52 protein-coding genes, 1 tRNA gene and 5 riboswitches (2 of these 58 cut by a window edge) are annotated in these 55,896 nt (G+C 68.9%); of the genes, 30 read left to right on the top strand and 23 right to left on the bottom strand.

All coding sequences use genetic code 11. The features are described from left to right. The 11 genes from AC2D80_RS04650 to tolA form a co-directional block, all read left to right on the top strand. Positions 1 to 3,043, top strand: the 3' portion of a protein-coding gene (locus tag AC2D80_RS04650) for a pilus assembly protein (protein ID WP_484631807.1). The gene continues 758 nt to the left of window position 1, outside the view; 3,043 of the gene's 3,801 nt are visible here — the last part of the coding sequence; its start codon lies off the left edge, out of view; its stop codon occupies positions 3,041 to 3,043. Next, positions 3,040 to 3,513, top strand: coding sequence for a type IV pilin protein (locus tag AC2D80_RS04645; RefSeq protein WP_484631806.1), 474 nt, complete (start codon positions 3,040 to 3,042; stop codon positions 3,511 to 3,513). The genes AC2D80_RS04650 and AC2D80_RS04645 overlap by 4 nt, the downstream gene beginning before the upstream one ends. Before the next feature lie 76 nt (positions 3,514 to 3,589). After that, positions 3,590 to 4,240: a riboflavin synthase gene (locus AC2D80_RS04640; RefSeq protein ID WP_484631805.1), complete on the top strand. Its 651-nt coding sequence runs from the start codon at positions 3,590 to 3,592 to the stop codon at positions 4,238 to 4,240. Beyond that, entirely contained in the window at positions 4,237 to 5,367 is a 1,131-nt protein-coding gene (gene ribBA, locus AC2D80_RS04635) for a bifunctional 3,4-dihydroxy-2-butanone-4-phosphate synthase/GTP cyclohydrolase II (protein WP_484631804.1), read from the top strand. The genes AC2D80_RS04640 and ribBA overlap by 4 nt, the downstream gene beginning before the upstream one ends. 37 nt (positions 5,368 to 5,404) lie before the next feature. Beyond that, complete coding sequence (ribH, locus tag AC2D80_RS04630) at positions 5,405 to 5,869, top strand: 6,7-dimethyl-8-ribityllumazine synthase (protein ID WP_484631803.1); 465 nt, start codon at positions 5,405 to 5,407, stop codon at positions 5,867 to 5,869. Beyond that, positions 5,869 to 6,348: a transcription antitermination factor NusB gene (gene nusB, locus AC2D80_RS04625; RefSeq protein ID WP_484631802.1), complete on the top strand. Its 480-nt coding sequence runs from the start codon at positions 5,869 to 5,871 to the stop codon at positions 6,346 to 6,348. The genes ribH and nusB overlap by 1 nt, the downstream gene beginning before the upstream one ends. Further along, complete coding sequence (locus tag AC2D80_RS04620) at positions 6,345 to 7,568, top strand: pyridoxal phosphate-dependent aminotransferase (protein ID WP_484631801.1); 1,224 nt, start codon at positions 6,345 to 6,347, stop codon at positions 7,566 to 7,568. The genes nusB and AC2D80_RS04620 overlap by 4 nt, the downstream gene beginning before the upstream one ends. Further along, complete coding sequence (ybgC, locus tag AC2D80_RS04615; RefSeq protein WP_484631800.1) at positions 7,565 to 8,026, top strand: tol-pal system-associated acyl-CoA thioesterase; 462 nt, start codon at positions 7,565 to 7,567, stop codon at positions 8,024 to 8,026. The genes AC2D80_RS04620 and ybgC overlap by 4 nt, the downstream gene beginning before the upstream one ends. 72 nt (positions 8,027 to 8,098) lie before the next feature. Next, the gene (tolQ, locus tag AC2D80_RS04610; protein ID WP_484631799.1) at positions 8,099 to 8,791 is read left to right on the top strand and encodes a protein TolQ; all 693 of its coding nucleotides are present in this window, start codon (positions 8,099 to 8,101) and stop codon (positions 8,789 to 8,791) included. Positions 8,792 to 8,797: 6 nt separating this feature from the next. Next, on the top strand, positions 8,798 to 9,229 hold the full coding sequence (locus tag AC2D80_RS04605; protein WP_484631798.1) for a biopolymer transporter ExbD: 432 nt from the start codon (positions 8,798 to 8,800) through the stop codon (positions 9,227 to 9,229). A gap of 13 nt (positions 9,230 to 9,242) precedes the next feature. Continuing rightward, positions 9,243 to 10,157: a cell envelope integrity protein TolA gene (tolA, locus tag AC2D80_RS04600; protein ID WP_484631797.1), complete on the top strand. Its 915-nt coding sequence runs from the start codon at positions 9,243 to 9,245 to the stop codon at positions 10,155 to 10,157. A gap of 27 nt (positions 10,158 to 10,184) precedes the next feature. Here tolA and dnaE read toward each other — a convergent pair whose 3' ends face one another. From dnaE to AC2D80_RS04545, 11 genes are all read right to left on the bottom strand, one after another. Beyond that, positions 10,185 to 13,760, bottom strand: coding sequence for a DNA polymerase III subunit alpha (gene dnaE / locus AC2D80_RS04595; protein ID WP_484631796.1), 3,576 nt, complete (start codon positions 13,758 to 13,760; stop codon positions 10,185 to 10,187). A 64-nt stretch (positions 13,761 to 13,824) separates the two neighbouring features. Further along, a complete protein-coding gene (locus AC2D80_RS04590) occupies positions 13,825 to 14,466 on the bottom strand; it encodes a hypothetical protein (RefSeq protein ID WP_484631795.1) in 642 nt (213 codons plus the stop codon). Beyond that, positions 14,459 to 15,049, bottom strand: coding sequence for a hypothetical protein (locus AC2D80_RS04585; RefSeq protein ID WP_484631794.1), 591 nt, complete (start codon positions 15,047 to 15,049; stop codon positions 14,459 to 14,461). The genes AC2D80_RS04590 and AC2D80_RS04585 overlap by 8 nt, the downstream gene beginning before the upstream one ends. Positions 15,050 to 15,257: 208 nt before the next feature. Next, on the bottom strand, positions 15,258 to 15,467 hold the full coding sequence (locus AC2D80_RS04580) for a hypothetical protein (protein WP_484631793.1): 210 nt from the start codon (positions 15,465 to 15,467) through the stop codon (positions 15,258 to 15,260). A gap of 146 nt (positions 15,468 to 15,613) precedes the next feature. Then, positions 15,614 to 16,438 (bottom strand): hypothetical protein, encoded by an 825-nt coding sequence (locus tag AC2D80_RS04575; protein WP_484631792.1) that lies wholly within the window; start codon positions 16,436 to 16,438, stop codon positions 15,614 to 15,616. A gap of 14 nt (positions 16,439 to 16,452) precedes the next feature. After that, positions 16,453 to 18,078: an asparaginase domain-containing protein gene (locus AC2D80_RS04570; protein WP_484631791.1), complete on the bottom strand. Its 1,626-nt coding sequence runs from the start codon at positions 18,076 to 18,078 to the stop codon at positions 16,453 to 16,455. Positions 18,079 to 18,936: 858 nt separating this feature from the next. Then, a complete protein-coding gene (locus AC2D80_RS04565) occupies positions 18,937 to 19,632 on the bottom strand; it encodes a DUF599 domain-containing protein (RefSeq protein ID WP_484631790.1) in 696 nt (231 codons plus the stop codon). Positions 19,633 to 19,725: 93 nt separating this feature from the next. Beyond that, on the bottom strand, positions 19,726 to 20,283 hold the full coding sequence (locus tag AC2D80_RS04560; RefSeq protein ID WP_484631789.1) for a flavodoxin family protein: 558 nt from the start codon (positions 20,281 to 20,283) through the stop codon (positions 19,726 to 19,728). A gap of 57 nt (positions 20,284 to 20,340) precedes the next feature. Next, the gene (locus tag AC2D80_RS04555) at positions 20,341 to 21,240 is read right to left on the bottom strand and encodes a pirin family protein (RefSeq protein WP_484631788.1); all 900 of its coding nucleotides are present in this window, start codon (positions 21,238 to 21,240) and stop codon (positions 20,341 to 20,343) included. A 12-nt stretch (positions 21,241 to 21,252) separates the two neighbouring features. Next, on the bottom strand, positions 21,253 to 21,663 hold the full coding sequence (locus AC2D80_RS04550) for a DoxX family protein (RefSeq protein ID WP_484631787.1): 411 nt from the start codon (positions 21,661 to 21,663) through the stop codon (positions 21,253 to 21,255). Positions 21,664 to 21,719: 56 nt separating this feature from the next. Then, positions 21,720 to 22,421 (bottom strand): pirin family protein, encoded by a 702-nt coding sequence (locus tag AC2D80_RS04545; RefSeq protein ID WP_484631786.1) that lies wholly within the window; start codon positions 22,419 to 22,421, stop codon positions 21,720 to 21,722. Between the two features lie 127 nt (positions 22,422 to 22,548). On the opposite strand from AC2D80_RS04545, the gene AC2D80_RS04540 reads away from it, so the two are divergent. The 5 genes from AC2D80_RS04540 to AC2D80_RS04520 all read left to right on the top strand — a co-directional run bounded on the left by AC2D80_RS04540 (position 22,549) and on the right by AC2D80_RS04520 (position 27,323). Then, complete coding sequence (locus AC2D80_RS04540; protein ID WP_484631785.1) at positions 22,549 to 23,502, top strand: LysR family transcriptional regulator; 954 nt, start codon at positions 22,549 to 22,551, stop codon at positions 23,500 to 23,502. 82 nt (positions 23,503 to 23,584) lie between these two features. Further along, complete coding sequence (locus AC2D80_RS04535; RefSeq protein ID WP_484631784.1) at positions 23,585 to 24,673, top strand: NAD(P)/FAD-dependent oxidoreductase; 1,089 nt, start codon at positions 23,585 to 23,587, stop codon at positions 24,671 to 24,673. Positions 24,674 to 24,701: 28 nt separating this feature from the next. Beyond that, positions 24,702 to 25,643: a tRNA glutamyl-Q(34) synthetase GluQRS gene (gene gluQRS, locus AC2D80_RS04530; RefSeq protein WP_484631783.1), complete on the top strand. Its 942-nt coding sequence runs from the start codon at positions 24,702 to 24,704 to the stop codon at positions 25,641 to 25,643. After that, a complete protein-coding gene (trmB, locus tag AC2D80_RS04525) occupies positions 25,640 to 26,368 on the top strand; it encodes a tRNA (guanosine(46)-N7)-methyltransferase TrmB (protein ID WP_484631782.1) in 729 nt (242 codons plus the stop codon). Before gluQRS ends, trmB begins: the two co-directional genes overlap by 4 nt. A 10-nt stretch (positions 26,369 to 26,378) precedes the next feature. Next, positions 26,379 to 27,323 carry a pseudouridine synthase gene (locus tag AC2D80_RS04520; protein ID WP_484631781.1) on the top strand — a complete coding sequence of 315 codons (945 nt, stop codon included), beginning with the start codon at positions 26,379 to 26,381 and terminating at the stop codon, positions 27,321 to 27,323. A 42-nt stretch (positions 27,324 to 27,365) separates the two neighbouring features. Here AC2D80_RS04520 and alaS read toward each other — a convergent pair whose 3' ends face one another. After that, a complete protein-coding gene (gene alaS / locus AC2D80_RS04515; RefSeq protein ID WP_484631780.1) occupies positions 27,366 to 29,993 on the bottom strand; it encodes an alanine--tRNA ligase in 2,628 nt (875 codons plus the stop codon). A 216-nt stretch (positions 29,994 to 30,209) separates the two neighbouring features. Between alaS and AC2D80_RS04510 the strand changes: the two genes are divergently transcribed. The 3 genes from AC2D80_RS04510 to AC2D80_RS04500 all read left to right on the top strand — a co-directional run bounded on the left by AC2D80_RS04510 (position 30,210) and on the right by AC2D80_RS04500 (position 33,517). Continuing rightward, positions 30,210 to 31,688, top strand: a complete 1,479-nt coding sequence (locus tag AC2D80_RS04510; RefSeq protein ID WP_484631779.1) for an NAD-dependent succinate-semialdehyde dehydrogenase — start codon at positions 30,210 to 30,212, stop codon at positions 31,686 to 31,688. Between the two features lie 119 nt (positions 31,689 to 31,807). Next, the gene (locus tag AC2D80_RS04505) at positions 31,808 to 33,412 is read left to right on the top strand and encodes a gamma-glutamyltransferase family protein (protein WP_484631778.1); all 1,605 of its coding nucleotides are present in this window, start codon (positions 31,808 to 31,810) and stop codon (positions 33,410 to 33,412) included. 31 nt (positions 33,413 to 33,443) lie between these two features. After that, positions 33,444 to 33,517, top strand: a tRNA-Gly gene (locus AC2D80_RS04500). Positions 33,518 to 33,587: 70 nt separating this feature from the next. Here the strand turns inward: AC2D80_RS04500 and AC2D80_RS04495 are convergent. The 3 genes from AC2D80_RS04495 to AC2D80_RS04485 form a co-directional block, all read right to left on the bottom strand. Continuing rightward, positions 33,588 to 34,154, bottom strand: a complete 567-nt coding sequence (locus AC2D80_RS04495; RefSeq protein WP_484631777.1) for a TMEM165/GDT1 family protein — start codon at positions 34,152 to 34,154, stop codon at positions 33,588 to 33,590. Between the two features lie 2 nt (positions 34,155 to 34,156). Beyond that, positions 34,157 to 34,336: riboswitch (yybP-ykoY riboswitch) on the bottom strand. A 29-nt stretch (positions 34,337 to 34,365) separates the two neighbouring features. Next, positions 34,366 to 35,004 carry a 3-oxoacid CoA-transferase subunit B gene (locus tag AC2D80_RS04490; RefSeq protein ID WP_484631776.1) on the bottom strand — a complete coding sequence of 213 codons (639 nt, stop codon included), beginning with the start codon at positions 35,002 to 35,004 and terminating at the stop codon, positions 34,366 to 34,368. A gap of 32 nt (positions 35,005 to 35,036) precedes the next feature. Further along, positions 35,037 to 35,744, bottom strand: coding sequence for a CoA transferase subunit A (locus AC2D80_RS04485; protein WP_484631775.1), 708 nt, complete (start codon positions 35,742 to 35,744; stop codon positions 35,037 to 35,039). A gap of 84 nt (positions 35,745 to 35,828) precedes the next feature. Here AC2D80_RS04485 and AC2D80_RS04480 point away from each other — a divergent pair, with 84 nt between their 5' ends. Then, a complete protein-coding gene (locus AC2D80_RS04480) occupies positions 35,829 to 36,383 on the top strand; it encodes a LuxR C-terminal-related transcriptional regulator (protein ID WP_484631774.1) in 555 nt (184 codons plus the stop codon). Positions 36,384 to 36,398: 15 nt separating this feature from the next. On the opposite strand, the gene AC2D80_RS04475 is transcribed toward AC2D80_RS04480, so the two are convergent. Both AC2D80_RS04475 and AC2D80_RS04470 read right to left on the bottom strand, forming a co-directional pair. Beyond that, positions 36,399 to 37,391, bottom strand: a complete 993-nt coding sequence (locus tag AC2D80_RS04475; RefSeq protein ID WP_484631773.1) for a Bug family tripartite tricarboxylate transporter substrate binding protein — start codon at positions 37,389 to 37,391, stop codon at positions 36,399 to 36,401. Between the two features lie 31 nt (positions 37,392 to 37,422). Further along, positions 37,423 to 37,812, bottom strand: a complete 390-nt coding sequence (locus AC2D80_RS04470) for a carboxymuconolactone decarboxylase family protein (RefSeq protein WP_484631772.1) — start codon at positions 37,810 to 37,812, stop codon at positions 37,423 to 37,425. Positions 37,813 to 37,980: 168 nt separating this feature from the next. Between AC2D80_RS04470 and AC2D80_RS04465 the strand changes: the two genes are divergently transcribed. Continuing rightward, the gene (locus tag AC2D80_RS04465; protein WP_484631771.1) at positions 37,981 to 38,565 is read left to right on the top strand and encodes a peroxidase-related enzyme; all 585 of its coding nucleotides are present in this window, start codon (positions 37,981 to 37,983) and stop codon (positions 38,563 to 38,565) included. 18 nt (positions 38,566 to 38,583) lie between these two features. Here the strand turns inward: AC2D80_RS04465 and AC2D80_RS04460 are convergent, their stop codons facing one another. The 3 genes from AC2D80_RS04460 to AC2D80_RS04450 are packed head-to-tail and all read right to left on the bottom strand — an operon-like array spanning position 38,584 to position 40,767. Then, positions 38,584 to 39,006, bottom strand: a complete 423-nt coding sequence (locus AC2D80_RS04460; RefSeq protein WP_484631770.1) for an acyl-CoA thioesterase — start codon at positions 39,004 to 39,006, stop codon at positions 38,584 to 38,586. Further along, on the bottom strand, positions 39,003 to 39,980 hold the full coding sequence (locus AC2D80_RS04455; RefSeq protein ID WP_484631769.1) for a DMT family transporter: 978 nt from the start codon (positions 39,978 to 39,980) through the stop codon (positions 39,003 to 39,005). The genes AC2D80_RS04460 and AC2D80_RS04455 overlap by 4 nt, the downstream gene beginning before the upstream one ends. A 4-nt stretch (positions 39,981 to 39,984) precedes the next feature. Then, positions 39,985 to 40,767 carry an SDR family oxidoreductase gene (locus AC2D80_RS04450; RefSeq protein WP_484631768.1) on the bottom strand — a complete coding sequence of 261 codons (783 nt, stop codon included), beginning with the start codon at positions 40,765 to 40,767 and terminating at the stop codon, positions 39,985 to 39,987. Between the two features lie 167 nt (positions 40,768 to 40,934). On the opposite strand from AC2D80_RS04450, the gene AC2D80_RS04445 reads away from it, so the two are divergent. From AC2D80_RS04445 to gcvP, 4 genes are all read left to right on the top strand, one after another. After that, complete coding sequence (locus AC2D80_RS04445) at positions 40,935 to 42,617, top strand: electron transfer flavoprotein-ubiquinone oxidoreductase (RefSeq protein WP_484631767.1); 1,683 nt, start codon at positions 40,935 to 40,937, stop codon at positions 42,615 to 42,617. Between the two features lie 454 nt (positions 42,618 to 43,071). Beyond that, a riboswitch (glycine riboswitch) is annotated at positions 43,072 to 43,179 on the top strand. Positions 43,180 to 43,191: 12 nt separating this feature from the next. Next, positions 43,192 to 43,307, top strand: a riboswitch (glycine riboswitch). A 93-nt stretch (positions 43,308 to 43,400) separates the two neighbouring features. Continuing rightward, positions 43,401 to 44,528 (top strand): glycine cleavage system aminomethyltransferase GcvT, encoded by a 1,128-nt coding sequence (gcvT, locus tag AC2D80_RS04440; RefSeq protein ID WP_484631766.1) that lies wholly within the window; start codon positions 43,401 to 43,403, stop codon positions 44,526 to 44,528. 43 nt (positions 44,529 to 44,571) lie between these two features. Beyond that, a complete protein-coding gene (gene gcvH / locus AC2D80_RS04435; RefSeq protein ID WP_484631765.1) occupies positions 44,572 to 44,943 on the top strand; it encodes a glycine cleavage system protein GcvH in 372 nt (123 codons plus the stop codon). Positions 44,944 to 45,006: 63 nt separating this feature from the next. Then, on the top strand, positions 45,007 to 47,919 hold the full coding sequence (gene gcvP / locus AC2D80_RS04430; protein ID WP_484631764.1) for an aminomethyl-transferring glycine dehydrogenase: 2,913 nt from the start codon (positions 45,007 to 45,009) through the stop codon (positions 47,917 to 47,919). A 30-nt stretch (positions 47,920 to 47,949) separates the two neighbouring features. Here gcvP and AC2D80_RS04425 read toward each other — a convergent pair whose 3' ends face one another. After that, entirely contained in the window at positions 47,950 to 48,852 is a 903-nt protein-coding gene (locus AC2D80_RS04425; protein ID WP_484631763.1) for a LysR family transcriptional regulator, read from the bottom strand. 135 nt (positions 48,853 to 48,987) lie between these two features. Here AC2D80_RS04425 and AC2D80_RS04420 point away from each other — a divergent pair, with 135 nt between their 5' ends. The 5 genes from AC2D80_RS04420 (at position 48,988) to AC2D80_RS04400 (ending at position 55,078) form a co-directional block, all read left to right on the top strand. Further along, positions 48,988 to 50,172, top strand: a complete 1,185-nt coding sequence (locus AC2D80_RS04420) for a M20 aminoacylase family protein (RefSeq protein ID WP_484631762.1) — start codon at positions 48,988 to 48,990, stop codon at positions 50,170 to 50,172. Positions 50,173 to 50,187: 15 nt separating this feature from the next. After that, entirely contained in the window at positions 50,188 to 51,180 is a 993-nt protein-coding gene (locus AC2D80_RS04415) for a tripartite tricarboxylate transporter substrate binding protein (RefSeq protein ID WP_484631761.1), read from the top strand. A 74-nt stretch (positions 51,181 to 51,254) separates the two neighbouring features. Further along, positions 51,255 to 51,348: riboswitch (glycine riboswitch) on the top strand. A 1-nt stretch (position 51,349) separates the two neighbouring features. Then, a riboswitch (glycine riboswitch) is annotated at positions 51,350 to 51,452 on the top strand. Positions 51,453 to 51,514: 62 nt separating this feature from the next. After that, positions 51,515 to 52,780: a D-amino acid dehydrogenase gene (locus AC2D80_RS04410; RefSeq protein ID WP_484631760.1), complete on the top strand. Its 1,266-nt coding sequence runs from the start codon at positions 51,515 to 51,517 to the stop codon at positions 52,778 to 52,780. A 91-nt stretch (positions 52,781 to 52,871) separates the two neighbouring features. Then, positions 52,872 to 54,803 carry a B12-binding domain-containing radical SAM protein gene (locus AC2D80_RS04405; protein ID WP_484631759.1) on the top strand — a complete coding sequence of 644 codons (1,932 nt, stop codon included), beginning with the start codon at positions 52,872 to 52,874 and terminating at the stop codon, positions 54,801 to 54,803. A gap of 32 nt (positions 54,804 to 54,835) precedes the next feature. Continuing rightward, complete coding sequence (locus tag AC2D80_RS04400; protein WP_484631758.1) at positions 54,836 to 55,078, top strand: glutaredoxin family protein; 243 nt, start codon at positions 54,836 to 54,838, stop codon at positions 55,076 to 55,078. 24 nt (positions 55,079 to 55,102) lie between these two features. Here the strand turns inward: AC2D80_RS04400 and AC2D80_RS04395 are convergent, their stop codons facing one another. Both AC2D80_RS04395 and AC2D80_RS04390 read right to left on the bottom strand, forming a co-directional pair. Then, positions 55,103 to 55,657 carry a glycine zipper 2TM domain-containing protein gene (locus AC2D80_RS04395; RefSeq protein WP_484631757.1) on the bottom strand — a complete coding sequence of 185 codons (555 nt, stop codon included), beginning with the start codon at positions 55,655 to 55,657 and terminating at the stop codon, positions 55,103 to 55,105. Between the two features lie 152 nt (positions 55,658 to 55,809). Next, a protein-coding gene (locus AC2D80_RS04390) for a hypothetical protein (RefSeq protein ID WP_484631756.1) crosses the window boundary here: on the bottom strand, positions 55,810 to 55,896 show its final stretch. It continues 642 nt past the right edge of the window; the window shows 87 of its 729 coding nt (coding positions 643–729); its start codon lies off the right edge, out of view; the stop codon is at positions 55,810 to 55,812.

Below are 55,896 nucleotides of genomic sequence, written 5' to 3'. Positions count from 1 at the left end.
CCTCAACTGGTATCGCTACTACCTGTACCGGATGTCCGCCAGCGTGACCGCGATCGGACAAGCGCTGGCCGATCCACGCCTCGAGGGGCGCCTTCGCATCGGCTACAACACCCTGAACTTTCCCCGTGACCCCAACACCCTCATCGCGGGCGCTTCGCCGGCTCGCCCTCAGACGGTGCGCGGCGTGCGCCTCTGGAAGAGCGGCTCGCCGGACAACGCGCAGTTGTACGACTGGCTGACCAATCAGTTGCCCATGGGCGCCACTCCCTTGCACCGCGCCATCGAGAACATCGCCACGTACCACCGTGTCCCGGCGGTCGCCGTGGAAAACCCCTGGGCGGTCAACCCCGCAGCCCGTGAAAGTGCCACCAACCCCGAGCTCTCATGCAGGCGCTCTTACCACCTGCTGCTGTCCGACGGTGCATGGAGCACCAGCGCCACCACCAACCAGGGCGAGAATCACGACAGCAAGCTGGGCGACCGCGTTGAAGATCTTGATCTCAAAGGCAATGTCACCAGCTTTCAATACGATCCGAAGGGGGACCCGCGTGCGACCAGCGATCCCAACCGATCGCTGCACATCACCTACCCCGGTCCGGGCACCGGCGGTCTAGCCGACCTGACTGCCAAGCACCGCTGGCACACCGACTTCAGGCCGGTTCTGAAGAACCAGATCCCCACGTCACGCACACAACCGGTGTTCTGGCAAGACATCACGACCTACACCGTGGGTTACATGATCCGACCGTCTGGCGAAGAATTCGGAGCCAACAGCGGCCTCACCTTCGCGCAAATCAACGACTACGAAACGCGGTTCCTTCTGAAGACCCTGGACTCCACCATCACGCCCTCGTGGCCCAGCGGAGAGCTCCGCAACGCCACAGAAAGCGCCCGCGTCGATGACTTCATCCAAGCCGGCTTCACCGGCGGCGGGCGAGGCTTCAGCGTGGACAGCGCCGAAGGCATCCGCGGTGTGTTTGACACCGTCCTCGCCGACATCCTCGGTCAGGTGGGCGTGGATGCGGGTATCGCGCTGGACGCGGACACCGAAAAAGTGAACACCACCGGCGGGGTGATGAAGTACCTTGTGGACTACAACACCCGCGACAACAGCGGCAACGTGCGTGCCCAACTGCTGGATGGCACAGGACAGCCCCGAACCTGGACCACGGATATCAACAACAACCTGCTGGAGGCCAAAGACAGCGCCAACTATTGGAGCGCCAGCCTTCAGGTTCCTCGGCATGACCTGCGAAGGGTGTTCAGCCTGCGGCAGGACAACACCGCCTTCGATTTGGTGGGGCGGGTCGACTCACTCCCCACTGAGACCAGAGCGGCCCTCAAGGCGGGCCCCCAGGGATACCGGGTGAAGGACGACGCGTCGTTTGTGAATTACCTCCGTGGGGACCGGTCCATGGCATCCCTGCTGGACAACCGGGGACAACTGCTCCGCGTGCCATCGTCTACGCTGGGGTCTATGGTGAATTCGCCACCCCTGTACGTGGGTGGTAGGGGCTCGCTGGACTATGACCGCTTCGGAAACGTGGACGGCAGCACCAGTTACGCCGCCTACCGGAGCCGCCTGGCCAGCGCGACGCCCTCGCTGTACGTGGCGACCAACGCCGGCGCCGTGCACGCCCTGGAAGCATTCACCGGCAAGGAACTTGCCATCTTCATGCCACGCCGCAGCCTGACACCGCTGATTGACATGGCCGTGCCGACCACGGGATTTCGCTATGTGCTGGATGGCCCGATGACGCTGCAGGACTTCTACGTCGCTGGCGATTGGCACCAAGTCATCACCGGGTCAGGCGGTCGCGGTGAGAAGCTGGTGTACGCCCTGCGAGCGCCAGTCAACGCCAACAACTCCCGGACCCCGAATCTCAGCGACTTCTGGTGGGAGGCTGGGCCCGACACGCTTGACACGGCCAACGTCAAGACGGGTCACATGAACAACCCACTGCGGGGAGGTCAGACCGATTCAGGGCACTGGGTCGTGCTGGCCAACAGCGGGCACCACAACGGAATGCCCGATGGCAGCCGTCACGGCTTGCTTGTTCTGAATGCTCGGACGGGCGCCCTCCTCCGCAGCATTCCCCTGCCGACCGGCTTCAGTGCGGGCCGCGGGTTGGGTGCCGTCACGCTCATCCTGAACACACGGCAACGCATCGTCGGCGCCTATGCAGGCGACGCCAACGGTCAACTGTGGCGCTTCGATCTGCGCGGCCAGCCCAACGATTGGCGCGTGTCCTACAACAAGCCTTTGTTCGTCACCCAAAGTCGCCGCCCGATTTACGCGGGGCCGGCCTGGCAGGCCCATCCTAAGGGCGGTGCGATCGTTGTCGTCGCGACCGGCATGCTCCTGGACGAGGCTGACGCCGCAGAAGTGTCCGGAGAGGAGGCCATTTATGGTGTCTGGGACCCGACCTCGCCCAGCCAGAACGACGACGTCAACTTCACCACGGTGACATCCGAGCAACTCCTTGTCCAAAGCATGCTCAGTATCGTGGGCTCCCAAGGAACCGACGAGTTCTACAGCGCCACCGAGAACAAGATCGATTGGAAAGTCCACCGGGGATGGCGATTTGGACTGGGGACCGTGCTGACTGGCGAACGCTCCATCCACCAGATTGCCAACGTGGGATCCAGCGTGATGGTGTCCACCGTCGCGGTGGATGCGCGGAATCCCGCGGAGTCCTGCGCGACCATGACCGCGCCATCGAGCACTTACCTGTTCAACGCGCTCGATGGGCGATACAAGCCATCGTTCGACATCGACGGCGACGGCCGTCTGGACGGCGCATCCATCGTCATCAATCGCGACGGCGGGTATGGCCGGAACTCCGGTATTCGCTGGATGACGTCGTCGACCTCCTCATTGGAACGGCAGGCCACCGGCACCGGCCGGGAATCGAGCACCGGCTGCGAGAGGGTTCGCTTCCAGTTGGTAGGCACTGGGACCGGCTCAAACAACGGCGGCGTGGACTGCGAGACCCCCGGCTGGAGCCGCCAGCAGTACCAACTGCTGCAGGCACCCCAATGAAGGCGGGTCTGACTGCCAGCGCGCGGCGGGCGCGTGGCTTCACGCTGATGGAGGTGATGATCACCGCCGCGATCATCGCCATCCTGGCGTCGCTGGCCTACCCCAGCTACCGCGACAGCATCCAGCGCGCCCGCCGCGCCGACGCCCAGCGCGCGCTGATCGAGGCAGCCCAGTTCATGCGCAAGTTCCACAGCGCCCGCGACACCTACGCGGGCGCCACGCTGCCGGCCGCGCTGCAGCAGTCGCCGCGGCCCGGCGACGGCGCTGCGGCTTATCAGATCCGTCTGGTGGAAGGCAATAACCGCCTCACGGTGGCGACCGCCGCCCAGACCTTCACCCTGGTCGCGGTGCGCACGGGCACCATGGCCGGTGACCGCTGCGGCGACCTGCAGGTGGCCGACACCGGCGCGACGCAGCTGATCGGCGCCCAGGCCGGCCAGACCCTGGCCGGCTGTTTCCGCGGCCAGTGAGGCCGCAGAAACCTCGCCAGCACGGGTTTGCGCCCGTGCCGCCGGCCCCGCGGGCAAAGCCTGCGAAAATACGGGGATGTTTACCGGCATCATCACCGGCGTGGGGCGCATTGCCGACCTGCACGCGCTGGGCAGCTCTTTGGACCACGGCAAGCGACTCACCATCGAGACGCCAGCCGGCTACCTCGACGACGTGGGTCTGGGCGACAGCATCGCGCTCAACGGCGCCTGCATGACCGTCACCTCCCTCGACGCCGCCCACCACCGCTTCACCATCGACATCTCCGCCGAGTCGCTGGCCCGCACCACCGATCTCGACCGCACCGGCACCCGGGTCAACCTGGAAAAGGCCTTGCGCGCGCACGACCGGCTCGGCGGCCACATCGTCTCCGGCCACGTGGATGGCATTGGCCGCGTCAGCCGGTTCGCCCAGGTGGGCGAGAGCTGGGACCTGCGCGTGGTCGCGCCGACGTCGCTGGCGCGCTACCTGGCTTACAAGGGCTCGGTCGCGGTCAACGGTGTGAGCCTGACCGTCAATGCCGTGGACGACCGCGACGATGGCTGCGAAATCCGCATCAATCTCATCCCGCACACCGTGGAGCACACCGCGCTGGGCGACCTGCGCGACGGCAGCGCGGTCAACCTTGAAATCGACACCGTGGCGCGTTATGTGGAACGCATGCTGGCGGCCGGTGTCCTGTTGCCCTCTTCGAAAGTCCCCGCATGAACGCACCCCACACCCTGGCGCCGGTGGCCATTTCCCCGGTGGACGAGATCGTGGCCGAGCTGCGCGCCGGCCGCATGGTGATCCTGGTGGACGAAGAAGACCGTGAGAACGAAGGCGATCTGGTGCTGGCGGCCGATCACGTCACGCCCGAGGCCATCAATTTCATGGCCCGCTTCGGCCGCGGTCTGATCTGCCTCACGCTGACCCGCGATCGCTGCGAACGCCTGAACCTGCCGCCCATGGTGCCGCGCAACGGCACGAAGATGGGCACGGCCTTCACGGTGTCGATCGAAGCGGCCGAGGGCGTGACCACCGGCATCTCCGCGGCCGACCGCGCGCGCACGGTGCAAGTCGCCGTGGCGCGCGACGCGCAGGCCAGCGACCTGGTGCAACCCGGCCATATCTTTCCGCTGCAGGCGGTGGAAGGCGGCGTGCTGATGCGCGCCGGCCACACCGAGGCGGGCTGTGACCTCGCGGCCATGGCCGGCTGCACGCCGGCGGCGGTGATCTGCGAGATCATGAAGGACGACGGCACGATGGCGCGGCTGCCCGACCTGCAGCAGTTCGCCGCCGAGCACGGCCTGAAGATCGGCACCATCGCCGACCTGATCGAGCACCGCAGCCGCACCGAGAGTCTGGTTGAGGACCTCGGGACGCGTCCGCTGCAGACCGCGTTTGGCGAGTTCACCGCCCGCGCCTTCCGCGACAAGCCCAGCGGCGCGCTCCACCTGGCCCTGGTCAAAGGCCGCTGGGACGCCGCCGACACGGTCGATGTGCGCGTGCACGAGCCGCTGTCGGTGCTGGACGCGCTGGAGGTCGGCCGCTCGATGCACAGCTGGAGCCTGGAGGCCAGCCTGCGGCACCTGGGCGAGGCGGGCCGCGGGGTGGCTGTGCTGCTCAATTGCGGCGAGACGGCGGCGCAGCTGCTGGCCCAGTTCGAAGGTACGGCGCGCTCGGCGCAGGCGCCCGAGCGCGGCCGCATGGACCTGCGCACTTACGGCGTGGGCGCGCAGATCCTGCGCGCCTGCGGCGTGCACAAGATGCGCCTGATGGGCAACCCGCGCCGCATGCCGAGCATGACCGGCTACGGCCTTGAAGTCACCGGTTTTCTGGCCCGCACGGCCTGAGACCTTTCCCTGGATTGTTGGAAACGGACCCGCGACCATGTTTGGCGCTGACAAAGGACAAGCCGGCCCCCTGGACGGCCGCAAACTGCACATCGCGATCGTGCAGGCGCGCTTCAACGAAGCCATCACCGACGCGCTCTGTGCCGCGTGCCATGCCGAGCTGATCGCGCTGGGTGTGCAGGACAAGCACATCCGCCACGTGAAGGTCCCGGGCGCGCTGGAGGTGCCGGTGGCGTTGCAGGCGCTGGCCGAGCGCGACGAATACGACGCGCTGATTGCGCTGGGCTGCATCATCCGCGGCGAGACTTACCACTTCGAGCTCGTCGCCAACGAGTCCGGTGCCGGCGTCACCCGCGTGTCGCTGGACCAGGGTGTGCCGATCGCCAACGCGATCCTCACGGTGGAAAACGAAGCGCAGGCGCTGGCCCGCCAAACCGACAAGGGCCGTGACGCGGCGCGGGTGGCGGTGGAGATGGCCTTGCTGCTGCAGGAGATCGCGTGATGGCCGACAAACCGCCCGCCGGTGCCCCGCGCGCGCCCCGCAAAGCCGCGGACAAGTCGCCGCGCACCCGCGCCCGCGAATTCGCCCTGCAGGCGCTCTACCAACACCTGGTCGGCAAGAACGACCCCGGCGAGATCGATGCCTTCACGCGCGACCTCGCCGGTTTCCACAAAGCCGACAGTGTGCATTTCGACGCGCTGGTGCACGGCTGCATTGCCCAGGCCGGGGCGCTCGATGCGCTGATCGCGCCGCGGCTGGACCGGCCGGTGGCCGAGCTCTCCCCCATCGAGCACGGCGTGCTGTGGATCGGGGCCTACGAGTTCAAGCATTGCCCCGACGTGCCCTGGCGCGTGGTGCTCAACGAATGCATTGAGCTGGCCAAGGACTTCGGCGGCACCGACGGCCACAAGTTCGTCAACGGCGTGTTGCACCCGCTCGCGTCGGACCTGCGCCCGGTCGAGGTGGCGGCCAAGCGATGAGGATCGCGCGGCGCGCGGCGCGCATCGAACCTTTTTACGTCATGGAGCTGGCCAAGGCCGCCGGGCGACTGGCCGCCGACGCCGGACCGGGCGTGCCGCCGATGATCCTGCTCAACATCGGCGAGCCCGACTTCACCGCCCCCCCCGCGGTGCAGGCGGCCGCCGAACGGGCCATCCGCGACGGCCGCAGCCAGTACACGCAGGCGCTCGGTCTGCCCGCCTTGCGCGAGGCCATCAGCGGCTGGTATGCCCAGCGTTTCGGCCTGTCGATCGACCCGGCGCGCATCGCGGTGACGGCGGGCGCCTCGGCCGCGTTGCAGCTGGCCTGCCTGGCCCTGATCGACGCCGGCGACGAGGTGCTCATGCCCGACCCGAGCTACCCCTGCAACCGGCAGTTCGTGCAGGCCGCCGAGGGGCGGGCGGTGCTGGTGACCACCGGACCCGCCGAGCGCTTCCAGCTCACGGCCGACCAGGTGGAGACGCACTGGGGCCCGGCGACGCGCGGCGTGCTCCTGGCCTCGCCGTCCAACCCCACCGGCACCTCGATCGCGCGCGACGAGCTCACCCGCATCGCGCGCGCCGTAGCCCGCCGCGGCGGCGTCACCCTGGTCGATGAGATCTACCTGGGCCTGAGCCACGACGACGCCTTCGGCCACAGCGCGCTGGGTTTGCCCGACGGGCTGGGCGACGAGGTCATCAGCGTCAACAGCTTCAGCAAGTACTTCAACATGACGGGCTGGCGCCTGGGCTGGCTGGTGATGCCGCCGCCGCTGGTGCCGGTGGTCGAACGGCTGGCGCAGAACCTGTTCATCTGCCCCAGCGCCATCGCGCAGCACGCGGCACTCGCCTGTTTCGAGCCGGACACGCTGGCCGAATACGAACGGCGGCGCGCCGCCTTCAAGGCGCGGCGCGATTTCTTCATCCCGGCGCTCAACCGGATCGGGCTGAACGTACCGGTGATGCCCGATGGTGCGTTTTATGCCTGGGCCGATGTGAGCGCCCTGTGCGACCGCTGGGGCATCCCCGCGGCGTCGGCCGATGGCGCGTCCGGCGGCAGCTGGCAGCTCGCCTTTGAGCTCATGCAGCGCTGCCGCCTGGCCACCACCCCCGGTCGCGACTTCGGCCAGGCCGATCCGGGCCGTTACCTGCGTTTTTCCACCGCCAACGCCCTGCCCCAACTGCAGGAAGCCATCGCCCGGCTGGAGGCCGCGCTGGCATGAACACCACCGCCGCCGCCCCGCCTCTCGCGGCACCGACCGGCCCGGCCGCCGCGCCCTTCGCCTGGCCGGTGCGCGTGTACTGGGAAGACACCGACGCGGGCGGCATCGTCTTCTACGCGAACTACCTCAAGTTCTTCGAGCGCGCCCGCACCGAATGGCTGCGCGCGCTCGGTGTGGAGCAGCAGGCCCTGCGGGAGGCGACCGGCGGGGTCTTCGTGGTGAGCGAGACCCGCCTGCGCTACCACCGGCCGTCGCGGCTTGACGATTTGCTCTCGGTTACAGCCGCGCTGGTCGAAGCGGGCCGCGCTTCGCTGACAATCGCGCAGGGCGCCTGGCGCGGCGGCGAATGTCTGTGTGAAGGCACGATCCGCATCGGCTGGGTCGACGCCGCCACGCTGCGGCCCCAGCGCTTGCCCACCGCGGTGCTACAGGCGCTGTCGCCCCCGGATCGCGCCTGACACGACCGGGACGCCTGACATCTGGCTGGCGGACCACGAAACCTCCGCGCGTTTTTTGCCTCTACGACTGCCATGACCCATGACTTTTCCATCGTCCAACTCATGCTCGACGCGAGCTGGGTTGTCCAGGCCGTCGTGCTGCTGCTCATCGGCATGTCCGTGATGAGCTGGGCCGTCATCTTTCGCAAGCTGATCACGCTCAAGCGCGTGCGCGCGCTGAACGAGGACTTCGAGCGCGACTTCTGGTCGGGCACCAGCCTTGCCGATCTCTACAGCGCGGCCGCGCAGAACGGACGGCAGGGCGCGCCCATGGAGCGCATCTTTGCCAGCGGCATGCGTGAATTCCAGAAACTGCGCGAGCGCCACATCACCGACGGGGGCAGCCTGCTCGACGGCGCGCGCCGCGCCATGCGCGCGAGTTTCCAGCGCGAGCTGGATGCGCTGGAGTCCCACCTGTCCTTCCTCGGTACGGTCGGCTCCATCACGCCGTACGTGGGCCTGTTTGGCACCGTGTGGGGCATCATGCACGCATTCACCGGCCTGGCCGCGCTCACGCAGGTCACCCTGGCCACCGTGGCGCCCGGCATCGCCGAAGCGCTCGTGGCCACCGCCATCGGCCTGTTTGCGGCGATCCCGGCGGTCGTGGGCTACAACCGCTTCGCGCACGACATTGACCGTGTTGCCAATGCGATGGAGACCTTCATGGAAGAGTTCTCCAACATCCTGCAACGCCACGCCGCGGCCCAGACCGCGCCGGGCCGCTGACGCGCCATGGCCCGCCTCGCCGCCCGCGGCCGCGGCCGCCGCACGATCAACGAGATCAACATGGTCCCGTTCATCGACGTGATGCTGGTGCTGCTGATCATCTTCATGGTCACGGCCCCGCTGATCGCACCCAGCCAGATCGCCCTGCCCAGCGTGGGCCAGGCCGCGCGGCAACCCGACCGCTTCATCCAGGTCGTCATCGACAAGGACGAGCGACTCCAGGTCCGCGAAGGCAACAGCAGCGCCGACAGCCCCGAGGTGCCGATGGGCCAGCTGGTCGCCCGGGTCAAGCAGCTGCAGGGCAGCGGCACCGAGCCGCCGCCGGTGATCATCAGCGCGGACAAGAACGTGAAGTACGACGTCGTGGTCCGCGTGATGGGCCAGCTGCAAAGCAATGGCATCGCCCGCGTGGGGCTGGCGGTGCAAACCAGCCGCTGATCCCGGCCGCCCCATGCTTCACAGCACCTTCGAGCGCACCGACCTGCAGCCCCCGCGCACCGACCGCTGGGGTCGTCCGCTCGGGCTGGCCCTGCTGGTGCACGCCGGTCTGATCGTGGCCCTCACCTGGGGAGTCCAGTGGAACCGCGACACGGTGGTCCCGGCGGTGGAAGCCGAACTCTGGTCGCGTCTGCCGCAGCAGGCCGCGCCGCGGGCCGTGGAACCGCCGCCCCCGCCCCCTCCACCGCCCGCGCCCGCGCCAGCTCCCCGCCCTGCTCCGCCGCCGCCCGCGCCGGCCGCGGCCCCGGCACCCTCTCAGGCCGAGATCGCCGTCGCCCGGCAGAAGGCCGAGGCCGAAAAGCGCGCCCAGGAGAAGGCCGCCGAGGCGAAGAAGGCCGCCGAGCGGCGCGCGGCCGAAGCCAAGCTCGCGGCCGAACGCAAGGCCGCGGAGGAGAAGAAGGCAGCGGCCGACAAAGAGAAGGAGCGCCAGCGCCAGCTGGCCGAAGACAGGCGCGAACGCGAACGGCGGGCCGCCGAGGAGCGCCGCGAGGCCCAAGTCAAAGAACAGTTGCGCCAGGATCAGCTGCAGCGCATGCTGGGGCAGGCCGGCGCCACCGGCGGGCCGCAAAGCACCGGAACCGCCCAGCAGTCCAGCGGGCCCTCGCCGAGCTACGGCGGCCGCGTGGCGGCGCGGATCAAGCCCAACGTGGTGTTCACCGATGTCGCGCCCGGCAATCCGCGCGCCGAGGTTGAGGTTCGCACCCTGCCCGACGGCACCATCACCGCCCGCCGGCTGGTCAAGAGCAGCGGCAACCCCGCGTGGGACGAGGCGGTGCTGCGGGCGATCGACCGCACCGGCAGCCTGCCGCGTGACACCGACGGGCGGGTACCGCCCTCGCTGGTGATCGGTCTGCGACCGCTCGACTGACGGGGCCGCCCGGCGGCCGCCGCGGCGTCAGTCGAACACGATCTCCGCCCGCTGGCCATCGGCCTGGGCGGCCCAGCCGGCCAGCGCAGCGTCGGTCGGGAAGAAGAGCGCGCGGTCGTCGAGCTGGAGTTCGCACTGCGCGCCGTTGCGTTGCAACGCCAGCCGCACCGGCAGACCACGCACCAGCTCGCCCTGCTCGGTCTGATCGCGCCGCGGCGGGAACTCGCGCACCAGGCGGGCCACCGCCGGCGGATGGCCGTTGACCGCCACGCGCAGGTACTTGCCGAAACGGCAGCGCGCGGTGGGCAGGTCCCAGATCTGTTGCACCTTGAGCCGCAGTCCACCGGAGAAACGGTCGGGCTGGGCCAGCGCCTGCACCACAAGCAGCTCGTCGTCCTTGAGCAGCGCGCGGTGGGTGTTGATCAGGTGCTCGTCGGCGCTGACCTCCAGCACCGCGGTTTTGTCGTCGAGCTTGAAAAAGGCCAGGCGACCCCGCTGACCGTTGATGACGCGGAAGTCGGACACGATCCCGGCCAGCAGCACCGGATCGCGGCTGTCGACCACATCTGCCAGCCGGGTGCGGGCGAAGCGGCGCACCTCGCGCTCGACTTCATCGAACAGGTGCCCGGAGAAGTAGAAGCCAATGGCGGACTTTTCATGGGTGAGTCGCTCTTTCACGCCCCACGGCGTGACCGCCACCAGCGGCGGCTCTTCGCCGCTGGCACCGTGGCCTGCCTCGCCATCGCCCCCGAGCAGATCGAACAACCCGCCCTGGTGGGCGTTGGCCTGCGTCGTGGCGGCGTACTCGAACGCCACATCCAGCGAGGCCAGCAGCTCGGCGCGGTTGAGGTGGATCGCGTCGAACGCGCCGGCCTTGATGAGGGCCTCGACCGTGCGCTTGTTCAGCCGCGTGCGGTCCACGCGCAAGCAGAAATTGAACAGGCTGGTGAACGGACCGCGCTCCTGACCGTTGGGCCCTTCGCCGCGGCCCTCCCGCGCGGCCACGATGGCCTCGATCGCCTGCTGGCCCGTGCCCTTGATGGCGCCCAGCCCGTAGCGGATGAGCTTGTCGTTGACCGGCTCGAAACGATAGACGCCGCGGTTCACGTCGGGCGGCTCGAAGGCCATGCCCATCTTCAGCGCGTCTTCGACCAGCACCTTGAGCTTGTCGGTGTCGTCCATCTCCACGGTCATGTTCGCGCAGAAGAACGCGGCCGTGTGGTGCACCTTCAGCCAGGCCGTGTGGTAGGCCAGGAGCGAGTAGGCGGCGGCGTGCGACTTGTTGAAGCCGTAGCCGGCAAACTTCTCCATCAGGTCGAAGACCTCATCGGCCTTCTGCTCGCTGATGCCCTTCTCCGCCGCGCCTTTGCGGAAGATCAGGCGGTGCTCGGCCATCTCCTCGGGCTTCTTCTTGCCCATCGCGCGACGCAGCAGGTCGGCGCCGCCGAGCGAATATCCGCCCAGGATCTGCGCCGACTGCATCACCTGCTCCTGGTAGACCATGATCCCGTAGGTCTCGGCCAGCACCGGCTCGAGCAGCGGATGCGGATACTCCACGACCTCGCGGCCGTGCTTGCGCGCAACGAAGCTCGGAATCAGGTCCATCGGGCCCGGGCGGTAGAGCGCGTTCAGCGCAATCAAATCCTCGAGCCGCGTGGGCTTCGCGTCGCGCAGCATGCCCTGCATGCCCCGGCTTTCAAACTGGAACACGGCCTCCGTCTGCCCGCGCGAGAACAGCGCGTACACCTTCGGGTCGTCCAGCGGCACGTTTTCGTACGCAAAGTCGGCCATCGCCGGATGGCGCTGGCGGATGAAGTCGCGCGCGATCTCCAGGATGGTCAGCGTGGCCAGCCCCAGGAAGTCGAACTTCACCAGGCCGATGGCCTCCACGTCGTCCTTGTCGTACTGGCTGACCGCGGCGTCGCTGCCGGGCTGGGCGTAGAGCGGGCAGAAATCGGTGAGCTTGCCCGGCGCGATCAGGACGCCGCCGGCGTGCATGCCCACGTTGCGCGTCATGCCCTCGAGCTTCTGCGCCAGCTCGATCAGGTTCTTGACGTCCTCTTCCTTCTGCACCCGCTCGGCGAGCAGCGGCTCCATCTCCAGCGCGTAGTTGTTCTTGTCACCGTCCTTCTTGGACACCGGCGGGTATTGCAGGGTCACGCTCATGCCGGGCTTGTTGGGCACGAGCTTGGAGATGCCATCGCAGAAACCGTAGGACAGATCCAGCACACGCCCCACGTCGCGGATCGCGGCGCGCGCGGCCATCGTGCCGAAGGTGGCGATCTGGCTGACCGCGTCCTTGCCGTAGCGCTCCTTCACGTAGTCGATCACGCGGTCGCGGTTGCTCTGACAAAAGTCGATGTCGAAGTCGGGCATCGACACCCGCTCCGGGTTCAGGAAACGCTCGAACAGCAGGTTGTAGCGCAGCGGATCGAGGTCGGTGATCAGCAGCGCGTAGGCCACCAGCGAGCCGGCGCCCGAGCCCCGGCCGGGCCCCACCGGACAGCCGTTCTCCTTGGCCCACTGAATGAAGTCCGACACGATGAGGAAGTAGCCCGGGAAGCCCATCTTGAGGATGGTGTTGAGCTCAAACTCCAGCCGCTCCTCGTAGCGCGGGCGCTCGCGCTCTCGCTCGGCTTCGTCGGGATACAGGTGGCGCAGCCGCGCCTTCAGGCCCTCGTGCGACACGTGGCGGAAATACGCCTCGGTCGTCATCACCTCACCGTTGACGGGCGGGACCGGGAAGTTGGGCAATTGCGGCTTGCCCAGCACCAGCGTGAGGTTGCAGCGCCGCGCGATCTCCAGCGTGTTGGCCACCGCCGAGGGCACGTCGGCAAACAAAGCCGCCATGTCGGCCGCCGGCTTGAACCACTGCTCGCGGGTGAAGCGGCGCACGCGCCGGCTGTTGCCCAGGATCTCGCCCTCGGAGATGCACACCCTCGCCTCGTGGGCCTCGTAATCATCGGGTCCGAGGTATTGCACCGGGTGCGTCGCCACCACCGGCAAGCGCAGGCGCGCCGCCAGGCGCACCGCCGCCACCACATGGCGCTCGTCCTCGGCGCGGCCCGCGCGCTGCAGCTCCAGGTAGAAGCGGTGTGGAAACATCGACGCCAGTTGCAGCGCGATGTCACTGGCCCGCGGCGCGTCGCCCGCCAGCAGCGCCTGCCCCACCGGCCCCGCCTGCGCGCCCGACAGCAGAATCAACCCGCCCGACAGCTCCTGCAGCCACGCGCGCTGGATCACCGCCTGCCCGCGGCCGTCGTTGCGCGTCCAGGCCCGCGCCAGCAGTTCACACAGGTTCAGGTAACCCTGACGGTCCTGCACCAGCAACAAGGCCCGCGGCAAGGCCGGCTGATGCGAACCGGGCATGGCTCCGGGCGTCTCGTCGGTCAATCCCTGCAGCACCACCTCCGCGCCGATCAGCGGCTTCACCCCCGCTCCGCGCGCCGCCTTGTAAAACTTCACCGCCCCAAACAGGTTGCTCAGATCGGTGATGGCCAGCGCCGGCTGCCCATCGGCCGCCGCGGCGGCCACCGCCTCATCGATGCGCGTCGTGCCATCGACGACGGAAAACTCGGTGTGAAGGCGCAGGTGGATAAACATGGGTGGATTTTAGGGACGCGCGCCCCGCGTCCGCGCGTCCCCGACTCCACACGGCGCCGACGCGTCAGACGTTCAGGGACACATCAGGGGGCGCTGCGGCATTGATCCGCCCCAGCCCCGGCGCATCCGCCATCACCTGACAGGCGGGAAAACCCGCCAGGGTCTGCGACGTCAGGTTGTATTGCTCACACACGACGCTGATGCGGCGCGCGCCGTGCTCCATTGACTCCACGCGATGAATCGTGGTGCCCAGGAAATGGATCAGGTCGTCTGTGCGGGGTTGTATGCGCCTTTCGTTGACATGGCCCGTGTTCAACACCAGCGCGCCGCCCCGCATGTCGAGAGGCACCTCCGCGTAATAAACGCTCACGAGGTTGGGAATGATGCGGACGTTCTCCGGCGTCAAACGGCAATCGATGTGTGCCTGAACCTCGGAGCCATCGACCAGAACCAGTGGATTAATGTAGAAGGCATTGCAATCGCCAAACAGCACCCGGTCCAGGATCGGCTGAAGGAAGGGGAAACGCGCAGCCACCGTCTCCAGACCATCGCGGCGAAACACCACCGAAAAGCCTTGGGTCCGGATGAATTCCGGACCCAAGGCGCTGTTGCCAAAAAACGGCGAGCCGAGGATGCCCTCAATCAGTTGCATCCGGCTCGCGTCGCCGAGGGCATTGCCGAACACGGCACAAAAGGGCTTATCCATGACCGCTCCCTTCTTGCGCCAGCGCGTTGATCAGGTCAGTTTCCAGGTCGCCATAGGTGACCTGATTGATGGAGTCCTGAAAGTCCCGCAGCATGGCGCGGACCATGTCCTCGTGGCCTTCCTGGCAGGCCCGCTCCAGCACCGCCGCGGTGTACCGGATGTGATGTCCCTCGTCCTGTGCAATCGCGTCGAAGAGCGGGGTCAGCGCGGGCACGCTCTCATGCGGCGCGTGCGCGAGGGTGACCGGCTTGGTCAGCATGCACAGAAACAAGGCCTTCACTTCGTACAGGTTGATCAGCAGCATCGAGCTGAGCAGTTCCTCGGGCGACGGAGGATCAAGCAGCGCGGTGCGCACATCCACCCGCTGCAGATCGGGCGTGTTGGATGCCAGGTCCTGCCGCAGGGCGGGGCTCTCCAGTTGCGGAAAGGTCTTGAGCAGCGCCGTGGCGAATAGCTTGGAGTGCTTGGCTTCGTCGGTGGCGTGACGTCTCAGCGACTGCCCCATCCGGGGATCGGGCAGGCTGGAGGCGTACTGCCACAGGCGCGTGGCGCTGTAGCCCTCGGTGTATGAGTCGGACGCCAACAGGGATGCGACCCAGGTGGCGTCTCGGCCCCTCCGTCGAAAAAGATCGCCGAAGGACGTGGTGGCGTAGGCGGGTTGCACGTCAGCAAAGGCCGAATCGATCAGCGCCCGGTACCGGGGCAGATGGGGTTCGCCCGTTGCGTCCAGCGCCCGCCAGACCACCTGTCCCGCCAACGATCTGGGAGTGGACTTCATGATGGAATGAACGTCACTTGGACTTGTCGATGTGCAACTGAATGGTCACCTTGTCGTGAATGCTTTTGGGAATCGGGGCGTTCTCGATGGAAAAAGCCGTTTTTCCGAAGAACGCAGAACTGGGCACCTGAACCGCCTTGCCGGCGGCGATGGCCTTGAGATCGGCTGGGGAAAGCTCGAAATTGATCTCTTTGCTTTTTGCATCAACCTTGGCGTTGCTCATGGATAGACCTCTTGAGGAAGTTACACAAACCGGACCGAAGTCCGGCGGGGGAGACGACCCGACGGAGCGGGCCTTTCGCCGGGCGGCGAATCGGAAACACGGGTGAGCCGAGGGCCGCTTTCAAGCGGCCCAGGATGGCCTGTCGATCAAATGATGTTCACCCCGCTGCTTGGGACAAACAGGTATCCGTAGAAGGCGTACGTCACCAATTGATCGCTGCCGGCGGACGGGTTGCCGGGCGAAACAGGGCCCTGGTTGACGGTCCAGTTCGCGGTGCTGGGATCCGTGATGGGCTTGCCGGCGAAATCGAAGTTCGTCACCTGGTCGTTGCCATCCTTCTGCGACCAGCTGTCACAAGCACCCCACGAGTTGTCGCACCGCGCCCAGTGGTAATCCCCCGGCCAGTTGGCATCGCCGGCGGGCGAAATCATCAGCGCGACGAAGTGGCCAGCGAGGTTCCCGGCGCCCAACAACCCCGGCGGCGTGGTGCCTTGGTGGACTGACTTGAAGGCCATCAGGTCGGCTTTGGTGGTGCCCACGAACTGAAGACCGTCTTTGACGGCGTAACCGCTGACCGTGGCACCGACACTGGCGACCGTGCCGGTCATGTCGGCCGCCGTGAGCAGGAACCCGCTCGCACGGCCGGGCTGGGGGAAGGTGTTGCTGGCGATGTTGCAGCCGTAGGCGTAGCAGTTGTTGTTGGGCTGGAACTTCGCAGACATGAAGTTGCCATGGCAGTCGCCGCCCGGGTTGTAGCCGGCTGCCGCGGTGCCCACGACCGTCGAGCTGTATTGCGGCACACCGATGACCCGCGTCGGTGGGGGCGAGGTGATCGTGACGGGCACCGTCGTCGGCGCCAGGTAGTGTTCATCGGGCGCGGCACCGCCCAGCGCGGGTGCGGTGGTCTGGTGGAAAGCATCGTGCGGGCCGATCTGGCCGCTGAACTTGAAACTACGGACTGGCGCATTCATGGGTCTCTCCTGGGTCATGGTTGGGAAAACAGCAGCGCGGTGGTGGTGTGGTTCGCGTAATTGAACAAACGCAGGTTGACGCTCTGGTCGCTGGTCGAGCCACTGAGCTCGCAGCGCGATGGAGCGCCATCGCTGACGCCCGTGTTGCTGGCCCACAGCGGGGCGTTGTTGCGGCTGTAAAAGACCAGATTGCCGTCGTTCTGCATGGTCAACACACCTGGCAGGTCGTCTGGCGACAAGCCAGTGGCCGCGGTCCAGAGGCGCTTGCCATCGCTGGTCTGCAGGACGGGACCGGCGACCGGGTCGTTGCAGAAGGAGGCGCTGCCATCGGGGGTGCTGATGCTCTGGTTCACGCGAAGGGAGCCATTCCCTCGGCTGTCCAGGCGGCTGGTGCTGCGCATCTCGCCCAGCAGATTGAGCTGAAAAAGGCTTTTGACCACATCCAGGCCCCAGTCCTGGTAAGCCGCTGCGGTGAGAAGCACGGAGAGCTTGGCCAAGGCGGCCATCGGGGTCATGTCGGCGGGGCTGAGTGCACCGACCTGTGGCAACCAGGCCCCGGCCGCATAGGCGTTGTCGTTGACGACGCCGCTGATGACCTGCGTGCAATCGACCACCACCACGCCCGCGCGGTTCGCCGCGAGCAAGGCCTGGTAGGTGGCGCCATTGCTGGGCGTGTCCGGATCGCCCGACGGAAAGTTGCCTTCGCCGTAGGACTCGAGGATCAGGCCCTTGACCCCGATGGCCGGGTCCACGCAGGAGTTGATCAGGCTGGCCAGCAGTCCAGCGCGCGGGCTGTTGTTGTCCGGGTAGCCAGGCGCGCCCCCGACGCTGGGGAACGAAAACCACGCGGGGAAGGCATTGAACTGGATGACGGGGTAGCGGTTGATGTTCGCGGCCGCAAACGCGAGTTGCGCTTGGGCAAGGGCTCTCGCCGTCGGATTGTCCAGACTGACCGAGGCGCTGACCGGTCCCGGCAACACGTGCGTTGCCTCGATCGTCAGCTCCACGCCGTACTCACCCAGGGCGGGGTAATTGGGGGAGGAAAAGGCGTTGAACTGGCTGGCGTTGGTCTTGAGGACACGGGCACCGCGGAAGATGCGGTTCTGGAAATACACGCAAACCTCGGGGATGCCGCTTTGCGCGGCGGCCACCGCACCGCAAAAGTTCTGAAAGGCGTCGGTGTTGCAGATCAGCGCGGTCGGGGGCTTCGACGGGTCCGGTCGATAGAACATCGGCAATTGCGAACCGGTGATCACCACCGGCTTGCTCAGCGCCGCAACCAGGTCACCGTGGCGGTCGAAGGCATTGAGCAGAAACGGCAGCGCGGCTCCGCTGAAGTCCATGCTGTCGGTGCCGTGCAGCACGACCCAACCATCGAACTCGTCGTAGTGCTTGAGGATGTAGCCCGCGATGCGGCACCAGTCGCTGGGCTGGAGGTTGGTGCTGTCCAGCGTGTGGGTGCCCGATTCCGGAAAAGGAAGATCGACCACGTAGTGCAGACTCAGTGCGGGATCGCTCTGCGACAGGATGGGGCTGATCAGGTTTTCGCAGGCAAAGGCAAACTCGACCGCCGACATCGGCGTCAAGGGTGTGCCGGCGCAGCTGATGGTGCCGCCCGTGTTGATCACTGCAAGGTGCATGACTTTCTGTGTGGTTGCGTTGGGTGGATTCGTGGCGCGGCGCGCACGACGGACCGCCGCCGGCGGCCATGCCGGAGCGCATCGCGCCTGGAGCGCGGTTCTGCGTGGTGGGGCTAAGCCCGCGCGTGTGTGACGCCGCGAAGCGGCAACACCGGCTGGGCGTATGTGACGACAGGCGTTGTCGTCTGGATGGGTGCTCGTTCGCCGAGATCGACGCGTCGCGACGAGGGCGGTGAAATCACCGCCCCTTCAAGAGCGGATGGGGCAAAGGCCGCGGCCCCTCCGGCCGGAGCGGGTCGACCCGCGACCCGGCCGACACCCATTGGTTGTGTGGACATACTGCTGCTCCCATGTGCCCTGTGGGCTGTATCTCGTACGGTCACGACCACCTGCGGCCCACGCAACCCCTTGCGACAGTGCACGCCTTGCTGAGATGCCCAGATTTCTGCGTCCAGGCGATCCGCAGGTCTGTTGATCGGTACAGGGCTTGTGCGGAAAGCAACCGCGCACATCGATCATCGACAACCTGCGCCGGTCACAACGCCTGATGGCGTAGGCTTCATGACCGACCACAAAATCGTCGCATCTTGGGGGGATGCTGTCAGCCACCCGGTCCTGATGCTTTGATGATGGATTGCAGCCGCACCGCATCGAACGGCGGCATCGGCGTCCGGCCAACGACGGACACGCATGCCCCGCCAGAACAACGACCGCTAGAGGGACATGGGGGTTGATGATGGCGACGTCACTTGGCCATGCCAGGATGTTCATCCTCTTGCGCCGACGCGGCAAATCGAGCGCACCGGCAGGGCCGCTTGGCACTTTAGGCCGCGACTGGACCTTCGGCGCCCCGCCGCATCAGTCCTTGAGGATCGACAGCACCTCGGAACGGAACTCGCGGTTGTAGAGGATGGCCACCACGATCACGGTGGCGAGCACCATGCTCACCGGCGAGATGAACCAGGCCAGCAGCGCAAAGGAGAAGTAGTAGGCGCGCAAGCCGTCGTTGAAGGTTTCGGCGGCGGCGCCGACCATGGCCGCGGCGCGGTCGACGAACTGCTGTCGGTCGAATTCGCCGCGTTCAAACGCCTCGGGCGGCGGCATGGAGCCGATCACGAGCGCCACGAAGGTGTACTGGCGCATGCACCAGGAGAAGCGAAAGAATGAGTAGACGAAGATGGCCACCAGCACGAGGATCTTGAACTCGAAGACCAGCAGCGTGGTGGCCTGGGCGAAGGGGATCTCGCTCATCAGCTCGGTGGCCTTGTCGGTGGTGCCGAGCAGCGCGAACAGACCGCCGATGATCAGCAGCGAGGTGGAGGAGAAGAAGGCCGGCGTGTTGGACAGCGTCTGGGTGATCAGGCCGTCGAGCATGCGGGGGTCGCGGGCGCTGGCCTGGCGCATCCAGTGGCCGCGGTAGCGGTTGGTGGTGACCAGCAGCGAGGGACGGCGGCGCGCCAGCACCTTGGCAAACCAGGCGTAGCCGGCCCAGAGACCGAAGAAGGCGACCAGCGCGAGCCAGTCGCCCCAGGGCAGGATGCTGAATATCTTCATGGGCCGGATGCTACCCGCGCACCCGGCGCCGCGGGCCGGCCCACCAGCCGGTCCGGCAGGCCGACCTGGGTTGTCCGGCCAGCGATCGGCCGGTCAGGCCTTGGCGAAGCGGGCGGCGGTGGCGGCGACGCGCTGGCCGAACAGCTTGGCCGTTTCCAGATCGCCGGGCAGCATTTCCGCGGCGCTGGCGTCGGACGGGGTCTGCGCCATGGCGCCGCTGAACGAGCCGACGTAGTTCACGTCGTTGCGCTGGGCGGCCTTGCTGTTGCTGGGCATCAGGCCGGTGCCAACCCAGATGCCGCTGTGCTGCATCGACAGGGTGAACAGGTAGTGCAGCGTGGAGAGCTTGTCGCCGTTCATGGTGGCGCTGTTGGTGAAGCCGGCGAAGACCTTGTCTTTCCACTTCTGGGTGAACCAGGCCTTGCTGGACGCATCGGCGAATTTCTTGAACTGCCAGCTCACGGTGCCCATGTAGGTGGGCGAGCCCATGATGATGGCGTCGGCAGCGTCGAGCGCTTCCCAGCCGCCGGCGGGCAGGTTGCCGTCGGCGTCGATGGCGATGAGTTCGGCGTTGGCGCCTTCGGCGACGGCTTGCGCCATGCGCTGGGTGTGGCCGTAGCCGGAGTGGTAGACAACAACAACGTGGGTCATGGTGGACTCTCTGGTGAAGGCAGCCAGGGCTGCGGGATGGAAGAAAGAATCAGTGGTTCAGCGGCTGAAGGCGGCGTCGAGCGTGCCCATGGCACCACGGTGGAACGCCTGGGCGTAGGCCACGATGTCATCGCGGCTGTTGCCCACGAACGGCCCGTGCGGCACGGTGGGTTCGCGCAGTGGCTGGCCCGACAGCCACACACCGCGCGCGCCCGCCGGGCCGGCGCGCATTGCCAGCACGCCCGGCGGCCCTTCGACCGCCGCGGGCGCCGCCGGCACGACGACAACCACCTGCCGGTCGCGGGCCGCATGATCGCCGGCGGTCAATGACCCTTCGGTGACCACGAAAAAGCCGTTGTGTGTAGGCGGCACGGGCAGATCGAAGGCGGCGTGGGGCGCCAGCGCGATGCCGAGCACGGTCACCGGCGTGGCCCAGCGGTCATCGCGGGCGATGGGTGAGACATGGCCATCGAAAGCGCCGGCCACGAGGGTGAGGTTGGCGCCGTCGCGGGCCAGCACCGGCATGTCGCCGCGCGCCACCTTGAACACCGCCGCCGGGTCCTGTTTGCGGTGGCGGGCCATGTTGACGAAGACCTGCAGGCCGATCGCCGCGTGGCCGGGCTGGCTGGGCGTTTCTTCGTGCACGATGCCGCGCCCGGCCTGGGTCCAGTGCAGATCGCCGGGGGCGATCACGCTGTCATCGCCCTGCGAATCGCGGTTGCGCACACCGCCGGGCGAATCGGCGAGCAGCAGCGTGACCGCGCTCATGCCGCCGTGGGGGTGCGGCAGGAAGTAGTTCTGCGGCATGTGGAAAAAATCCAGGCCGAGGAACGGATCGATCAGGCCGGGCTGCGCCGGGTGGAACAGGTGGGCGTGGGTGTGGGCGTCGAAGCGGTGCAGCGGCATGTCCACCACGGCGTGCACCGCGCGGCGCGTGAGCAGTTCGGCTCCGCACATGGCCATGGTCCTTCAGGCGCGACGGGCGTCGAGGCTGAAGCGACCGGCGCCGAAGGCCACCAGCGCGAGCAGACCGCCGACCACACCGATGTTCTTCATGAACATGAGTTGCTGCACGAAGGCCTGGTCGGCCGGCACGGCCCAGAAGGCGTGGAAGAACACGGACGCCACCAGCGTGAACACCGCCAGCACCAGCGCGGCGATGCGGGTGCCGAAGCCGACCAGCAGGGCGAGCGGGCCCACGACCTCGACCACGATGGCCACCGCCGCGGCCACGCTGGGCAGGGGCAGACCGGCCGAGGCGATGTAGCCGACGGTGCCTTCAAACCCGCCGATCTTGGACAGGCCCGCGGGCAGGAACAGGGCGACCAGCAGGATGCGGGCCAGAAGGGCGAAGGTGTTGGAGAGGGTGGTGTTGTTCATGGAAAGCTCCTGAGAAGGGTTGAGAAAAAACGGATGGGCTCCCGGGCGCGGGGCACTCAAGGCGCCAGATCGAACACCAGCACTTCGGCGGCGTCGCCGTCGTGCAGGGTGAGCCGGGATTCGGCGTCGATCACGGCGGCGTCGCCGCCGGCCAGCGCGTGGCCGTTGAGGGACAAGCGGCCGCGCACGAGGTGCACATAAGCCTTGCGCGCCGGGTCGAGGGCGAGTTCGGCGCGCTCGGCGCCATCGAACAGGCCGGCGTAGAGCCGGGCGTCGGCGTGCATGGTCACCGAGCCGTCGGCGCCATCGGGCGAGGCCACCAGACGCAGGCGGCCGCGCTTCTCGGCGTCGGCGAAGGATTTCTGCTCGTAGCCGGGCTCGATGCCGCGCTCGCTCGGCTCGATCCAGATCTGCAGGAAGTGGGTGGTGGCGTTGGGTGCGTGGTTGAACTCGCTGTGGCGCACGCCGGTGCCTGCGCTCATGCGCTGCACGTCGCCCGGCGGGATGCCTTTGACGTTGCCCAGGCTGTCCTTGTGGGCGAGGTTGCCTTGCAGCACGTAGCTGATGATTTCCATGTCGCGGTGGCCGTGGGTGCCAAACCCGGTGCCGGGCGCGATGCGGTCTTCGTTGATCACCCGCAGGTTGCCCCAACCCATCCACTGCGGGTCGAAGTAGTCGGCAAACGAGAAGGAATGGCGGCTGTCCAGCCAACCGTGGTCGGCGTGGCCGCGGGCGTCGGACGGGCGGATGCGGATCATGGTGCGGGGCTCCTGAAAGGGGTGATGCGGTGCATCGATGGGGGTGAATTCTGGGCAGCCACCCGCCCCGGCGGTGCGCAGCGCTTTGATGGCATCATTCAAACGGTTTGAATGATGGAGCCGCCCGATGCCTTCGACCCACGCCCCGCGCACCGCCCTGTCGGCCGAAAACCTGGCGCTGATCGAGGCCGTGGCGCGGCTGGGCAGCATGGCCGCCGCCGCCCGCGAGCTCGGCATGGTGCCCAGCGCCCTGACCTACCGGGTGCGCCAGATCGAAGACGCGCTGGACGTGCTGCTGTTTGACCGCAGCGCCCGCCGCGCCGTGCTGACGCCCGCCGGCGCGGAGTTGCTGCGCGCGGGCGAATACCTGCTCGGCGAGCTCGACGCCGTGGCCCAGCGCGTCAAGCGCGTGGCCACCGGCTGGGAACCGCAGCTCACCATCGCCGCCGACGCCCTGATCGCCCGCGCCACGCTGTTCGAGCTGTGCGAAGCCTTCTACGCCACCGGCGCGCCCACCCGCATCAAGCTGCGCAGCGAAACCCTTTCCGGCACGCTGGAGGCGGTCCAGGACGGCACGGCCGACATCGCGCTGGGTGTCTCGCCCGAGGCCTCGGCCCCGGACCTGCAGACGGCGCCGCTGGGCTCGGTGGCCTTCGTGTACGCGGTCGCGCCCCACCACCCGCTGGCCGCGGTCGAGGCACCCCTGTGCGACGAGGAGCTGCGCCGCCACCGGGCGGTCGCCGTGGCCGACAGCACGCAGCGCGGCCGCGGCGTGAGCCACAACCTGTTGCCGGGCCAGGACGTGCTCACCGTGCCGTCCATGCAGTTCAAGCTCGAAGCCCAGCTGCGCGGCCTCGGCGCGGGCTTTCTGCCGCTGCCGCTGGCCCAGCCGTACATCACGGCCGGGCGCCTGGTGGTGAAGGCCACCGAGCAGCCCGACCGCGAGATCCACGTGGCCTACGCCTGGCGCGCGCCGCGCGGGGCCGCCGCCCAGGGCGCGCGGGCCTTGCGCTGGTGGCTCGAGCGCCTGCAGCACCCGGCCACACGAGAGGCCCTGCTGACCCACCACCACCAGCACTGAGCGGCCCGCCGCGCTGCTACATTCCCCCCATACTCCCCACGGTCTCCGAACCCGGATACCCCCAACCCGCGAGCGACCCGCCATGCCCGCCCGACGCACCGCCACCGCCTCCTCCCGCCACATCGCCATCATCGGCGCCGGCATCGCCGGCGTCACCGCCGCGCGCACCCTGCTGCAAGCCGGCCACCGGGTCACGCTGATTGAAAAGAGCCGCGGCTTGGGCGGGCGCATGTCCACGCGCCGCACCGAGTTCGGCGGCTTCGACCACGGCGCGCAGTACTTCACCGTGCGCGATCCGCGCTTCGAGCTGGCCCTGCGCACCACCGCCACCAGCGTCGTGCGGCCCTGGAGCGCCAGCACGGTGCGCGTGCTCGACGAGCTCGGCCATGTGCTGGCCAGCGCGCCGCCGCCGACCGAACCGCACTTCGTGGCCACGCCGGGCATGAACGGCCTCGTGCAGCTGTGGGCCCAGCCGCTGCTCAACCCCGCCCAGCACGGCAACCCGCCCGCGCAGGCGCTGTTGCAACTGCGCGTGACCCACATCGAACGCGACGCCCTGCACCCCACCCAGTGGCAGCTGCGCGCCGAAGACGCCGAGGGCGGCCAGCGCGTGCTGGGCGGCTTCGACCAGGTCGTGCTGGCCATTCCGCACCCGCAGGCGCACGACCTGCTGCTGGCCAGCGGTCTGGCGGCCGCGCTGCGCGCGGCGCTCGCCTCGGTGCACGTGGCGCCCTGCTGGACGCTGATGGTCGCCTTCCCGCAGGCCATGCAGCCCGGGCTCAGCCACATCGGCCCGCAATGGAACGCCGCGCGCAGCACGCACCACCGCATCTGCTGGCTCACCCGCGAATCGAGCAAACCCGCGCGCGACCCGATCGAGCGCTGGACCGTGCAGGCCAGCCCGGTCTGGTCGGCCAAGCACCTGGAGGACGACGCCGAACGCGTGAAGGCCAAGCTGCTCAAGGGCTTCGCCGAAATCACCGGCATCCGCGCCACGCCCCCGCACGCGGTCGTCCACCGCTGGCGCTACGCGCAGACCCAGACCCCCCTGGGCCGCAGCCACCTGCTCGACGCCGACCTCGGCATCGGCCTGTGCGGCGACTGGTGCCTGGGCCACCGCGTGGAGGACGGCTTCGTCTCCGGCCTCGAACTCGCCCTCGCCCTGGCCTGACCCCGCGCCCGGCGGCGCCCACGCCCGCATGCGCTACCGCGGCCGCTTCGCGCCCTCCCCCACCGGCCCGCTGCACGCGGGCTCGCTGGTCGCCGCCCTGGCCAGCTGGCTCGACGCCCGCGCCCACGGCGGCGCCTGGCTGGTCCGCCTCGAAGACGTGGACACGCCGCGTTGCGTCCCCGGCGCCGACCGCACCATCCTGGCCCAGCTCGCCGCCTGCGGCCTGTTGAGCGACGAGCCGGTGCTCTGGCAGTCGGCCCGCGGCGCCGCCTACCAGGCTGCGCTCGACCACCTGATGGCCCAGGGCGATGCCTACCCCTGCGCCTGCTCGCGGCAAGACATCGAGGCCGCATGGACCGCCCGCGGCGTGCCACGCGAGCGGCACCAAGGTCTGCCCTACCCCGGCACCTGCCGCGACGGCCTGCACGGCCGGCCCGCGCGGGCCTGGCGCTTTCGGCTGCCCAACTCGGCCAACACGCCGGGCGCGACCCAGGTGGACTGGTCCGACGCCCGACTCGGCCCGCAGACGCAGGACGTGGCCGCCGCGGTGGGCGATTTCGTGGTCCGGCGCGCCGACGGCCTGTGGGCCTACCAGCTGGCGGTGGTGGTGGACGACGCCGCGCAGGGCATCACGCATGTCGTGCGCGGCGAGGACCTGGCCGACAACACGCCGCGCCAGATCCTGCTGCAGCGCGCCCTCGGCCTGCCCACCCCCGCCTACCACCACACCCCGCTCGTGATGGGCCCCCAGGGCGAGAAACTCAGCAAGCAGAACGGCGCCGCGCCGCTGCAACTGGACGACCCGGTGGCCGCCCTGAGCGCGGCGGCGGCCGTGCTGGGCCTGCCCGCGACCAGCGCCGCGACCCCCGCGGAGGCGCTGGCCGGCTGGGTGGGCCGCTGGGCCAGCGCCTGGGCCGCCCGCGCGGGCCGCGCCTACAATCCGGCGCCCCGCCCCGAGCCCACACCATGACCGACCCGCGCCACGCCCAGCCCCGCACCCCGCCCGCCGACGTCGAACACCTGCGTCAGGTGAAAAGCTACGTGCTGCGCGCCGGACGCACCACCGCCGGACAGGCCCGCGCCTACGAGGTCTGGGGGCCGCGCTTCCTGCTGCCCTACCGGCCCGAGCGGCTGGACGCCACCGCCGCCTTCGGACGTGCGGCGCCGCTGATCCTGGAGATCGGCTTCGGCATGGGCAACGCCACCGCCCACATCGCCGGCGTGCGGCCGCAGGACAACTTCCTCTGCTGCGAAGTCCACGAACCCGGCGTGGGCGCGCTGCTCAAGCTCTGCGGCGACCACGGCCTGACCAACATCCGCATCGTGCGACACGACGCGGTGGAAGTCATGGACCACATGCTCACCGAGGGCAGTCTGGACGGCGTGCACATCTTCTTCCCCGACCCCTGGCACAAGACCCGCCACCACAAGCGCCGTCTGATCCAGGGACCCTTCGTCAACCGGCTGGCTCGCACGCTCAAGCCCGGCGGCTATCTCCACCTGGCCACCGACTGGCAACCGTACGCCGAGCAGATGGCCGAGGTGCTGCGCGCCGAACCGCTGCTGCGCAACACCGCGCCCGACGCGCTCGGCGGTTTCGCGCCCAAGCCCGATTACCGACCGCTGACCAAGTTCGAGAACCGCGGACTCAAGCTGGGTCACGGCGTGTGGGACCTGGTCTGGGCGCGGGTCTGACGGCGCGCGCATGGCGCACCGGCCCAAGAACCCGGCCATCCCCACGCGCGACGGCGTGTCGCCGAGCTGTGTCGCGGTGCCGCACCGCAAGCCCATGCCCTGGGCCAGCGTGCTTGATTTCCTCGCCGAGCGGCTGCCCGCCCTCGACCGCGGCGCCTGGGCCGCGCGCCTGAGCGCCGGTCTGGTGGTCGATGACAGCGCGCAGCCGGTGAACGCCACCCGCCCCTGCGAGGCCGGCGAGCGGCTGTACTACTGGCGCGCGGTGGACAACGAGCCACAGCCGCCCGGCGAGCCGGTGGTGCGGTTTGCGGACGATCGCCTGCTGGTGGTCGACAAGCCAGCCTTCTGGCCAGTCACGCCCGGCGGGCGCTACGCCCGCCACAGCCTGATGGCCTGGCTCAAGCGCCACACCGGCGAGCCCGACCTCAACCCGCTGCACCGCATCGACCGCGAAACCCGGGGCCTGGTGGTCTTCAACCGCCGGCCCGCGGACCGCAATGCCTACCACGCGCTGTTCCGCGACCGGGCGGTGCACAAGGTGTACGAGGCCATCGCGCCACGCGATGAGGCGCGGGCGTGGCCGGTGGTGCGGCGCACGCGCCTGGAGGAAGACGTGGAGGCCTTCTTCCGCATGGTCGAGACCGACGGACCGCCCAACAGCGAGACCCTCATCGAGCCCTTGGAGGCGCATGGGCCCTGGGCGCGCTACCGGCTCACGCCGCTGACGGGCAAGCGGCACCAGCTGCGTGTGCACCTGCTCGGGCTGGGTCTGCCGATCGCGGGCGACCAGTTCTACCCGCGGGTGCGCCGTGGCCCCGACGACCCCGACGACCACCACACGCCGCTGCGTCTGCTCGCGCAGGCGATCGGGTTCACCGACCCGGTGACGGGCGAGCCGCGCCACTTCACGAGCGGCCTCGCGCTCGACTGGCCGGACGCGCCGCCCGAGGGCTGAGCCCCCGCGCTGCGGCCAGTCCGGCGGTCAGACCAGGGGCCTTCAGACCCGGTCGGCCACCCAGCCCGGCACGGACGCCAGCGCCTGCGCCAGACCACTGGCGTCGGTCCCGCCGGCCATGGCCATGTCGGGCTTGCCGCCGCCCTTGCCGCCGACCTGCTGGGCGACGAAGTTGACCAGCTCCCCGGCTTTGACCTGCCCGGTGCGGTCGGCGGTCACGCCGGCGGCGAGCTGGACCTTGCCGCCGTCCACCGCCGCCAGCACGATGGCCGCGCTCTTGAGCTTGTCCTTGAGCTTGTCCAGCGTCTCGCGCAGGGTCTTCGCGTCGGCGCCGTCCAGCGTCGCGGCCAGCACCTTCAGGCCCTTGACGTCGACCGCCCGCGCCATCAGCTCGTCGCCCTGGCTGGAGGCCAGCTTGCCTTTGAGCGCGGCGATCTCGCGCTCCAGCAGCCGCTTCTCCAGGATCAAGGCCTCGACTGCAGCGAATACGGCACCTCCACCGCTTGGAGCGCGAAGCAAGCCAGCGACTGAGCTGAATTCCCCCAGTTGGTTATCGATCATCGCGAGAGCGTTAGCTCCAGTCGTAGCTTCAACACGCCTCACCCCAGCGGCAACACCAGACTCAGAGTAAATCTTGAAGACGCCGATATCGCCGGTCCGGTCCACGTGCGTACCGCCACATAGCTCTCGGCTACTGCCGATATCGAGCACACGGACCGTATCGCCGTACTTTTCACCGAACAACATCACGGCACCAGTTTCCTTTGCCGCCTCAATATCCATCACGCGTGCAACGGTCTTGGCATTTTTGATGATCTCGGCGTTGACCTTAGCTTCGACCAATTGGATCTGTTCGGCCGTAAGCGGAGCGTTGTGGGTAAAGTCGAATCGAGTCTTCTGCGCATCGACCAGCGAGCCCTTCTGCTGCACGTGGCTGCCCAGCACCTCGCGCAGGGCCTTGTGCATCAGGTGGGTGGCGCTGTGGTTGCGCACCGTGGCGGCGCGGCGGGTCGTGTTGACGCGCGCGGTGACGGTGTCGCCGACGGCCAGCGTGCCGGCCGTGATCTCGCCGTGGTGGCCGAACACGTCGGCCTTGATCTTCTGGGTGTCGGCCACGTCAAAACGGGCCGAACCCGCGACGATCTCGCCCTCATCGCCCACCTGACCGCCGCTCTCGGCGTAGAACGGCGTGGTGTCGAGCACGACCACCCCGCTCTGGCCGGCGCCGAGCTGGGCCACGGGCGTGCCGTCGCGGTACAGCGCCACCACCTTGGCCGGCGCTTCGAGGTGCTCGTAGCCCACGAAGGTGTTGCCCGCGCCGGTGTATTCGAGCGCGCGGTCCATCTTGAACTTGCCGGCCGCGCGGGCCTGCGACTTCTGGCGCTCCATGGCGGCGTGGAAACCGGCCTCGTCCACGCTCACGCCGCGCTCGCGGCAGACGTCGTTCGTGAGGTCCAGCGGGAAGCCATAGGTGTCGTGCAGCTTGAAGGCGACGTCGCCGGCCAGGCTGGTCTCGCCGGCGCCGAGCGCCGCGTCGAGGATTTCCATGCCGTTGGCCAGCGTTTCGTAAAAGCGCTCCTCTTCCGCCTTGAGCACGTCCGTGATGCGCGCGGCCTGCGCGGCCAGGTTGGGGTAGGCCTCGCCCATCAGGGCCACCAGGTCGGGCACCAGCTTGTGGAAGAACGGCGCCTTGCGGCCGAGCTTGTAGCCGTGGCGGATGGCGCGGCGCACGATGCGGCGCTGCACATAGCCGCGGCCTTCGTTGCTGGGGATCACACCGTCGCTGACCAGAAAGGCGGTGGCGCGCAGGTGGTCGGCGATCACACGCAGGGACGGGCTGTTCAGGTCGGTGCAGCCGGTCTCGCGGGCGGCGGCCTTGATCAGGCGGTCGAAGATGTCGATCTCGTAGTTGCTGTGCACGTGCTGCAGGATGGCCGCCAGCCGCTCCAGACCCATGCCGGTGTCCACGCAAGGCGCTGGCAGCGGTTCGACCGAGCCGTCTTCCTTCATGTTGAACTGCATGAACACGTGGTTCCAGATCTCGATGAAGCGGTCGCCGTCTTCGTCGGGGCTGCCCGGGGGGCCGCCGGGGATGTGCGGGCCGTGGTCGTAGAAGATCTCCGAGCAGGGGCCGCAGGGGCCGGTGTCGGCCATCATCCAGAAGTTGTCGCTCTTGTATTTGCCGCCCTTGTTGTCGCCGATGCGGATCACGCGCTCGGGCGGCAGGCCGATTTCCTTCGTCCAGATGTCGAAGGCCTCGTCGTCGTCGATGTAGACAGTGGCCAGCAGGCGCTCTTTCGGCAGCTTGTAGACCTCGGTCAGCAGCTCCCAGCCCCACTTCAGGCTCTCGCGCTTGAAGTAATCGCCAAAGCTCCAGTTGCCCAGCATCTCGAAGAAGGTGTGGTGGCGGGCGGTGTAGCCCACGTTCTCGAGGTCGTTGTGCTTGCCGCCGGCGCGCAGGCAGGCCTGCACCGAGGCGGCGCGCACGTAGTTGCGCTTGTCGGTGCCCAGGAACACGTCCTTGAACTGGACCATGCCCGAGTTGGTGAACATCAGCGTCGGGTCGTTGCCCGGCACCAGCGGGCTGGACGCCACCACGGTGTGGCCTTTGGAGGCGAAAAAGTCCAGAAAGCTCTTGCGGATGTCGGCGACGGAAACGGGGCGGGTCATGGTGGCCTTGGCGAGGGTCGTGTGTCGGGGTCCGGGCCCACAGCGGGCTGGAAACCCATTATTTTCCAACACCCGCGGGTGGTCCGTCCGGGCGCGTCACCACCGGCACTGCGGGGTCGGGGGCAAAGGGCTATTCTGTCGGGCTTGGCTGCGGCCCCGTGCCCCATCGGCCTGGATGGACAAGCCAGCCCCCACGCCCTGCCCCGGAGACAACCCATGGACATGAAAACCTCCCCCCTGGCCCTGCTGAACGACCCCACCCTGCTCAAGACCGACGGCCTGGTCAATGGCCAATGGCTCGCGGGCGGCAGCCGCTTCGACGTGCTGGACCCGGCCACGGGCCAGAAACTGGCCGACGTGGCCAACCTCGGCCCGGCCGAGGCCCAGACGGCGATCGACGCCGCCAACGCGGCCTGGCCCGCCTGGCGCAACAAGACGGCCAAGGAGCGCGCCATCATCCTGCGCCAGTGGTTCAACCTGCTGATGGCGAACCAGGACGACCTCGCGCGCATCTTGACCGCCGAGCAAGGCAAGCCGTACGCGGAGGCCAAGGGCGAGATCGCCTATGGCGCGAGCTTCGTGGAGTGGTTTGCGGAAGAAGCCAAGCGCGTCAACGGCGAAACCCTGCCGACCTTCGACAACAACCGCCGCCTGCTGGTGCTCAAACAGCCGATCGGCGTGTGCGCGGCGATCACGCCGTGGAACTTCCCGCTGGCGATGATCACCCGCAAGGTGGCGCCTGCCCTGGCCGCCGGTTGCCCGGTGATCATCAAACCGGCCGAACTGACCCCGCTGACGGCGCTGGCCGCGGCCGAACTGGCGGTGCGCGCCGGCATCCCGGCGGGCGTGATCAACATCCTCAGCGCCGACGCGTCCCACAGCATCGCGATCGGCAAGGTGCTCTGCGCCAGCGACGTGGTGCGCCACCTGTCCTTCACCGGCTCCACCGAGGTCGGGCGCATCCTGATGGCGCAAAGCGCGCCGACGGTGAAGAAGCTCAGCCTGGAACTCGGTGGCAACGCGCCGTTCATCGTGTTCGACGACGCCGACATCGACTCGGCCGTGGAAGGCGCGCTGGCCAGCAAGTACCGCAACGCCGGCCAGACCTGCGTGTGTGCCAACCGCTTCTATGTGCAGGCCGGGGTGTACGACCAGTTCGTCGAAAAGTTCGCTGCCAAGGTCAAGGCCTTCAAGGTGGGCAATGGCTTCGAGCCGGGCGTGGTGCAGGGTCCGCTGATCGAGGACGCCGCGGTGGAAAAGGTTCAGCGCCACGTGGCGGACGCGGTGGCCAAGGGCGGCCGCGTGGTCACTGGCGGCCAGAAACTGCAGGGCCAGTTCTTCGAGCCCACGGTGGTGGCCAATGCCACGGGCGACATGCTGTGCGCCCGCGAGGAGACCTTCGGCCCGCTGGCGCCGGTGTTCAAGTTCGACACCGAGCAGGAAGCCATCGAGGCCGCCAACAACACCGAGTTCGGCCTGGCCAGCTACTTCTACAGCCGCGACGTGGGCCGCATCTTCCGCGTGGGCGAAGCGCTGGAGTACGGCATGGTCGGCATCAACGTCGGCATTCTCGCGACCGAGCACGTGCCCTTCGGCGGCGTGAAGCAGTCTGGTCTGGGCCGTGAAGGCTCGCACCACGGCATGGACGACTACGTGGAGATCAAGTACCTGTGCGTCGGTGATGTGTTGAAGTGATCCCCCCCGCGCCGGCCTGCGGCCGTCACCCCCCGGGGGGCGGCTGCTGCGGACCGGCGGAGCCGGATCCGCGCAGCCCTCGCCTGGGGGCCAGTCCTCCACCGCCACGTCTTGTTCCCATGCAGTATCACTGGCACAACCCTTACCCGGTCTCGCGCGCCCCGCTGATGGCGCGCAACGCGGTGGCGACCTCGCAACCGCTGGCCGCGCAGGCGGGCTTGCGCATGCTGCTCAAGGGCGGCAACGCGGTGGACGCCGCGATTGCCGCGGCGGCGGCGCTCACGGTGGTGGAGCCCTGCTCCAACGGCCTGGGGAGCGACAACTTCGCCATCGTGTGGGACGGCGAGCGCCTGCACGGCCTCAACGCGTCGGGGCAGGCGCCGGCCGGCTGGAGCGCCGATTACTTCCGACGCAAACACGGCCAGATCCCGCTGCGCGGCTTCGACGCGGTCACCGTGCCGGGCGCGGTGTCGGGCTGGGTGGCGCTGTCGGAGCGCCTGGGCGCCCTGCCGTTTGCCGACCTGCTGGCGCCGGCGATCGAACTGGCCGAGGCGGGCCACGCCGTGGCCCCGGTGATCGCGGACAAGTGGGCGCGGGCCGTCCCGCTCCTGCAGAACCAGCCCGGCTTCGCCGACGCGTTCCTGCCCCGCGGACGGGCGCCGCGGCCCGGCGAACGCTTCGCCTTTCCGTCCGCCGCGCGGGCGTTGCGCGCGATCGCCGAGACCCGGGGTGAGGCCTTCTACCGCGGCGAGATTGCCCAGGCCATCGAGTCCTTCGCCCGCGAACACGGCGCCCAATTGCGCGCCAGTGACCTCGCGGCCCACCAACCGCTGTGGGTCGATCCGATCTCGGTGGACTTTGCCGGTCACACCGTGCACCAGCTGCCGCCCAACGGTCAGGGCATCGCCGCGCTGATGGCGCTGGGCATGCTGGAGCAGCTGGACATCGGCCGCTTCGGGCCCGACAGCGTGGAAGGCACGCACTGTCAGATCGAAGCCATCAAGCTCGCCTTCGCCGACACCTACCGCTGGGTCGGCGACGAACGCTTCATGACCGAGGTGCGCGCGGCCGACCTGCTCGACCCCGCCTACCTGCGCGAGCGCGCACGCCTGATCGACCCGACACGCGCCATCGATCCCGGTCCCGGCCGCCCGCCCCAGGGCGGCACCGTGTACCTCACCGCCGCCGACGCCCAGGGGCGCATGGTCAGCTTCATCCAGAGCAACTACCTCGGTTTCGGCAGTGGCGTGGTGGTGCCGGGGTGGGGCGTGAGCCTGCAAAACCGCGGCCACGGCTTCACCCTGCAGGACGGCCACCCCAATCAGGTGGCGCCGGGCAAGCGGCCGTTCCACACCATCATCCCCGGCTTCCTCAGCCGGGACGGCGCGCCCGTGATGGCCTTCGGCGTCATGGGCGCCAACATGCAACCGCAAGGCCATGTGCAGACGCTGGTGCGCATGCTGGTGCACGGCCAGCAGCCGCAGGCCGCCTGCGACGCGCCGCGCTGGAAGTGGGGCCAGGGCCTCGACGTGGATTTCGAACCCACCATGTCACCCGCCCTGCGCGAGGGCCTCAAAGCGCTGGGCCACCGCTTCGAACCCGCCGCCGACACCTACCTCGACTTCGGCAGCGGCCAGTTCATCGCCCGCCTGAGCGACGACCTCGCCGACGGCTTCGTCGCCGCCAGCGACTCACGCCGCGACGGTCAGGCGGTGGGATTCTGAGCGCCCGCGACCGCACTACAATGGCGGCCACGCGGGTGTAGTTCAATGGTAGAACGGCAGCTTCCCAAGCTTCATACGAGGGTTCGATTCCCTTCACCCGCTCCACACTCCCCCGCCTGATCGCCAGCCTCCGCCTCGGAGGCTTTTTTGTGCCCAGGCGTCGCCGTGAGCGCGCTCACATCCCCACGCCAAGCAGCGCCAACACGCCCAGCACCGCAAAGATCAGGGCTGCCACCGCGTGGACCCACCGGATCGGCACGCGGCGGGTGATGGCGTCGCCGAAAAAGACCACCGGCGCGTTCGCCAGCATCATGCCCAGCGTCGTGCCGATCACCACGGCCACCAGCGGTTCGTACTGGGCCCCCAGCGCGACGGTGGCGATCTGGGTCTTGTCACCCATCTCGGCAAGGAAAAACGCCCAAGTGGTGGCGGCGAACACCCCCAGGCTGCGCACGGGGTTGACGTCGTCATCGTCCAGCCGGTCGGGGATGAGCATCCAGACCGCCATGGCAATGAACGACACGCCCAGGATCCAGCGCATCGTGTCCGGCCCCACGGCGGCCATCACCCACGCGCCGGCCGCGCCAGCAAGCGCGTGATTGAGCACCGTGGCCACCAAGATGCCGGCGACGATCGGCCATGGCCGCTTGAAGCGCGAGGCCAGGACGAGGGACAGCAGCTGGGTTTTGTCGCCCATTTCGGCCAGGGCGACGATGCCGGTGGACAGCAGAAAAGCTTCCAAGAAACACTCCAACGGCCGGCAGAAACGCAATGACCGCTGCGCCTCCCCGGCGCGGTCGGAGGCGAAGCGGTCAAAGGTCTTGCCAGGCGGGACGCTGCCTGCGCCATGGCTGGAGGGCCAAGTCTGTTGACGCGGGCCCCGGCGCGCGAGGCGCCGGGCGGCTACTCCCCAATGACAGGGTGAGGGCAGTATACCCCCGCCCCCATCAGACTCAGACCAGCGTGACGCCGGTCTTGGACTGGATGAATTCGCGGGTCACGCCCGGCGCCAGCTCGACCAGCTTCAGGCCAGCGGGCGTCACGTCCATCACGCCCAGGTCGGTGATGATCCGGTCCACCACGCCCACGCCGGTCAGCGGCAGCGTGCAGGCCGGCAGGATCTTCAGGTCCTCGGTGCCGTCTTTCTTGCGGGCCACGTGCTCCATCAGCACGATGACACGCCCCACGCCCGCCACCAGGTCCATGGCACCGCCCATGCCCTTGACCATCTTGCCGGGAATCATCCAGTTGGCCAGATCGCCCTTCTCGCTGACCTGCATCGCGCCCAGGATGGAGAGGTTGATCTTGCCGCCGCGGATCATGGCGAAGGACTGCTCGCTGCCGAAGATCGACGAGCCCTTGATGGTGGTCACCGTCTGCTTGCCGGCGTTGATGAGGTCGGCGTCGACCTCGTCTTCCATCGGGAAGGGGCCGATCCCGAGCATCCCGTTCTCGCTCTGCAGCCACACTTCCTTGGTGGTGGGCACGTGGTTGGCCACGAGCGTGGGGATGCCGATGCCGAGGTTGACGTAGAAGCCATCCTCGAGTTCGTGGGCCGCGCGCGCGGCCATCTGGTCTTGGGTCCAGGGCATGGTGTTCTCCTGCGTGTCGGTGGGCGGCGGGCTCAGACGCCCGCCTTCTCCGTGATCGTGCGCTTTTCGATGCGTTTCTCGGGCGTGGGGTTGTGCACGATGCGGTGCACGTAAATGCCCGGCAGATGCACCTGGTCGGGATGGATGTCGCCGTTTTCGACGATCTCTTCCACCTCCACGATGCACACCCGTCCGGCCATGGCGGCGGCCGGGTTGAAGTTGCGCGCGGTGTAGCGGAACTGCAGGTTGCCGCTGCGGTCAGCGCGGTGGGCCTTGACCAGGGACACCGCGGGCACGAGCGAGCGCTCCATCACGTAGGTTTCGCCGTCGAACTCGCGCAGCTCCTTGCCCTCGGCCACGATGGTGCCCACGCCGGTCTTGGTGAAAAAGGCCGGGATGCCCGCACCGCCGGCGCGCAGCTTCTCGGCCAGCGTGCCCTGTGGCGTGAACTCCAGCTCCAGCTCACCGGCAAGGTACTGGCGCTCAAACTCCTTGTTTTCGCCCACGTAGCTGCTGATCATCTTCTTGATCTGACGCGTTTCCAGCAGCTTGCCCAGGCCGAAGCCGTCCACGCCGGCGTTGTTGGAAATCACGGTCAGGTTCTTCACGCCGCTGTCGCGCAGCGCGTCGATCAGGGCTTCGGGAATGCCGCACAGGCCAAAGCCACCCACGGCCATGAGCTGGCCATCGGCAACCACGCCTTGGAGCGCGGCGGCCGCGCTCGGGAAGATCTTGTTCACGGTGAGGGCTCCTGAGGGGACTCGGGGAAAACCGCAACGATACTACGTAGCGCGTTACGTAGGATTGCGTAAAGACCAACCCGCATGGACATCGACTACCGCCTCGCTTTCGACATCGCCCCGGTGGGGCTGGCGCTGTCCCGCGACCGGACCATGGTCGACTGCAACCAGGCCCTGTGCGAGATGTTTGGCGCCACCCGCGAGCAGCTGGTCGGCCAGAGCTTCCAGCTGCTCTACCCCAGCGCCGACGAGTACGAGCGGCTTGGCGCGCGCATGGCGCCGGTGCTCGGCAAGAGCGGTACGTACGCCGACGACCGGATCATGAAACGCGTGGGCGGACGCCACGCCGGTGAGACCTTCTGGTGCCACGTGACGGGCCGCGCGGTCGACCGCAGCGCGCCCCACGCCGCCGGCATCTGGAGTTTCGAGGATCTGAGCGCACGGCGCCCGGTGCGCGCGGAACTGACCGCCCGCGAACGCGAAGTCGCCGCCCTGCTGATGGACGGCCTGACCAGCAAGCAGATCGGCAGGTTGCTGGCCATCAGCCACCGCACGGTGGAGGTGCACCGCGCGCGGCTCATGCGCAAGTACCGCGCCCACAGCACGCCCGAACTGGTCAACCGGCTGCTGGCGGGTTGAACGCCCGCCGGGGGCTCACTGCGGCTGGAAGCCGCTGTCCTGGATGATGCGCGCCCACACGGCCCGGTAGGCCGCTTCGCGCTTGCCAAGTTCGGCGCCGGTCATGTAGCCGACCGTCAGGCCCATGCCGGACAGCTTGTCGCGCACGTCGGGCTGCGCAATCACCTTGCGGATCGCCTGGCCGAGGCGGTCCACCGCCGCGGCCGGCGTGCCGGCCGGGGCGAACACGCCGTAGTACGGCACTTCCTCAAAGCCCTTCAGGCCCAGCTCCGCCAGCGTCGGCACGTCGGGCAGCGCGGCCTGCCGCTGGGTGCCCATCACGGCGACCACCCGCAGCTTGCCGGCCTTGTGGTTCTCGATGAAGTCGGGCACCGAACCCACGCCAGCCGGGATCTGGTTGCCCAGCATGTCGGCCATCATCGGCGCGCTGCCACGGTAGGGCGCGGCCACCAGATCGAGCCCATGGTGCTTGGCCAGCATCTGCACGGCGAACTGCGGGGTGGACGCGGGGGCGGGAATGCCGACCGTGCTCTTGCCGCCGGCGGCTTTCACGCCATCGACCCAGGCCTTGAGATCCTTGGCGGGCGTGCCGCCCGACAAGGCAACCGCGTTGACAAAGGTCGCAAAGCCGGCCACTGGCAAGAAGTCCTTGGCCGGATCAAAGCCGGGCGCCTTCATCGTCATGGGCAGGATGGACACGCTGTGGTCGTGGCTGAGGAACACGGTCTGGCCGTCGGGTGCGGCGGCCTTCAGCGCCTGGGCCGCGAGCTGGCCGCCAGCGCCCGGCCGGTTGTCCACCACCACCGGGTGACCCAGTTCGTCCTTGAGCCGCTCGGCCAGGATGCGGGCGATGGCGTCGGTGCCGCCGCCGGGCGGGAAGCCGACCAGCACGCGGGTGGTCGGCCCGGTCTGGGCGTGGGCAGCGCCCAGCGCGGCGACCAGCAGGGCCGCCAACAGGCCGCGGCGGGACCACCCAGCGGACGACGAAGACAGAAACGGTTTTTTCATGGCGGTGCTCCGGGGGTTGTCGATCAGGGGTTCAGGCGGCGGGCGGGGCTTCCACCACCGACGCCGCGGTGCGAAAGGCCTCGACCGCGGTCGGTACGCCGCAATACACCGCGGCCTGCAGCAGCACCTCCTGGATCTCGGCTGGTGTGGCACCGTTGTTCAGCGCCCCGCGCACGTGGCCCTTGAGCTCGTTCTGGCGGCCCAGCGCGGTGAGCATCGCCACGGTCACGAGGCTGCGGGTCTTGAGGTCGAGACCGTCGCGCTGCCACACATCGCCCCAGGCCTTGCGGGTGATGTGCTGCTGGATCGGTTCGGTGAAAGGCGTCATGCCGTCGAAGGCGGCCTGGACGAAGGCTTCGCCCATCACCTGGGTGCGCATGGCCAGGCCACGCTGGAATTCGGGATCGTCGGGAAGGGACATCGGGTGTCGGCGCGATGGTCAAGGGGAGCCGCAACGATAACCCAGCCCGCCCGACCGAACCACCGCGGAACACCACCGACGAACCACCGGTGACAGCCCCGCGCAAGACCACCGCGCACAATCGGGCCGCGACCGCGCCTTCCCACGCCAGCCTCCCGAGGAGACCCCATGACCCGATTCCCGCTGCCCGACCTCAACACCCTGCCCGAGGACCTCCAGGCCAAGATCCTGGAGGTGCAGGCCAAAGCGGGCTTCGTGCCCAACGTGTTCCTCGCTCTGGCGCGTCGCCCCGCCGAATGGCGCGCCTTCTTCGCTTACCACGACGCGCTGATGGCGCCCGAGACGGTGGGGCGCGACAGCGGTCTGAGCAAAGGCGACCGCGAGATGATCGTCACCACCACCAGCGCAGCCAACCAGTGCCTGTATTGCGTGGTGGCCCACGGCGCGCTGCTGCGCATCTATGAGAAAAAGCCGTTCGTGGCAGACCAGGTCGCGGTCAATTACCGCAAGGCCGACATCACGCCGCGGCAGCGCGCGATGCTCGATTTCGCGATGAAGGTCTGCGAGGCCTCGCACACCGTGGACGAGGCTGACTTCGCCGCGCTGCAGGCCCATGGGTTCAGCGACGATGACATCTGGGACATCGCCGCCATCACCGCCTTCTTCGGCCTGTCCAACCGCCTGGCCAGCTTCAGCGGCATGCAGCCCAACCCCGAGTTCTACCTGATGGGCCGGGTGCCCAAGGCGCGCTAAGGGACGCCGCGCGCCGGCTCAGCCACCGAGGTGCGCGCGCATGCGTTCGGGCAGCGGCGCGGACCGCTGCTTCGGGAAATCCACCCACACCGTGGTCGCGCCACCCGAGGCGTACACGGTGTCCGGGTCGTCGGTGCGGGCGAGCGTGCACCAGCTCTCGAAACTGCTGCGACCCGGGTCGCTCACGTACATCACGGTCAGCACATCGCCGGGAAACTCCAGCTGGCGGTGAAACGTGCAAAAGGCGTTAACGATCACCGGCCCCTCGCCGCGCGGGTCGGGCTCGCAGCCGATGCTGCGCATCCACTCAATGCGCACGGTCTCCAGGTAGCGGAAGTAGACGGTGTTGTTCACGTGCCCCATCGCATCCATGTCACCCCAGCGGATGGGAATGACCATGCGGAATACCTCGGTCTTGTGGGCGGGCAGCTCAAATTTCATCGGTGGGCCTTGATGGTGGCGAGGATGCCCAGCACGAACAGCGCGCAGGCCAGCCCCTGCCAGGGCCCGGGCCACTGCAGGGTCCAGGCGAAGGTGTAGAGCAGACCGAACACGGTCTCGCTGACGATCAGTTGGCCGGCCAGGCTCGGGCTCAGCCGGCGGCTGGCCACATTCCACAACACCGAGGCGACCCAGGCCGCCCCGATGCCGGTGACGGCGCACACCGCCACAAACCAGCCGAATCCGTCGGTCGCGACCAGGGTGGACACCGGGCTGCCGGCCACCGCCCACAAGCCCAGGGCGCCCAGGCCCGCGGCCGCCCCCAGCCAGTTGGCCCACAGCGCCGCATCCACCTCGGGATGTCGGGCCAGCCAGCGCGCATTGAGCAGGCCAAACGCGGTCCAGCTCGCCATGGCCAGCACCGCGTAGCCGACCCCCAGCGCCAGATCACCGCCGCCGCCAGCGCCGCCATGGCCGGTCTGGTCCACCATCAGGCCAATGCCGGCGGCGGTGAGCACCAGCCCGGGCACCAGCGAGCGCCAGCGCAGGCCATGCGGCTTGCCCAGCACCATGATCCACAGGGGGATCGTCCCGATGATCAGCACCGGCAACGCCGGGCCGGCGGCCTCGATCGCCAGCACCAGCAGCAGGTAGTAGCCGGTGTAACCCAGCACGCTCAAGCCCAGCGCGGCCAGCGCCTGCGACCCGGTCGGCCAGCGGGCGCGCCCGCGCAGCGCCGCCACCAGCAGCAACAACACGGACAGCACGCCGCAGGCCAGGTAGCGGCCCACGGTCAGATCCACATGACCGAACTGCGGCACCAGCAACGGCGCTACAAAGGTCGTGCCCCAGAACGCGCCCGCGCCCAGACCCGCCGCGATGCCCAGCCGGGACACGCCGCGGGCCCGGCCGGGCGGGATTGCCGGCACGACCCCCGGTGGGCCGACGGTGAGAGCGCTGCGCGAAGAATCCATGGAACTACACGCCGAAACCGTCGTCGGCGGCGATCACCGCACCATTGACGAAGTGGCTCTCAGCCGCGCACAGCATGACCAGCAGCGCGTCGAGGTCGGCCGGCGAACCCACGCGCTTGCGAGGCAGCATCTGGATCAGCTTTTGGCCCTGCTCGGTCTGCCAGTGGTGGTGGTTGATCTCGGTGTCGATGTAGCCGGGGCAGATGGCGTTGACGTTGATGCCAAAGCGGCCCCACTCCACCGCCATCGCCTTGGTCATCTGCACCACCGCCGCCTTGCTCATGCAATACACGCCGATCTGCGGCAGCACCTTGAGCCCGGCCATCGACGCGATGTTGACGATGCGCCCGCCCACATAGGTGCCGGGCGCGGCGCCCTTGGCGCGGGCCAGCATCCGCTTGGCCACCTCCTGCGCCACAAAGAACGCGCCCTTGGTGTTGGTGTCAAACACGAAGTCGTAATCGGCCTCGGTCACGTCCTGCAGGCGCTGCGTGGTGCTGACACCGGAGTTGTTGATCAGGATGTCGATCGGACCGACCTCGGTTTCCGCGTGCGCGATGGCGGCCTTGATCGACGCCAGATCGGTCACGTCCAGCGCCACCACGTGGGCATCGCCGCCCCCGGCCTCGATGTGGGCCCGCAGGTTCATCAGCCGATCGGTGCGCCGGCTGGCCAGCACCACCGCCGCACCGGCCTTGGCCAGGGTCTTGGCGAACTGTTCGCCCAGGCCGCCAGAGGCGCCGGTGACGAGGGCCACGCGGCCGGAAAGGTCAAGGCTGTAGGCCATGGGTGTCTCCTGTGGGTGTCGGGAAAACGCAGAAAGCGATCGGTAATACGAACGACCGTTCGATTTTGTGCAACTGCCGCATAAAATGCGGTCCGCTCGGCGACAAAGGCCGCCAGCGGCTGCCCGCAGGATGCCGGGCAACCAACCCATTATCCGAGAGACTCCCCATGACGCATGACGAGATCCTGGCCCAGTTCGGTCCCCGCGAAGCCATGGAATACGACGTGGTGGTGGTCGGTGGTGGCCCGGCCGGCCTGTCCACCGCCATCCGCCTGAAACAGCTGGCCGCCGAACAAGGCACCGAGGTCAACGTCTGCGTGCTCGAAAAAGGCTCCGAGCCCGGCGCCCACATCCTCTCCGGCGCGGTCATGGACCCGCGCGCCATCACCGAGCTCTTCCCCGACTGGAAAGAGCGCGGTGCGCCGCTGAACCAGGCCGTCACCGGCGACGACTTGCTGGTGCTGTCGGAAACCGGCGCGCAGCGCACGCCCGACTGGCTCATGCCGCGCAATTTCCACAACGACGGCTGCTACGTGATCAGCCTGGGCGCGGTCACCAAATGGCTCGGTGAGCAAGCCGAGGCGCTGGGCGTGGAAATCTTCCCCGGGTTCACCGCGGCCGAGGTCTTGTACGACGACACCGGCGCGGTCAAGGGCGTGGCCACCGGCAACCTGGGCCTGGGCAAGGACGGCGAGCCGACCGAGAACTTCCAGATCGGCATGGAGCTGCACGCCAAGTACACCGTGTTTGCCGAAGGCGCGCGCGGCCACCTGGGCAAGCAGTTGCTCGCCCGCTTCAAGCTCGACGAAGGCAAAGACGCCCAGACCTTCGCCATCGGCATCAAGGAACTCTGGGAGATTCCCGCCGACCGCGCCAAGCCCGGTCTGGTGGTGCACACCGCCGGCTGGCCGCTCGACGACAACACCTTCGGCGGCGGTTTTCTCTACCACCTCGAAGGCAACAAGGTCACGCTGGGTTACGTGATCGGGCTGGACTACCAGAACCCGTGGCTGAGCCCCTTCGAGGAAATGCAGCGCTGGAAAACCCACCCGGCCATCAAAGCCCACATCGAAGGCGGCAAGCGGCTGGGCTACGGCGCCCGGGCCCTGAACAACGGCACCCCTCAGGCGCTGCCCAAAACCGTGTTCCCCGGCGGGGCCCTGGTGGGGTGCGACGCCGGCTTCCTCAACGCCGCCCGCATCAAGGGCAGCCATGCGGCCATCAAGAGCGGCATGCTCTGCGCCGAGGCGGCGTTTGAGGCGCTGGGCGCCGGCCGCCAGCGCGACGAGCTCAGCGGCTTCCCGGCCCGGTTCGAGAAGAGCTGGCTCCACGACGAGCTGTGGACCTACCGCAACTTCAAGAACTGGTTCAAGAAGAGCCCGCTGATGGGCAAACTGATGACCGGCGTGGAGCACTGGTTCCTGCCCAAGGTGGGCGTTGCCGTGCCCCCCTGGACCATCCACAACACCACCAAGGACCACACCAAGCTGCGCCCCGCGGCCGAGATGCCGAAGATCAGCTACCCCAAGCCCGACGGCGTGATCACCTTCGACCGGCTCTCCAGCGTGTTCATGTCGAACACGAACCACGAGGAGAACCAGCCGGCCCACCTCACGCTGAAAGACGCCACGGTGCCGGTCAAGATCAACCTCGCCACCTACGCCGGTCCCGAAAGCCGGTACTGCCCGGCGGGCGTGTACGAGTACGTGGAAAAGGACGGTCAGGACCAGCTGGTGATCAACGCCCAGAACTGCGTGCACTGCAAGACCTGTGACATCAAGGACCCGACGCAGAACATCGTGTGGGTCACGCCCGAAGGCGGCGGCGGACCGACCTACGCCGGGATGTGATTCAGGCCCCCACGCTCCGCCGCTGCGCGGGTCGCTGCCCCCCGGGGGGGCTGATCCGGCTGGGGGCGGCCCGGCGCCGGATCGTCAGGCCCCCACGCTCCGCCGCTGCGCGGGTCGCGAGGCCTTGCAGGCCGCGGCGCTGCCGGAGTCAGCGCCTCTTCGCCCCGTCCTGACCTGCGCAGGCAGGCCAGGAGCCGCGGGGCTCAGCCCCTCGGGGGCTGATCCGGCTGGGGGCGGCCCGGCGCCGGATCGTCAGGCCCCCACGCTCCGCCGCTGCGCGGGTCGCGAGGCCTTGCAGGCCGCGGCGCTGCCGGAGTCAGCGCCTCTTCGCCCCGTCCTGACCTGCGCAGGCAGGCCAGGAGCCGCGGGGCTCAGCCCCTCGGGGGCTGATCCGGCTGGGGACGGCCCGGCGCCGGATCGTGGGGCATCGATTTCGGCGTCACAGGCCTTAGAATCCAGCCCGTCAGGAGAGAGCCCCGCACGCCGGGGCCGCCGAAGGCGCAGGCGCCGCGCAGACCGCGTGGCCCGCCGAACGCTCAGGCAAAAGGACTGGCAAGCGGTGTCCGCGAGGGCGCCGTTCCCCCCTGGAGAGAGACCTTCCCGGCGAACGCGCCGGAGGGGGTCCACCGAAGGAGCAAGCGCGGCATCGCCCGCGTGAATCTCTCAGGTAAAGCGGACAGCGGGGCAGCACACGGATGAACCGTGTCCCGCCCCTCGGGGCAGGCCCTGCCCCTCAGACCTACCGTCTGACCTATCGTCTGACCCACTGTCCGCTTGCCCGCCGTGTCCGACTCCACCGACCTGTTGACCACCCCTTTGCACGCCCTCCACCTGGAGCTCGGCGCGCGCATGGTGCCTTTCGCCGGCTACAGCATGCCGGTCCAATACCTCGCCGGCCTGATGGCCGAGCACCACCACACCCGCCAGGCCGCGGGTCTGTTTGATGTGTCCCACATGGGCCAGCTTCGCCTGGTGGGGCCCGATGCGGCCGCGGCGTTCGAGTCGCTGATGCCGGTCGACGTGATCGGCCTGGCGCCGGGCAAACAGCGTTACGGGCTGTTGCTCAACGACGAAGGCGGGATCCTCGACGACCTGATGTTCGTGAACCGCGGACACGACCTGTTCGTCATCGTCAACGGCGCCTGCAAACACGCCGACCTGGCGCACATCGTGGGCCGCATCGGCGCGCGCTGCGCGGTGGAGCCGCAGTTCGACCGGGGCCTGCTGGCGCTCCAGGGACCGCAGGCCGTGACCGCGCTGCAGCGGCTGGTGCCGGGCGTGGAGCGGCTGGTGTTCATGACCGGCGACGCCTTCGTCTGGCAAGGACGCCCGCTGTACATCACGCGAAGCGGCTACACCGGCGAGGACGGCTTCGAGATTTCCGTGGCCGCGACGGATGCTGAGGCCCTGGCCCGCGCGCTGCTGGCCGAACCCGAGGTCAAACCGGTCGGGTTGGGCGCCCGCAACTCGCTTCGCCTGGAAGCCGGTCTGTGCCTCTACGGCAACGACATCGACACCACCACCACCCCGGTGGAGGCGGGCCTGAACTGGGCCATGCAGAAGGTGCGTCGCAGCGGTGGCGCGCGCGCCGGGGGCTTTCCGGGCGCGGCCCGCGTGCTGGCCCAGCTGGACGGCAGCGCCCCGCCGGCGCGGGTGCGCGTGGGCCTGATTGCGCAGGAGCGCGTGCCCGTGCGCGACCACACCGAACTGGTGAACGAGGCCGGCGAGCGCATCGGTGAAGTCACCAGCGGCCTGCTTGGCCCCAGCATCAACCAGCCCGTGGCCATGGGCTACCTGCCGCCGTCGATGGCCACCCCCGGGACCCGGGTCCTCGCCATGGTCCGCGGCAAGGCCGTGCCGATGGCGGTGGCGCCCATGCCCTTTGTGCCGAACCGCTACCACCGCGGCTGACCCCGATTTTTTCCACCTCCCTCCCACCCGCAAGGACTCGACCATGACCACCAAGTACACCGAAGACCACGAATGGATCACCGTGGACGGCGACATCGCCACCGTCGGCATCACCCACCACGCGCAAGACGCCCTGGGCGACGTGGTGTTCGTGGACCTGCCCGAGGTGGGCGCCGCGATGGACCAGAAGGCCGTCGCCGGCGTGGTGGAGTCGGTCAAGGCCGCCGCGGACGTGTACATGCCGGTCAGCGGCACCGTGACCGAGGTGAACGAGGCGCTGCGCGCTGATCCCTCGCTGGCCAACAGCGACCCGCTGGGTACCGGCTGGTTCTTCAAGGTCAAGCTGTCGCAGCCCGCGCAGCTCGACGCCCTGCTCGACAAGACCGCGTACGACGCCTTCTCCGCCAACGCCTGATCCCCGCCACCGGGCGCTTGCGCCCGGGCACCGGACCCTCATCACCACCGTCCAAGGCAAGCCATGCTCATGCCCTCCGCCAAACCGCTGGGTGACCTCGAAAACGCCAGCGAATTCATCGCCCGCCACATCGGCATCACCGAGGCCGACGAGGCCCACATGCTGTCGGTGATCGGCGAGTCCTCGCGCCGCGCGCTGATCGACAGCATCGTGCCGCCCTCGATTGCCCGGCGCCAGGGCATGAAGCTGCCCCCGGCGGTGACCGAAGCGGCCGCGCTGGCCGAACTCAAGGGCATTGCCCAGCAGAACCAGCTACTCAAGAGCTTCATCGGCCAGGGCTACCACGGCACGCACACCCCCGGTGTCATCCTGCGCAACATCCTGGAGAACCCCGCCTGGTACACCGCCTACACGCCCTACCAGGCCGAGATCTCGCAGGGCCGCATGGAAGCCCTGGTGAACTTCCAGACCATGGTCTGCGACCTCACCGGCATGGCGATCGCCAACGCGTCGATGCTCGACGAAGCCACCGCCGCCGCCGAGGCCATGACGCTGGCCAAGCGCTCGGTGAAGGCCAAGGGCAACCGCTTTGTGGTGGCTGGCGATGTGCACCCGCAAACGCTGGAGGTCATCCGCACGCGCGCCGAGCCGATGGGCATCGAGGTCGTGACGGCCGAGAGCCAGGCGGACTGGGACGCGCTGATCGCGGGCGACGATTACTTCGCCGTGCTGGAACAGTACCCGGCCACCTCCGGCCGCCTGGGCAGCGACACCGGCGACACCCTCAAGGTACACGCCAAGGGCGCGGCCTACATCGTGGCGGCCGATCTGCTGGCGCTGTGCCTGCTCAAGCCGCCGGGTGAGTGGGACGGTGGCGGCAAAGACGGCGGCGCGGACATCGTGGTCGGCACGACGCAGCGCTTTGGCATGCCGATGGGCAATGGCGGCCCGCACGCCGCGTTCATGGCCTGCCGCGATGAGTTCAAGCGCAGCCTGCCTGGGCGCCTGGTCGGCGTCAGCGTGGACAGCCATGGCAACCCGACCTACCGCCTGGCGCTGCAAACCCGCGAGCAGCACATCCGCCGCGAGAAAGCCACCAGCAACATCTGCACCGCGCAGGTGCTGCCCGCGGTGGTGGCGAGCATGTACGCCGTCTACCACGGCCCGCAAGGCCTCAAGCGCATTGCGCAGCGCGTGGCGGCCTACACCGCCATCCTGGCCCAGGGCCTGGAGCAGCTCGGGCAGCGCCTGGAACACGCGCAGGTGTTCGACACCGTGACCGTGCTCGCCGGCGGCGAGGCCGGGCAGCGCCTGACCCGCGCCCGCGCGGCCGGCATGAACCTGCGTGACCACGGCGATGGTCGGGTCGGCATCACGCTGGACGAAACCACCACCCGCGCCGATGTGGAGGCGCTGTGGGGCGTGTTCGCGGCCGACGGGGCCGCGCTGCCGTCGTTCGCCGCGTTTGAGAAGGGCGTGGAGCCGCGCATCCCCACCGAGCTGCGCCGCACCAGCGATTTCCTGACCCACCCGGTCTTCCACGCCCACCACAGCGAGACCGGCATGCTGCGCTACATCCGCGCGCTGTCGGACAAAGACCTCGCGCTGGACCGCAGCATGATCCCGCTGGGCTCGTGCACCATGAAGCTCAACGCGACCAGCGAGATGATCCCCATCACCTGGCCCGAGTTTGCCAACGTCCATCCGTTCGCGCCGGCCGACCAGCGCCAGGGCTACGCGCTGCTGGACGCGCAACTGCGGCAGTGGCTGTGCGAAGCGACCGGCTACGCGGGCATCAGCCTGCAGCCCAACGCCGGCTCGCAAGGCGAATACGCCGGCCTGCTGGTGATCCAGGCGTACCACCGCGCGCGCGGCGAAGGCCACCGTAACGTCTGCCTGATTCCCAGCAGCGCCCACGGCACCAACCCGGCCAGCGCCCAGATGGTCGGCATGCAGGTGGTGGTGACCAAGTGCGACGACAACGGCAACGTGGACATGGCCGACCTGAAGGCCAAGTGCGAGCAGCACAGCAGCCACCTGGCCGCCGTGATGATCACCTACCCGTCCACCCACGGCGTGTTTGAGACGCAGGTCAAGGACCTGTGCGCGCTGGTGCATCAGCACGGCGGCCGCGTGTATGTGGACGGCGCCAACATGAACGCGCTGGTCGGTGTGGCCGCGCCCGGCGAGTTCGGCGGCGACGTGAGCCACCTCAACCTGCACAAGACCTTCTGCATTCCGCACGGCGGCGGCGGTCCGGGCGTGGGCCCGGTCTGCGTGGTGGAAGACCTCGCTCCCTACCTGCCCGGCCACGCCACCGGCGGCATCCCGGTCAACGGCGTGGGGGCGGTGTCGGCCGCACCGCTGGGCAACGCCGCGGTGTTGCCGATCTCGTGGATGTACATCCGCATGATGGGCGCCGAGGGCCTGCGGCGCGCCACCGAGGTGGCGATCCTGTCGGCGAACTACGTCAGCGTGCGGCTGCGCGAGCACTTCCCCACGCTGTACGCGAGCGAAAACGGTCACGTCGCCCACGAGTGCATCCTCGACCTGCGCCACTTCAAGGACACCTGCGGCGTGATGGCCGAAGACGTGGCCAAGCGCCTCATGGACTACGGCTTCCACGCGCCCACGCTGTCGTTCCCGGTGGCCAATACGCTCATGGTCGAGCCCACCGAAAGCGAGACCCTGGCCGAACTCGACCGCTTCATCGACGCGATGATCGCCATCCGCGGCGAGATCGCGCAGGTGGAGCGCGGCGTCTGGCCCACCGATGACAACCCGCTCAAGCACGCGCCGCACACCGCGGCCAGCCTGCTCAAGGCCGAGTGGCCCCACGCCTACCCGCGTGAGGTGGGCGCGGCGGTGCTCGACCAGCGCCGCCACGCCAAGTACTGGCCGCCGGTGGGCCGGGTGGACAACGTCTACGGCGACCGCAACCTGTTCTGCAGCTGCGTGCCGCTGAGCGAGTACTGATCCGACCGAAGCCCCCGGGCCGCCCGGGACTCAGCGCACTGCCGCGCCGGCCTGGGCCAGCCAGCGCGGCAGCTGCTGACGCAGCAGGCGCAGGGCCGGCGCCGGCGCGCGGCGGCTCAAGGTCACCAGACCGAATCGCCCGCTCGCATCCAGCGCGGGCTGCACCGGCAGCGCCACCAGATCGGGCGCCACGGCGCACACCGTGAGCACGATGGCGTCGCTGCGCCGGGCCGTGTCCACCAGCGTCAGGGTCTCGTCCGAGCGCAGGGTGACGAGGTCATCGGGATTGGCCGCCGGACCATAGCGTTCGATCAGCAGACGGGCCACCTCGTCGCTCAGGGGCGTGGAGGCGATCGGGTGGGCGCGCAGGGCCTCAAACGGCACCGGCTCGCCGACCCGGGCCAGCGGATGGTCGGGCCGCACCAGAAAACCCGCCGGCAGTTCAAACACCTGCGAGACCTGCAAGTCCGCGGCCGGCCGGACCGAGCGCACGTCGACCACCGCCGCGTCCAGCCGCTGCTCGCGCACGGCCTGCACCAGCACCGCCGTGTTGCCGCGGGCAATGTCCAGGTGCAGGCGCGGATGGTCCGCGGCCATGGACAGGGCCATCGGCACCGACAGCAGCGCGCCCGGCGCCGAGCTGAGCCCCACGCGCAGGCGCCCGGCCAGCCCAGCCGCCATCGAGGCGCCCAGCCCGCGCAGTGCGTCGGCCTCCGCCACGAGACCCCGCGCCCGCTCCACCGCCTGCTCACCGAGCGCGGTCAAGGCCACGCGCCGGCCGAGCCGGTCCACAAGGCGGCCGCCCAGCTCTTCTTCCAGCGCCTGGATGCTGCGCGACAGCGCCGGCTGAGACAGGCACAGCAGGCGGGCGGCCTGGGCGTAGGTGCCGGCATCGGCCAGACCGAGGAGATGGCGAAGCTGCACAAGGGTCACGACTCAACCTTCAATGCATGGTTTAACAACCTTCAATGCATTGGACTGTAGCGTTTCTCGTCACTAGCATGCAACAAAGTTCATGTCGACACCCAAGATCACGACATCACGCCGCCGAATCACGCAGGAGATTGCATGTTCCCGACCGCGCTGGACACCGATGCCGACCTCGCCCCCTTCGTGGCGTTGCGGCGCGACCTTCACCAGCACCCGGAACTGGCGTTTGAGGAGCACCGCACCGCCGGCGTGGTGGCGCGGTCCCTGCGCGAGTGGGGGTATGCGGTGACGGAAGGCGTGGGGGGCACCGGCGTGGTCGGCCAGCTGCGTCGCGGCACGGGCGCCGGCCGGTTGGGCCTGCGCGCCGACATGGACGCGCTGCCGATCGAGGAAGCCAGCGGCCATCCCTGGGCCAGCCGGCGCATGGGCTGCATGCACGCCTGCGGCCACGACGGCCACACCGCCATGCTGCTGGCTGCCGCGCACCGCCTGGCCCGCGACGGCGGTTTCGACGGCACGGTCAACCTGATCTTCCAGCCCGCGGAAGAAGGCGGCGGCGGCGCGCTGCGCATGATGGACGACGGGCTGTTCGAGCGCTTTCCCTGCGACGCCATCTTTGCCATGCACAACATGCCGGGCGTGCCGCAGGGGCAGCTGGTGTTTCGCGCCGGGCCGATGATGGCGTCGTCGGACTATGTCACTGTGCGCCTGCACGGCACGGGCGGCCACGGCGGCCTGCCCCACCGCGCCAGCGACCCGATCGTGGCCGCGGCGTCGATCGTGATGGCGCTGCAGACCGTGGTCTCGCGCAACGTCGATCCCCTGCAGCCGGCCGTCATCACGGTGGGCGCCATCGAGGCCGGCCGGGCCAACAACGTGATCCCCGCGCTGGCGCGGCTGGAGCTCAGCGTGCGTGCGCTGGACCCGGCGGTGCGCCAGCTGCTGCAGGACCGCATCCGCGCGCTGGTGACCGCGCAGGCCGACAGCCTGGGCGTGCGCGCCGAGATCGACTGGCGGCCGGGCTACGCGGTGCTGGTCAACGACCCGACGCAAACCGCCCGGGCGCTGGCCGTGGCCGAACGCCACTTCCCGGCCAGCCAGGTGCAGCCGCAGGGCCCCATGCTCACCGGCAGCGAAGACTTCGCGTTCATGCTGGAACGCGTGCCGGGCAGCTACCTGCTGATCGGCAACGGCGCGGGCGACTCGGCCGGCGCCTGCATGGTCCATCACCCGGCCTACGACTTCAACGATGCCAACATCGCCACCGGCGCCCGCTACTGGGTGGCGCTGGTGCGCGACCTGCTTCCCTCCCCCCAACCCTGACCGCAGGAGATCCCGATGAACGCCACCCATGTCCTTCGCCGCTGGCTCGCCGGCGCGTCCCTCGCGCTGCTCGCCGGCGCGGCCCAGGCCCAGGCCTTCCCCAGCAAACCGGTCTCGCTCGTGGTGCCCTACCCCGCGGGCGGCCTGTCCGACGTGATCGCCCGCGGCGTGAGCACCACGCTGTCGCGCCAGCTCGGCCAGCCGGTGGTCGTGGAGAACACCGCCGGCGCCAGCGGCTCCATCGCGGCGCAAAAGCTGCTCAACAGCCCCGCCGACGGTCACCAGATCTTCCAGGGTTCGCCCAACGAACTCATCCTCGCCCCGCTGGCGATCGCGTCCATCAAGTTCAAGAGCGAAGACTTCCGGCTGGTGCAGATGATCGCCACCGCCCAGATCGCCTTCCTCGCCCGCAAGGATATCCCGGCCAACACGGTCGACGAGCTGCTCGACCACGCGCGCAAGGCCGCCGCGGCTGGCCGCCCGATCACGTTCGCCAGCGTCGGCCCCGGCTCGTTCTATCACCTGCTCGGTGAGCACCTGTCGAAGGTCACCGGCATCCCGATGGTGCACGTGCCCTACAAGGGCGCCGCCCCCGCGGAGCAGGACCTCATGGCCGGCCAGGTCGACATCTTCCTCGCGCCCTACGGCAAGAAGTACGACGAGATGCACAAGCAGGGCCGCGTGAAAGTGCTGGCCATGCTCAACAGCCAGCGGCTCGACGGCGTGAAGGACTACCCGGCGATCACCGAAAGCAAGGCGCTCAAGGACTTCCAGTTCAACATCTGGACCGGTTACTTCGTGCGCAAGGACACACCGGAACCCGTGGTCGTGGCGCTGCACAAGGCCATCACCGACACCCTGTCCGACCCGGCCGTGCGCACGCACCTGGAAAACAACAGCCAGCTCGTGGCCGCGCCGCTGCCGCTGAAAGCCGTGGACAAGGCCTACACCGACGGCATCGCACAGTTCCGCGGCATCGCCCGATCGATCAACCTGCAGGCGCAATAACCCCCGGGGACGCGCGCCGAGGGTGCGCATACCCCACCCGCCACGGTTATCATCGTGGCCTCCTCCTTCGGGAGGGCACCGCATCGGGAGAGCCCGGCCTGTTCGCAGGCCGGCGCCGAAGGAGCAACCGCCCCGGAAACTCTCAGGCCCCAGGACCGGTCGGTGCAGTCAGTCAGACTCTGAAGAGCGACCGGTGTCGTCATCCGGTCCACCGCAGGAGCAAGCGGCGCCCCGCGCCGCGAATCTCTCAGGTTCCAAACAGAGGGGGCGTCCACCCGGTCATCCGGGCCGGGCGGACTGTCCATTCCCCCGACGTGTTCTGGAGCCTGCTTCCATGTCCTCGATCGCCATCATCGGCGGCGGTATCACCGGCGTCACCACCGCGTACGCCCTCGCCCGCCGCGGTTTTTCCGTCACCCTGTTCGAGCGCCATCGCTACCCGGCGATGGAGACCTCCTTCGCCAACGGCGGCCAGCTCTCGGCCAGCAATGCCGAGGTGTGGACCCACCCGTCCACGCTGTGGAAAGGGCTGAAATGGATGTTCCGCCCGGACGCGCCGCTGCTCGTCAACCCGCGCCCCACCTGGCACAAGCTCAGCTGGTTTGCCGAGTTCGTGGCCAGCATCCCGCGCTACCGCGACAACACGGTCGCCACCGCGCGCCTGGCGATCGCCGCGCGCCAGCACCTGTTCGCCTGGGCCGAGGCCGAGGGCATCGACTTCGACCTCAAGCGCGAAGGCATCCTGCACATCTACCGCGACCGCGCCGGCTTTGACCACGCCGCCCGCGTGAACGCGCTGCTGGCTCAGGGCGGTCTGGAGCGACGCGCCGTCACCCCCGACGAGATGAAGGCCATCGAACCCACGCTGGCCGGCCGCTACCACGGCGGCTTCTACACCGAGAGCGACTCCACCGGCGACATCCACCGCTTCACCGTGGGTCTGGCCGCCGCCAGCGAGCGCCACGGCGTGGTGATGCAGTGCGACACCGACATCGAGCGCGTGGCCAGCGACGGCCGCGATGCCCGGGTGTGGCTGCGCGGCGAGGCCGACGCGCGCCGCTTCGACGCGCTGGTCGTGTGCGCCGGCGTGGGCAGCCGCGCGCTGGCCGCCCAGCTCGGCGACCGCATCAACGTCTACCCGGTCAAGGGCTACTCGATCACCGTCAACCTGCTCGACGAAGCCAGCCAGCAGGCCGCGCCGACGGTGAGCCTGCTCGACGACGAGACCAAGCTGGTGACCAGCCGCCTGGGCGCCGGCCGCTTCCGCGTGGCGGGTACCGCCGAGTTCAACGGCGTGAACCGCGACATCCGCGCCGACCGCATCGAGCCGCTGGTGCGCTGGGTCAACCAGTGCTTCCCCGGCGTGAGCACGCGCCAGGTCGTGCCCTGGGCCGGCCTGCGCCCGATGATGCCGGACATGATGCCGCGGGTCGGCCCCGGCCGGCAGTCCAACGTCTTCTACAACACCGGCCACGGCCACCTCGGCTGGACCCTGTCGGCCGCCACCGCGCAGGCCACGGCCGACGCCGTCAGCGGCTGGCAGGCCGCGCGCGAGCCGCGACTGCACGCGGTGCCGCCGCGGACCGCGCCCGCCGCCTGACGCGGCCCGTCGCCCCGCCGGCCGGGGACCAACCCCGAGCCGGTCAGGGCTCTGTGGGGGCCACTACACTGCGCTCCTCCGTGGCCCCCCGATGAATTCCCCCGCCGTCCGCGTGCTCAGCGTCATCCCCCCGATGACGCAACTCAACACGCCCTACCCCTCCACCGCCTACCTCACCGGCTTCCTGCGCGGTCGGGGCATCGACGCGGTGCAGACCGACCTGGCGCTGGCCCTGGTGCTGCGCCTGTTCACGCCGGCCGGGCTCGACACCATGCGCGCCCACGCGCTGGCCAGCCCCGAGGCCGAACGAAGCGCCTCGCTGCACGCCTTTCTCGACCAGTTCGCCCGCTACCGCCGCACCATCGGCCCCGCGATCGCCTTCCTCCAGGGCCGCGACAGCACGCTCGCCCACCGCATCGCCGCGCGCGAGCTGCTGCCTGAGGGCCCGCGCTTCGCCGCGCTGGCCCAGTACGAACACCTGGACGACGGCAGTGGCGATCCGCTGGGCTGGGCCTTCGGCGTGCTGGGCACGCACGACCGGGCCCGCCACATCGCCACGCTCTACCTCGACGACCTCGCCGATGTCGTCCGCGACGCGCTCGACGAGCGCTTCGCCTTCGTGCGCTACGGCGAGTCGCTGGCCAGCAGCCAGCCCAGCTTCGATCCCTTGGCGCAGGCGCTGGCGGCACCCACCACCCCGGTGGACGCCCTGCTGCAATCCCTCGCGGTCGACGCGGTGGATCAACACCGCCCGACCCTCGTGCTGCTGTCCGTGCCGTTCCCGGGCGCGGTGTACGGCGCCTTGCGCATCGCCCAGGCGGTCAAGGCCCGATGGCCCGAGCTGCCCATCGCGCTGGGCGGCGGCTACGTCAACACCGAGCTGCGCGAACTCCAGGAACCGCGCCTGTTCGACTTTGTGGACTACGTGACGCTCGACGCCGGCGAGCGCCCCCTGCTCGCGCTGATCGAACACCTGCAAGGCCGCCGCGGACCGCAGCGGCTGGTGCGCACCTTCCGGCGGGACGACACCGGCACCGTGCGCTACGTCAACCTCGCCGAGCCGGACGTTGCGTTTGAAGACGTGGGCACGCCCACCTGGGACGGCTTGCCACTGCGCGACTACCTCAGCCTCGTGGACATGCTCAACCCGATGCACCGGCTCTGGAGCGACGGGCGCTGGAACAAGCTCACCGTGGCCCACGGCTGCTACTGGAAGAAATGCAGCTTCTGCGACGTCGGCCTGGACTACATCGGCCGCTATGAAACCGCGAGCGCCAGCACCCTGGTCGACCGCATCCAGCGCATCGTCGACGAAACCGGCCAGACCGGATTCCATTTCGTCGACGAGGCGGCGCCGCCGAAAGCGCTGAAAGCGCTCGCCGAGGAGTTGCTGCGCCGCGACCTGGCCATCAGCTGGTGGGGCAACATCCGCTTCGAAAAGACCTTCACCCCCGACCTTGCCCAGCTGCTGGCCGACAGCGGCTGCATCGCCATGAGCGGCGGCCTGGAGGTGGCCAGCGACCGGCTGCTTGCGCTCATGAAAAAGGGCGTGACGGTCGAGCAGGTGGCGCGCGTGACCAAGGGCTTCAGCGACGCAGGTATCCTGGTGCACGCTTACCTGATGTATGGCTTTCCCACGCAAACGGTGCAGGACACGGTGGACGCGCTCGAATACGTCCGCCAGCTGTTCCTCCACGGCTGCATCCAGAGCGGCTTTTTCCACCGCTTCAGCTGCACCGTGCACTCCCCGGTGGGGCTCGACCCCGCGGCGTACGGCATCTCGCTGATCCCGCTGCCGCCGGTCACCTTCGCCAAGAACGACATCGGCTTCATCGACCCCACCGGCGTCGACCACGACGCGCTCGGCATCGGCCTGCGCAAAGCGCTCTACAACTACATGCACGGCACCGGGCTCGACGAAGACGTCCGTGCCTGGTTCGACCACCTGCCCCACCCGGTCCCCAGACCGACGGTGAAGAAACACTTCATTGAGCGCGCGCTGCGCCCCGCGACGGCGCGCTGAACGCCCACCCATCTGGCTGTCGGCCCACCACCATGACCCTGAAGATCACCGTGTATTCCAAGTCCGCCTGCCCGCAGTGCGATTCGGCCAAGCAGTTGCTCAAGGCCCGCGGGCTTGATTTCGAGGAAGTGAAGATCGATGACGAGGCCGAGCGGCTCGCGTTCTACGCGAAGTGCGGGCCTTCGGTGCGGCAGATGCCGCAGATCTTCATCAACGACCAGCGCGTGGGCGGGCTGGCCGGCTTGCAGGCGGCGCTGGCCCAGCTCGGGCGCTGAGGCCGGCCGCCGACGCGAGGCCGATCAGGACGATTGACCCGGCGCGGGCGGCGTGGTGTCCACCTGGCCGTTTTTCACCGGCAGCGTGGCGCCGGGTTTGAAGCTCGTGCGCACCACGCCTTGCTGTTCGCCGTAGCGGTAAGTCACGTCGTAGCCCAGCAGGCGCTCCGTGCGTTCGTTGACCACCTTGCAGCGGCGCTCCATCGTGGTGACGGTGTCGTTGCGCTGCATGTTTTTCTGCACCTGGTTGCCCGCGTAACCACCCGCCACCGCGCCGGCCACGGTGGCCACGGTCTTGCCGCTGCCGTTGCCCACGGCACTGCCCAGCAGGCCGCCAGCCAGACCACCGACCACCGTACCGGCCACGCGGTGCTGGTCCTGCACCGGCGCCTGGCGGCGCACCGCGACCTCCTCGCAGCGCTCGCGCGGGGTGACCACCGTGTCAGTGACTTCCTTCACGGCGACCACATCGGCCACCTTGGGTTTGGCCAGGGTCTGGTAACCACCGACCGCACCGGCGCCGAGCACCACCATGGCCAGACCACCGATCGCCATGCCTTTGAACATCGAAGCGTCCATGCGCTACCTCCTTCGGGTTGGGATGGCGCAGCCTAGCGGGGCCGGCGCGCGGGCCGGTTACCGGAGGTTTCGCGGCGAGGGCCGCGGATACACCCGCTCACAAGACTTGGGCGGGCGGTGACACAGCGCACCCGGGTGGCGCGCTGCGGCGCTCACGTGGCGTCGAGCAGGACCCAGCGGGCGTGGTCCTCCAGCAGCTCGCTGCCCCAGCCCGGTCCGTCGGAGGGCACGCGGTAGCG

It is taken from the genome of Hydrogenophaga sp. T66, from assembly GCF_057219855.1.
Note: the sequence above shows the minus strand (reverse complement) of the source record. Positions and strands in the feature narration are given on the sequence as shown.

Coding starts and splice junctions, on each gene's coding strand:
- AC2D80_RS04645 (WP_484631806.1), top strand. CDS start 3,040: ATGAAGGCGGGTCTGACTGCCAGCGCGCGGCGGGCGCGTGGCTTCACG.
- AC2D80_RS04640 (WP_484631805.1), top strand. CDS start 3,590: ATGTTTACCGGCATCATCACCGGCGTGGGGCGCATTGCCGACCTGCAC.
- ribBA (WP_484631804.1), top strand. CDS start 4,237: ATGAACGCACCCCACACCCTGGCGCCGGTGGCCATTTCCCCGGTGGAC.
- ribH (WP_484631803.1), top strand. CDS start 5,405: ATGTTTGGCGCTGACAAAGGACAAGCCGGCCCCCTGGACGGCCGCAAA.
- nusB (WP_484631802.1), top strand. CDS start 5,869: ATGGCCGACAAACCGCCCGCCGGTGCCCCGCGCGCGCCCCGCAAAGCC.
- AC2D80_RS04620 (WP_484631801.1), top strand. CDS start 6,345: ATGAGGATCGCGCGGCGCGCGGCGCGCATCGAACCTTTTTACGTCATG.
- ybgC (WP_484631800.1), top strand. CDS start 7,565: ATGAACACCACCGCCGCCGCCCCGCCTCTCGCGGCACCGACCGGCCCG.
- tolQ (WP_484631799.1), top strand. CDS start 8,099: ATGACCCATGACTTTTCCATCGTCCAACTCATGCTCGACGCGAGCTGG.
- AC2D80_RS04605 (WP_484631798.1), top strand. CDS start 8,798: ATGGCCCGCCTCGCCGCCCGCGGCCGCGGCCGCCGCACGATCAACGAG.
- tolA (WP_484631797.1), top strand. CDS start 9,243: ATGCTTCACAGCACCTTCGAGCGCACCGACCTGCAGCCCCCGCGCACC.
- dnaE (WP_484631796.1), bottom strand. CDS start 13,760: ATGTTTATCCACCTGCGCCTTCACACCGAGTTTTCCGTCGTCGATGGC.
- AC2D80_RS04590 (WP_484631795.1), bottom strand. CDS start 14,466: ATGGATAAGCCCTTTTGTGCCGTGTTCGGCAATGCCCTCGGCGACGCG.
- AC2D80_RS04580 (WP_484631793.1), bottom strand. CDS start 15,467: ATGAGCAACGCCAAGGTTGATGCAAAAAGCAAAGAGATCAATTTCGAG.
- AC2D80_RS04575 (WP_484631792.1), bottom strand. CDS start 16,438: ATGAATGCGCCAGTCCGTAGTTTCAAGTTCAGCGGCCAGATCGGCCCG.
- AC2D80_RS04570 (WP_484631791.1), bottom strand. CDS start 18,078: ATGCACCTTGCAGTGATCAACACGGGCGGCACCATCAGCTGCGCCGGC.
- AC2D80_RS04565 (WP_484631790.1), bottom strand. CDS start 19,632: ATGAAGATATTCAGCATCCTGCCCTGGGGCGACTGGCTCGCGCTGGTC.
- AC2D80_RS04560 (WP_484631789.1), bottom strand. CDS start 20,283: ATGACCCACGTTGTTGTTGTCTACCACTCCGGCTACGGCCACACCCAG.
- AC2D80_RS04555 (WP_484631788.1), bottom strand. CDS start 21,240: ATGTGCGGAGCCGAACTGCTCACGCGCCGCGCGGTGCACGCCGTGGTG.
- AC2D80_RS04550 (WP_484631787.1), bottom strand. CDS start 21,663: ATGAACAACACCACCCTCTCCAACACCTTCGCCCTTCTGGCCCGCATC.
- AC2D80_RS04545 (WP_484631786.1), bottom strand. CDS start 22,421: ATGATCCGCATCCGCCCGTCCGACGCCCGCGGCCACGCCGACCACGGT.
- AC2D80_RS04540 (WP_484631785.1), top strand. CDS start 22,549: ATGCCTTCGACCCACGCCCCGCGCACCGCCCTGTCGGCCGAAAACCTG.
- AC2D80_RS04535 (WP_484631784.1), top strand. CDS start 23,585: ATGCCCGCCCGACGCACCGCCACCGCCTCCTCCCGCCACATCGCCATC.
- gluQRS (WP_484631783.1), top strand. CDS start 24,702: ATGCGCTACCGCGGCCGCTTCGCGCCCTCCCCCACCGGCCCGCTGCAC.
- trmB (WP_484631782.1), top strand. CDS start 25,640: ATGACCGACCCGCGCCACGCCCAGCCCCGCACCCCGCCCGCCGACGTC.
- AC2D80_RS04520 (WP_484631781.1), top strand. CDS start 26,379: ATGGCGCACCGGCCCAAGAACCCGGCCATCCCCACGCGCGACGGCGTG.
- alaS (WP_484631780.1), bottom strand. CDS start 29,993: ATGACCCGCCCCGTTTCCGTCGCCGACATCCGCAAGAGCTTTCTGGAC.
- AC2D80_RS04510 (WP_484631779.1), top strand. CDS start 30,210: ATGGACATGAAAACCTCCCCCCTGGCCCTGCTGAACGACCCCACCCTG.
- AC2D80_RS04505 (WP_484631778.1), top strand. CDS start 31,808: ATGCAGTATCACTGGCACAACCCTTACCCGGTCTCGCGCGCCCCGCTG.
- AC2D80_RS04490 (WP_484631776.1), bottom strand. CDS start 35,004: ATGCCCTGGACCCAAGACCAGATGGCCGCGCGCGCGGCCCACGAACTC.
- AC2D80_RS04480 (WP_484631774.1), top strand. CDS start 35,829: ATGGACATCGACTACCGCCTCGCTTTCGACATCGCCCCGGTGGGGCTG.
- AC2D80_RS04475 (WP_484631773.1), bottom strand. CDS start 37,391: ATGAAAAAACCGTTTCTGTCTTCGTCGTCCGCTGGGTGGTCCCGCCGC.
- AC2D80_RS04470 (WP_484631772.1), bottom strand. CDS start 37,812: ATGTCCCTTCCCGACGATCCCGAATTCCAGCGTGGCCTGGCCATGCGC.
- AC2D80_RS04465 (WP_484631771.1), top strand. CDS start 37,981: ATGACCCGATTCCCGCTGCCCGACCTCAACACCCTGCCCGAGGACCTC.
- AC2D80_RS04460 (WP_484631770.1), bottom strand. CDS start 39,006: ATGAAATTTGAGCTGCCCGCCCACAAGACCGAGGTATTCCGCATGGTC.
- AC2D80_RS04455 (WP_484631769.1), bottom strand. CDS start 39,980: ATGGATTCTTCGCGCAGCGCTCTCACCGTCGGCCCACCGGGGGTCGTG.
- AC2D80_RS04450 (WP_484631768.1), bottom strand. CDS start 40,767: ATGGCCTACAGCCTTGACCTTTCCGGCCGCGTGGCCCTCGTCACCGGC.
- AC2D80_RS04445 (WP_484631767.1), top strand. CDS start 40,935: ATGACGCATGACGAGATCCTGGCCCAGTTCGGTCCCCGCGAAGCCATG.
- gcvH (WP_484631765.1), top strand. CDS start 44,572: ATGACCACCAAGTACACCGAAGACCACGAATGGATCACCGTGGACGGC.
- gcvP (WP_484631764.1), top strand. CDS start 45,007: ATGCTCATGCCCTCCGCCAAACCGCTGGGTGACCTCGAAAACGCCAGC.
- AC2D80_RS04420 (WP_484631762.1), top strand. CDS start 48,988: ATGTTCCCGACCGCGCTGGACACCGATGCCGACCTCGCCCCCTTCGTG.
- AC2D80_RS04415 (WP_484631761.1), top strand. CDS start 50,188: ATGAACGCCACCCATGTCCTTCGCCGCTGGCTCGCCGGCGCGTCCCTC.
- AC2D80_RS04410 (WP_484631760.1), top strand. CDS start 51,515: ATGTCCTCGATCGCCATCATCGGCGGCGGTATCACCGGCGTCACCACC.
- AC2D80_RS04405 (WP_484631759.1), top strand. CDS start 52,872: ATGAATTCCCCCGCCGTCCGCGTGCTCAGCGTCATCCCCCCGATGACG.
- AC2D80_RS04400 (WP_484631758.1), top strand. CDS start 54,836: ATGACCCTGAAGATCACCGTGTATTCCAAGTCCGCCTGCCCGCAGTGC.
- AC2D80_RS04395 (WP_484631757.1), bottom strand. CDS start 55,657: ATGGACGCTTCGATGTTCAAAGGCATGGCGATCGGTGGTCTGGCCATG.